The sequence below is a fragment of the Stenotrophomonas sp. YJH_SMC_21 genome, assembly GCF_059369555.1.
Map to the genome: position 1 here is coordinate 1 of NZ_JCAFSU010000022.1, position 48,474 is coordinate 48,474.

Consider the following 48,474-nt stretch of genomic DNA (forward strand, 5'->3'; position numbering starts at 1 on the left):
CCGTGGCGACGGGCAATGGCTTTGACCGATGTGGAGGTCTTGCAGGCCTCTTTGGCGACCTGCAGTTTGAAACGTGCGTCATATCTGTTCATGTATCCCTCGGGGTTGGATCTGACGTCCAACTCCCGGGGGTCACTTCACCTCAGCGTGCTTGGCTTCCTGCTCTGCATCGCTGGGGCCATCTGGCCGGAGACGAGGTACTGCGCCACTTCGCTGCGTTGATGCAGCACGGTTTGCAGGGCCATGAGACGCTGCTGGGCCGCTACGGTGGCGAGGAGTTCGTGCTGGTGCTGGCCGGCAGCACGCAGGCGGAAGCGATGGCGCGGGCTGCGGCGATCCGTACCGCTCTGCAGCAGAAGCTGGCGCGACTGGCCACCGGGGCGGTGACGTTCACTGCCAGCATCGGCCCGGCGATGGACCACGGCCAGGGCGAGCTGTCCACGCTGCTGGCAGCGGCAGACGCGGCGCTGTACCGGGCCAAGGCCGCCGGCCGCGATCGCCTGGCCTGCGCCACGCCTGCGGAGATTTCGCGTCTGCCCATCGCCGACGACGCCGTGCCCGTGTAAGTTGAGTCACATCTTCCGCGGCAGCCCGTCGTGGTTGCCAGGAACGTCCTCCAGGGGAAACGAGCACGATGCAAAGACACCACCTCGCGTTGGCCGCAGTGTTGGCCAGCCTGATGCTTGCCGGATGCAGCCAGTCACCGTCACCCGGCGCCGAAGGCGCCAGCGATGCACCCAGCCGCCGTTTCGGCACGATCGACTTCCAGCCCTGCACGCTGTCCACGGTAGGTGCCAGTGCCAACGTGGAAGCGCAGTGCGCCACCCTGCAGGTGCCGGAGGACCGGGCCCAGCCCGCTGGCCGGCGCATCGGCCTGCGCATCGCCTGGCTGGAATCGGGCAGCAGCGGCTCCAGCCAGCCTGACCCGGTGTTCTTCCTGGCCGGTGGCCCCGGCCAGGCCGCCAGCGAAGTGGCCGTCATCGTCGATACCGCGCTGCGCCAGGTGCGCAAGCAGCGGGACATCTTCCTGGTCGACCAGCGCGGCACCGGCGGCTCCAACCCGCTCAGCTGCCTCGGCGCGGACGGAAAGGAACTGCCGATGGACGAGGACGCGGCGCCCTCCGAGGCCTTGCTGCGCGACTATGCCCAGCGATGCGCGGCTTCCCTGCAGGGACGTGCGGACGCACGTTTCTACACCACCACCGAAGCCATTGCCGACCTGGACGCGGTCCGCCAGGCCTTGGGCGTGGACCGGGTCAATCTGATCGGTGCGTCCTACGGCACCCGCGTGGCCCAGCGCTATGCGGGTACATATCCACAGCACACCCGCAGCATCGTCATCGATGGCGTGGTGCCGAATGAGCTGGTGGTGGGCGGCGATTTCGCCAGAACGTTCGAAGACGCGATCGCCCTGCAGTCGGCGCAGTGCCGCAAGGACGCTGCCTGCAGCAGGCGCTTCCCGACCGATACCCGTGCGCAGCTGCGTAGCGTGGTCGAGACCCTGCGCCGTGCACCGGTTCCGGTCGAGTATCGCGATCCCGGCACCTACGACACCCGCAAGGATGTGCTGACACCGGACAGCGTGGTGGGCCTGGCGTTTGCGTTTTCCTACGTACCCCAGTACGCCTCATTGCTGCCGCTGGTTCTTGATGAAGCCGCGCACGGCCGCTACGCGCCGCTCGCCTCGTTGGCGCGCGGTGCGAACCGCAGCATGGATTTCCAGATCAACCGTGGCATGCACTGGTCGGTGATCTGCAGCGAAGACGCGCCGCGCTACCAGGCGCCGGCCGAGGATCCCGGGCGCCTGTTCGGCAACGACGTGGCAAGTTCCTTCTTTGCCGCCTGCCCGGCATGGCCGCACCGGCCGGCACCGGCAGCCAATGCCGTGCCGCTGCGCAGTGACGTACCGGCGCTGCTGTTGTCTGGTGAACTGGACCCGGTGACCCCGCCGCGCTATGCCGAGCAGGTCCTCAAGGGCCTGCCCAATGGACGCGCGCTGGTTGCCCGTGGCCAGGGCCACGGCACGCTGACCGCCGGCTGCATGCCGCGCCTGCTTGGCCAGTTCATCGACACGACCGATGCCAAGGCGCTGGATGCCGGCTGCCTGGACACGCTGAGCTACGTGCCGGCGTTCACCTCGTTCAACGGATGGGAACCATGATCGTCGCCGACAACCTGCACAAGGCCTTCGACACCCGCACCGGCCGTATCCAGGCCGTGTCCAACGTCGGCTTCCGCGCCGAGGATGGCCGCATCACCGGCCTGCTGGGGCCCAATGGTGCCGGCAAGACCACCACCATGCGCATGCTGTACACGCTGATGACCCCCGACCAGGGCAGCATCAGCGTCGATGGTGTCGATGCTGCGCGCAATCCGGTGGAAGTGCGTCGCCATCTCGGCGTGCTGCCCGACGCGCGTGGCGTCTACAAGCGCCTGACCGCGCGTGAGAACATCGCCTACTTCGGCGAACTGCATGGCCTGTCGGCCGAGCGCATCCGCGAGCGCATCGAGGTGCTGTCGCACGCGCTGGACATGGGGGACATCCTCGACCGCCAGACCGATGGCTTCTCGCAGGGCCAGCGCACCAAGACCGCGATCGCCCGCGCACTGGTGCACGACCCGCGCAACGTCATTCTCGATGAACCGACCAACGGCCTGGACGTGATGACCACCCGCGCACTGCGCCGCTTCCTGCTGGGCCTGCGCGAAGAAGGCCGCTGCGTGATCCTGTCCAGCCACATCATGCAGGAGGTGGCTGCGCTGTGCGATCACATCGTGATCATCGCCAAGGGCACGGTGATGGCCGCCGGCAGCGCCGATGAACTGCGCGCGCAGTCCGGCGAATCCAACCTGGAGGATGCGTTCGTGAAACTGATCGGCAGCGAAGAGGGCCTGCACGCATGAGCATGATGTCGACCCTGATGACGGTGATGCGCAAGGAGCTGCGTGACCTGTCGCGCGACCGGCGTACGCTGGCGCTGACCCTGCTGTTCGGGCCGCTGCTGTACCCGCTGCTGATCCTGGGCATGGGCAAGCTGTCCGAAAGCCGCGTGCGCACGCAGATCGAGCAGCCGCTGCAGATTCCCACCATCGGCGCCGAACATGCGCCGAACCTGGTGCGCTTCCTGGCTGCCCAGGGCCTGAATACCGCTGCTGCGCCGAAGGACCTGGCCGAGGCCATCCGTTCGCAGGACATCGACGTGGCGCTGCGCATCAGCCCGGACTTCGGCAGGGACTGGGCCGATGGCAAGCCGGCGCTGGTGGAGGTGATCAGTGACAGCACACGACGTGCCGCCGAGGTGCCCACTGCGCGCCTGCAGGCGGCGTTGGCCACGTACAACGGCCAGGTAGGGGCGCTGCGGCTGATGGCGCGGGGCATCGACGCCCAGGTCGCACGGCCGCTGGACGTGGCCAGCCAGGACATGGCCAGTGCCGAAGCCAAGCGTGGCCTGATGCTGTCGGCGTTGTTGCCGATCCTGCTGACCCTCACCTCGTTCCTCGGTGGTGCCTATCTGGTAATGGACACCACCGCCGGCGAGCGTGAGCGGCAGTCGCTGGAGCCGCTGCTGGCCACGCCGGGGTCGCGCAGTGCCATTGTCAGCGGCAAGATCGCCGCCGCCTGCATGGTCGGCTTTGCGTCGCTGCTGTTGACCCTGGCCGCGTTCAAGGTGAGCGCGCAGATCGCCCCCGGCAACATTGGCCGCCAGCTCAACATGAACATCATGGCGATGGTGCAGATGCTGCTGGTGATGCTGCCGATGCTGCTGATCGGCACCTCGCTGCTGACCTTCCTGGCCGCAGCGGCCAAGAGCATGAAGGAAGCGCAGAGCCACATGACCTGGTTGATGCTTCTGCCGATGCTGCCGGGCTATGCGCTGATCGCCTACCCGGTGAAAAGCCAGCTGTGGCAGTACGCCGTGCCGTTCCTGTCGCAGAACCAGATGCTGCTGAAGGTGATCCGCCACGAGACCATCACACCCGCGGTCTGGGCCATCTACCTCGGCGCCAGCCTCGGCCTGGCCGCCGTGTTGTGGTTCGCCGCCGTGCGCCGTTATCACAACGAGCGCCTGGCCATCTCCGGCTGACCGCAAAAAGGGGACGGAGGGGATTAAGTCGTTTCTAACCCTCCGCCCCCTTCTTCTGAGGGCGCCCCCGCTTGCGCAGCATCACGGGGCGACCCAGCGTCCGTTCCACCATTCGCAGGTAGGCTGCATTTCCCAACGGATGCTGCCCGGCACTGTGCGCACGGATTGCCGGCAGGTCAGCGGACGCGTTCATGTCCTGCAGAAACTCCGCATAGAGCATTCCCCGCTGTCGCTGGGTCTGGGCGAGCGCCTGGAATGCGGGATGTTCCGTCAGCATCGGATCGTGGCGCCGCTGCAGGTTTCCATGCACGCTCGACCATGGGTGATCTTCCGGGGCGGCAGTCATGCCTGCACGAACCGGATTGAGTTCGATGTAGCGATAGACGCTGAGCAGATAGGCGTCGCTGTCCACCATCGAAGAATGGAAGCGGCCCTGCCAGAGCGGTCCGCTGCGCTGATGCCGCTGATTGAACGCCTGGACATAGTTGTTGCCCTGCATCCGCATCGCATTCGCCAAGCCAACACGCGTGGAAGGTGTGGCCAACAGATGAACGTGATTGCCCATCAATACGTAGGCATGCAGTGCGACCTGATGCTTCAGGAACGCGCTGTGCAACAGGTGCAGAAACAGCTGACGGTCGATATCGTCAACGAAGATCGCCCCCTTGTTCACACCGCGCTGGGTTACGTGGTACGGCTGTTCGGCCAACATCAGGCGTGCTTGTCGAGGCATGGCAGTTCGGGGCTTCAAGAATTCATCAGACTGCCGCCTCCGTGACCTTGAAGGGCATCAGGCGATGCCGCGAGATGGCGTGGGGGAGGGCAGAAGCGACTTAATCCCCTCCGTCCCCTTTTCCATACCGCGCAGGCGTCACCCCCATCTCGCGCTTGAACACGGCGATGAAGGCGCTGGGCGTGTCGTACCCCATCGACAGCGCGACGCTGATCACCGGCTCGCCGGACAGCAGGCGTGGCAGCGCCAGCAGCACCCGCAGGCGTTGCCGCCACTGGCTCAGCGTCATGCCGGTCTCGGCCAGCCAGTGGCGGGCCAGGCTGCGGCCGGACAGGCCACTGCTGGCGGCCCAGTCCTCGACGCTGCGGTTGTCGTGCGGCGCGCGAGCCAGCGCGGCGGCGATCCGGCCCAGGCGCCGGTCACGCGGTTGTGGCAGGGCCAGCGGCAGCGGCGTGCTGGCGGCAATCTCATCGGCGATCACGCCGGCCAGGCGTGCCTGCGCAGCATCCAGTGGCGCATGGGGCCATTGCAGCGCACGTGCTGTCGCCGCCTGCAGCAGCGCATTGGGCTGGAAGATGCGTGGTGTGGCGGGCAGACCCAGGCAGGCCTCCGCGTTGAAGTACAGGCTCCAGCCATTGAACCCGTCTGCGCCCAGCAGCGCGTGGGGCAGCAACGGCGGTATCCAGGCGACGTGACCTGCGGGCAGCAGCCAGTGCAGGTCGTCGGCGGCGATCCGCAGCAGCCCCTGGTACGCACCCAGCAGCTGCCCACGCGCATGTCGGTGGCGGGCCGTGCGACGCTTGCCGAGCTGGTGCAGCCGGGCCGCCAGCACCGACGGTCCATCGGTGGCATCGGCCAGCGCGGGGGCGAGCAATGCGGCGGTTGTCTGATCTGCCATATCGATTGGCAGTTATACGGCAGAAACGTCGCCTCCGGGCCCCGACACTGGGGCCCACTTCAACGGAGCGCTTCCCCATGCAGCCACACGACATCCTCCCCGACCATCAGAACGACGTGCAGGTGAACGGCCTCACCGTGCGCAAGGGCAGTGTCGGCGCCTTCCTGGCCAGCGTCCGTGACTGGCAGGATCCCGCCAGCGATGTTGCCACCCGTTCCGCTGCGGAAGCCGACCTGCGTGCGCTGCTGCCGGGCCTGCACGCGCTGGGCCTGTTCCAGGTGCTGACGGCGCGCGATCCGGCACTGCAACACCTGATCGATGGAGTGGCCTGAAACGGACAAGGCCCGGACATGCCGGGCCTTGGCGTCATTGCAGGGGCAGAAACGACTTAATCCCCTCCGTCCCCTTTTTCGTTCAGTTGTTGCCCGGCGCGAACACCAGCGTACGGCGGGTGGTCACCGGCGCGCTGACCGGCTCGAAGCGCCAACGCTTGACCGCGTTCAGGGCTTCACGGTCGAACACGCGTCCCGGCGTCGCGCGCAGCACGCGAGCGTTCACCACCGAGCCGTCAGTGCCGACGGTGATCTCCACCAGCACTTCGCCGGAGGTTCCCGAACGCAGCGCTTCGCCCGGATAGCGCGGCGCCGGTGTGCTGACCGGGCGCAGGGTGGGCGCTGCCGGTGCGGCGGCCTGGCGTGCGGCGCTGGCCTGCTGGGCGGCAGCCTGCTGCTGCTTCTGCTCGGCCTCGCGGCGGGCGGCGGCCTGGCGCTCGGCTTCCTGGCGCTCGTTGTCGCGGCGCGCGGCATCCTGCTGCGCGGCAATCTGCTTGGCGGCGTCGGCTTCCTTGGCGCGCTGCTCGCTCAGGCGCTGCTGCTCGGTCTGCTGCTTGCTGCGGTCCTCGGCGTCCTTCTTGGCCTTCTCGGCTTCCGCTTCGGTGCGCTTGGCTGCGTTCTGCACGCCCTTGGCCAGTCCGTCCTTCAGGCGCGGCAGGGCCGGCGCGGATGCATCCACCTTCTCGATCAGTGCCACCAGGCGCTGCGCTTCGGTGTAGTCCTCGCGGCCCAGGTGTTGCTCGGCGGCGATCAGGGTGTACGGCAGCAGGTCGGTCAGTGCGCTCTTCACCGAGGCGTCGTCCGGCGTCTTGTCACGCAGGGCGAGGTAGTACTCGATGGCGTTGTCGCCGGCCGGTGCATACATGCGGTTCTCGCGCAGCGCCTGGCTGGCCGACTCGCGCAGCTGCTCGGTGCCCATGGACTGCACCTTGGCAGCAACCGCCGGTGCGGCGGGTGCGGCAGCGGCAGGCGCCGTGGCGGCAGCAGGCGCTGCGGATTCTTCCTTGCCCGAGCAGGCGGCCAGTGCCAGTGCCAGGGCAACCGGCAGCCACCGGCGCGCGGCGGTGATCGTTGAGACGTGCGACATCCTGCTCCCCTCTAGAAGACGACGTGACGTAAATCATTGATACGCATGGCCGGGACCTGCGGTCCGGGCGCGGCAGGGTGACGTTTCCCGACGCCACCGCCGGCAACGGCGAGGGTGCAATCTAGCATCCCGGCCACCGCCGCGCACAAGGGACGGTGGCCGGAATGGGGCAGCGGCGGTCAAGCCGCTGGTGGAGGCGACCTCAGTGGTCGTGTGCCTTGTCGTGCGACTTGCTGTGGCTGTTGGACATCAGCTTGTCGGTCCAGGCGATGCCGATCGCCGACAGGATGAACACGCAGTGGATGATGGTCTGCCACAGCACGCCATCCTGGGTCAGCATCGAGCAGCGGGCGACACCGATGTTGGCAGCGGCCACGCTCATCTGCTCCGGCGTGCACAGCGGGATGCCGCCCAGCGCACCGCTGGCGATGAAGGTCTTCAGCAGATGGATCGAGGAGATGCCGATGATCGCCATCGCCAGCTTCACCTTCAGCACGCTGGCGTTGACGTGGCTCAGCCATTCCGGCTGGTCCGGGTGGCCTTCCAGGCGCAGGCGCGAGACGAAGGTCTCGTAGCCGCCGACGATCACCATCACCAGCAGGTTGGAGATCATCACCACGTCGATCAGGCCCAGCACGATCAGCATGATCTGCTGCTCGCCCATCGACACCGAGTGCGAGATCAGGTGCCACAGTTCCTTGCCGAACAGGAACACGTAGACGCACTGCGCCACGATCAGGCCCAGGTACAGCGGCAGCTGCAGCCAGCGTGAGGCGAAGATCAGCGTGGACAGGGGGGAGAGCGGCGGGCGGTTTGCACTCATGCGAGGGATGCTGCGTTGCGGGGGAGAGGCGAGGTTACCGGCCCGCCATGACGGTGCCAACCCAACTCACGCACTAGACTTCAGGTTCCTTTCCGCACCCCGAGCCGCCGCCATGATCGACCTGTATTACTGGCCCACCCCGAACGGCCACAAAGTGACCCTGCTGCTGGAAGAAACCGGCCTGGAATACCGCATCCACCCGGTCAACATCGGCTCGGGCGACCAGTTCAAGCCGGAATTCCTGGCGATCTCGCCGAACAACAAGATGCCGGCCATCGTCGACCAGGCACCGGCCGATGGCGGTGCTCCCCAGAGCGTGTTCGAGTCCGGCGCGATCCTGCTGTACCTGGCCGAGAAGACCGGCCGCTTCCTGCCCAGCGACCCCCGCGGCCGCGTCACCACCCTGGAGTGGCTGTTCTGGCAGATGGCCGGCCTGGGCCCGATGAGCGGCCAGATGGGCCACTTCAACGTATACGCGCCTGAAAAGATGCCGTATGCCATCGAGCGCTATGACAACGAAGTGCGCCGCCTGCATGGGGTGATGGACAAGCGCCTGGCCCAGCACGCCTTCCTGGCCGGCGACGAGTACACCATCGCCGACATGGCCAGCTACCCGTGGATCGGCGCCTACGACAAGCTGCCGGTGGATTTCACCGCGTTCCCGAACCTCAAGCGCTGGCATGAAGCCATTGCCGCACGCCCGGCCACCCAGCGGGCCTATGCCCTGCGCCAGCAGGTGAACCCCAACGCCGGCAAGCCGCTCAGCGACGAAGAGCGCAAGCACCTGTTCGGCCAGCGCTGACCGCCTCGGGGTCGGATCCCTTTGCAGCGCGAAGGGCTCTGACCCCAGCACCGCGGCATGGGCAGAAGGTCATGCTGCCTTCCCGCACGGGCTTGGTTAGGATGGGGGACGACCGCTCCGCGTCCATCGCGGGGGCGGACCTGCCGTTTGCCGGGATCCTCCATGCGCCACCTGTTCGCTTCGCTCGCCCTCATGCTCGCCACCAGTACCGCCGCCCACGCTGAAAAGCTGACCCTGGAAGCCATCACCGGCCCGTTGCCGTTGTCCGGCCCAACCCTGATGAAGCCGAAGGTGGCGCCCGACGGTTCGCAGGTCAGCTTCCTGCGCGGCAAGGACAGCGACCGCAACCAGCTGGACCTGTGGACCTACGACATCGACAGTGGCCAGACCCGGTTGCTGGTTGATTCCAAGGTGGTGCTGCCCGGCACCGAGACCCTCAGCGACGAGGAGAAGGCCCGCCGCGAGCGCCAGCGCATCGCCGCGATGACCGGCATCGTCGATTACCAGTGGTCGCCGGACGCGCAGCGCCTGCTGTTCCCGCTGGGCGGCGAGCTGTACCTGTACGACCTCAAGCAGCAGGGCCAGGCGGCGGTGCGCCAGCTGACCCATGGTGAAGGCTTCGCCACCGACGCCAAGCTGTCGCCCAAGGGCGGCTTCGTCAGCTTCATCCGCGGCCGCAACCTGTGGGTGATCGACCTGGCCAGCGGCAGGCAGCTGCAGCTGACCCGCGACGGCAGCACCACCATCGGCAACGGCGTTGCCGAGTTCGTCGCCGATGAAGAAATGGACCGCCACACCGGCTACTGGTGGGCACCGGACGATTCGGCCATCGCCTTCGCCCGCATCGACGAGGCACCGGTGCCGGTGCAGAAGCGCTACGAGGTCTACGCCGACCGCACCGATGTGATCGAACAGCGTTACCCGGCCGCCGGCGACGCCAACGTGCGCGTGCAGCTGGGCGTGATCGCACCGGCTTCCGGCGCGCAGCCGCGCTGGGTCGATCTGGGCAAGGAACAGGACATCTACCTGGCCCGCGTGGACTGGCGCGATGCGCAGCACCTGAGCTTCCAGCGCCAGTCGCGTGACCAGAGGCAGCTGGACCTGGTGGAAGTGGCACTCGATTCCAACCGCCAGCGCGTGCTCGCCCACGAGACCAGCCCGACCTGGGTGCCGCTGCACAACAGCCTGCGCTTCCTCGATGACGGCAGCGTGCTGTGGTCGTCCGAGCGCACCGGCTTCCAGCACCTGTACCGCATCGACAGCAAGGGCAAGGCCACCGCGCTGACCCACGGCAACTGGCCGGTAGACGAGCTGCTGGCGGTCGATGAAAAGGCTGGCAAGGCCTACTTCCGCGCCGGCATCGAGACCTCGCGCGAAAGCCAGATCTACGCGGTGTCGCTGCAGGGCGGTGAGCCACAGCGCCTGTCGAAGGCGCCGGGCATGCACAGCGCCAGCTTCGCCCGCAACGCCAGCGTCTACGTGGACAGCTGGTCCAACAGCACCACGCCGCCGCAGATCGAACTGTTCCGCGCCAATGGCGAGAAGATCGCCACCCTGCTCGAGAACGACCTGGCCGATCCCAAGCATCCGTATGCGCGCTACCGCGATGCGCAGCGCCCGGTGGAGTTCGGCACGTTGATGGCTGCCGACGGCAAGACCCCGCTGAACTACAGCCTGATCAAGCCGGCCGGCTTCGATCCGTCCAAGCGCTACCCGGTGGCCGTGTACGTCTATGGTGGCCCGGCCAGCCAGACCGTCACCGACAGCTGGCCCGGCCGTGGCGACCACCTGTTCAACCAGTACCTGGCCCAGCAGGGCTACGTGGTGTTCTCGCTGGACAACCGTGGCACCCCGCGCCGTGGCCGCGACTTCGGTGGTGCGCTGTATGGCAAGCAGGGCACGGTGGAAGTGACCGACCAGCTGCGCGGCGTGGCCTGGCTGAAGCAGCAGCCATGGGTGGACCCGGCGCGCATCGGCGTGCAGGGCTGGTCCAACGGCGGCTACATGACCCTGATGCTGCTGGCCAAGGCTTCGAACCAGTACGCCTGTGGCGTGGCCGGTGCGCCGGTGACCGACTGGGGCCTGTACGACAGCCATTACACCGAACGCTACATGGACCTGCCGGCGCGCAATGAAGCGGGTTACCGCGAAGCGCGCGTGCTGACCCATATCGATGGCCTGCGCTCGCCGCTGCTGCTGATCCACGGCATGGCCGACGACAACGTGTTGTTCACCAATTCGACCAGCCTGATGAGCGCGTTGCAGAAGCGTGCACAGCCGTTCGAGCTGATGACCTACCCGGGTGCCAAGCATGGCCTGTCCGGCGCCGATGCCCTGCATCGCTACCGCGTGGCCGAAGCCTTCCTGGGACGTTGCCTCAAGCCCTGATCCAGCAACGGGAAGGAGCCCGCCGATGACCCTGCCACCGCCGATTCCCGCCCATGACCCGGCATCCGCCGGTTGGTGGTGCCGCCACTGGCGCTGGGCGATGCCGTTGACGGTGGTGCTGGTGCTGGGTGGTGCAGGGGGTGTGGTGACCTGGAGCGTGCTGCGCTGGAGCGAGGCGGCACGCGAGAGCCCGCCGATGCGCGAGGCGCTGCGGCGGGCGGGCTGCAGTATTGAACTGGTGGAAGCGTTCGGTGAGCCGTTGAACATCGAGTCGATGCCGCTGGGCAGCATGCAGACTGCGATCAACGGCCAGCGTGATGTCGGCCTGACCGTAGCCCTCGAAGGACCGCATGCGCACGGGCGGTTGTTCGTGCAGGGTACCCGTCGCGATGACGTGTGGGACTACCCGGTGATGTACGTGTTGGGCGAGGACAAGCAGACCTTCGACCTGACGGCGCTGGATGACGACGAGGCCGCGCAGGAGTGTGAGCTGAAGGCCTGCCGTGATCGCGGCGAATGCCCGCTGACCGCCGTGCTCTGACCTCCGGGCGCAGGCGACTGCGGGACGTCGACTGGGTAGAGTCGACCGGGTAGGGTCGACCGGGTAGAGTCGACTGTCAGTCGACTGCTCTTCGATCAGACAGCGAAAACCCCCGCGCTGCGCGCGATGGTCGACTGACAATCGACTCTACTCCCGCCAGGTTTCCGCGGAGCCCGGCTGCACAACCAGCCCGCCATGACTTCCCGCCGATTGTCGCCATCGCCGTGAGCGCGTAGGGTGCGGGCAACCCTTTGCTGGAGTGTCCCATGAAGCCGATTGCGCTCGCCGTTGCCCTGGCCCTGACTGCCGCACCGCTGCTGTCCGCACCACCGGCGCTGGCGGCACCCTCCGCCAAGGCCGCCACCCCGGCCAGCCCGGCCTGGGTCGCCCGCAGCAATGCGCTGGCGCAGATTCTGCTGGACGCCCAGGGCCCGTTCCAGCCGGAGGAAACCGGCTTCTTCGGCGTGCCCGGCTACGACGACAAGGTGGCCGATCTCGGCCCGGACAACGGCAAGCGCTACCGCGCTGCCATGGCCAAGGCACGTGACGAACTGAAGGCAAAGCTGGCCGTCGAGAAGGATCCCAATGTCCGCCAGGACTTGGAAATCATGATCCACGCCGCCAGCCAGAACATCGAAGGCAGCGAGCTCAACGAGAAGTACCTGCTGCCGTGGAGCGATGCGCCGCAGACCGTGTTCAGCGGCCTCAACCTGCTGCTGTCCGACCAGGTGCCGGCCGAGCGCCGGGCCAAGGCGGTCGACCGCCTCAAGGCCTATGCCGGCCTGCAGCCGGGCGGCACCGCCTTCACCACGCTGGCGCGCCAGCGCTACGAGGAACGGCTGAAGGACAGCAGCCTGTTGCAGCCGACGAAGATTGAAGTGCAGCAGTCGCTGGACAACGTCGAGACCTACATCACCGGTATCGAGTCGCTGCTGAAGAAGTACCAGATTGCCGGCGCCGATGAAGCAATGAAGGCGCTGGCCGGGCAGATGAAGGACTACGCCGCCTGGACCCGCAAGGAGGTACTGCCGAAGGCACGTGCCGACGCACGCCTGCCGGCGCCGTTGTACGCCTACCAGCTCAAGCAGGTCGGCATCGACATCGACCCGAAGCTGCTGATGCAGCGCGCACAGCTGGAGTTCATGGAAACCCGCTCGGCGATGCAGCAGCTGGCACCGCTGGTGGTGAAGGACAAGGGGCTGAAGGTGGCCGACCCGAGCGATCCGGTGGCGGTGATCCGCGCGCTGAAGGCCGACAAGATCGCCGACGATCATCTGGAAGGCCACTACCGCAAGGTGATCGATGCGATCGATCCGCTGATCCGCGAGCACGCCATCGTGGACGTGCCCAAGCGCGCCATGCAGATGCGCCTTGGCTCGGCCGCCGAGAGCGCGGCCAGCCCGGCCCCGCACTTCCTGCCGGCCCCGCTGGTCAACAACACCGGGCAGCAGGGCACCTTCGTGCTGCCGCTGGGCAACCCGGCAGCGGGCCCGGGCGCGCAGTACGACGACTTCAACTTCGGTGCGGCAGCATGGACGCTGAGCGCGCATGAAGGCCGCCCCGGCCACGAGCTGCAGTTCACCGCGATGGTCGAGCGTGGTGTGTCGCTGGCACGCACCATGTTCGCGTTCAATTCGGTGAACGTGGAAGGCTGGGCGCTGTACGCCGAAGCCGAGATGGTGCCGTACGAGCCGCTGGACGGGCAGATGATCGCCCTGCAGTTCCGCCTGCTGCGCGCCGCGCGCGCGATGCTCGACCCGATGCTCAACCTCGGCCTGACCGACCGTGCCAACGGCGAGCGCGTGCTGATGGAGCAGGTCGGCCTGTCCAAGGCGATGGCCACCCAGGAACTGGACCGCTACATGGTGCGGATGCCGGGCCAGGCCGGTAGCTACTTCTACGGCTACACCCGCATCCTGGAACTGCGCATGCAGACGGAACTGGCGCTGGGTGCGAAGTTCGACCGCCTGGCGTTCAACAACTTCCTGCTCGACCAGGGCCTGCTGCCGCCGGACCAGCTGGCCGACGCGGTGAACAAGGTATTCGTGCCGAAGTACAAGCGCTGAACACCCTCCGGTAGTGCCGGCCGCTGGCCGGCAACCGGTGTTGGTAGATGCCGACCTTGGTCGGCGCTGTGGGTTCGTGCCAACCAAGGTTGGCACCCACCAGAGCGATGTGTTGGCTGTTGCAGGGATGTGCCGGCCAGCGGCCGGCACTACCCCGGTGACGCTGCTGCGTCACCGCTGCGGGGTAATCACCTGTGTCGGCAACCGCGCCGGCGGTGCCGGATTCGGCACCCAGATCGCGACGCCCGCGGCGCGCTTCTGCGTGGTCGGAATCCCGATGCCGACGCCACCACCGACGTGCGAGCCGAACGTGCCCGCGCCCACCGACATGCCTACCGGCGAACCGCTGCTGCCCACGCCCATCAGCACCACGCCGTTGGCGCCCAGCGCTGCGGCTTCACGCTTCAGGCGGGCCACGGCGGCGTCGGTCTGGCCCTGGGTGCCGAAGCCGACGGCGGAAGACGATTCCAGCTGGGCGATTTCCTGGGAGCCGGCCGGTGGCGTCGAATAGATCTGCACCAGCGCCGGATCGATCGGTGCGCGCGCGCGGCCCAGCATCACCTTGGAGGTGCTGGCACAGCCGGCGGCGACCAGCAGCGTGGCCGCCAACGCGGCCCAACGGATGTTCATGGCACTTCCCCTGCAGGACTGGTTGCGATGATCGGCGGGCCACTCTGAATCGGCGCCAACACCCGGGCCGGGGCACGCACGACAGCACGCTAGCACGGGCCGGGTGACAGCCCCGCCAATGGCAGTAGGCGGCGGCAACGGGAACGATTATGGTGGGGCCAGGAACCAACTGCGGGAGAGCGGCATGGGTGTGATCAGTCTGTTGTGGGGCGTATTGGCGCTGTTGTGGATGATCCTGGCGTTGATTCCGCTGCTGGGCTGGGGCAACTGGTTCCTGATCCCGTTCGCCGCGGTCGGTGCGGTCATCGCCGCGCTGGGCATCCTGTTCACCCACCCGAGCAAGCGTGGCCGGGCGTGGGCCGGGTTGGTCCTGAACGGTATCGTGGTGGTGGTCGGCATCCTGCGTCTTGGCCTGGGCGGCGGCGTGGTCTGAGCCCGGTCCCGGGTGCGACAGGGCGTCGCAGGCACACGGCCGATGGCCGGGCGGGGGCGTACAATGAATGGCTGCGCGAGCCCCCCGCGTGCCTGTGAATCCGCGCCCCGCGCGGCTGCCCCATGATCATCCGACCCCGTCCCCACGGCTGGCAACTTCTGTACATCCTGCGCGGTTCGATCGTCAAAGCGATCGCGCCGAAGGTGCTGGCCATCCTGATCCTGTCCATCGCCGTGGCTGCGGTGGTCGAACTGGCGCCCCCCACCGGCATCGAACGCGTGTCGGTGACCCCGTTCACCCTGCTTGGCCTGGTGCTGTCGATCTTCCTCAGCTTCCGCAACAGCGCCTGCTACGACCGCTGGTGGGAAGGACGCAAGCTGTGGGGCCAGCTGGTCTACGAATCGCGTTCGCTGGCGCGCCAGGTAAACCTGCTGCTGGCCGACGACGCGGGCCGTCGTCGTCGCGTCGCCTACCTCACCACCGCGTTCGCCCATGCGCTGGCGGCGCGACTGCGTGGTCGCATCGTCGCCCTGGCAGCACTGCCGTGGCTGGACAAGCGCCAGCGCGAACAGCTGGGCCAGCGCGAGAACGTGCCCGATGCACTGCTGGCGATGATCGCGGCCGAACTGGCGCATGCGCTGCGCGCCGGCCAGCTCGAGCCCATCCTCTACACCCAGCTGGAAGAGCGCCTGCACGCGATGTCGTCGATCCAGGCCGGCTGCGAGCGCATCCTCACCACGCCGCTGCCGTTCGCCTACACCCTGCTGCTGCACCGCTGCGCGTGGATGTTCTGCGTGCTGCTGCCGTTCGGCCTGGCCAGTTCGCTGGGCTGGGGCACGCCGGTGCTGTCGGCGGTGCTGGCCTATGCCTTCTTCGGCCTGGACCAGCTGGGCGAAGAAATGGAAGACCCGTTCGGCCTGGAGCCGAACGACCTGCCGCTGGACGCGCTGGTGCGCACGATCGAGATCGACCAGCTCGATGCGCTCGGCGAACGCCCGTTGCCCGAACCCCTGCTGCCGCAGGGCTACCTGTTGCAATAGCCACTCCTCGGAGCCTGCCATGTCCCACCCGCTGTACCGCCCGCGCCGCATGCGCCACGACGAGTTCTCGCGCCGCCTGATGCGCGAGAACACGCTGACCACCGACGACCTGATCTACCCGGTGTTCGTGCACGAACTGGCCGGCCGCACCGCAGTGCCGTCGATGCCGGGCGTGGAGCGGCTGTCGATCGAAGAACTGCTGAAGGTGGCCGAAGAGGCGCTGGAGCTGGGCATTCCGGTGATCGACCTGTTCCCGGTGATCGACCCGTCGCTGAAATCGCTGGATGCATCGGCGGCGTGGGCCGAGGACGGCCTGGCGCAACGCGCGATCCGCGCGCTGAAGTCGCGCTTCCCGGAACTGGGGGTGATGACCGATGTGGCGCTGGACCCGTACACCACCCACGGCCAGGACGGCATCATCGACGACAAGGGCTATGTACTGAACGACATCACCGTCGAAGCGCTGGTCAAGCAGTCGGTGTCGCATGCCGAAGCCGGCGTCGACATCGTTTCGCCGTCGGACATGATGGATGGCCGCATCGGCGCGATCCGCCGTGCGCTGGATGCCGACAACCACGTCAACGTGCGCATCATGGCTTACTCGGCCAAGTACGCCTCGGCGTTCTACGGTCCGTTCCGTGATGCGGTGGGCAGCGCGGCCAGCCTCGGCAAGGCCGACAAGAAGACCTACCAGATGGACCCGGCCAACGGCGACGAGGCCCTGCGCGAGATCGCGCTGGACCTGGAAGAGGGCGCCGACATGGTGATGGTCAAGCCGGGCATGCCGTACCTGGACCTGGTGCGCCGGGTGAAGGAAAAATTCGGCGTGCCGACCTTCGCCTATCAGGTCAGTGGCGAGTACGCGATGATGAAGGCCGCCTTCGCCAACGGCTGGCTGGACGAGCGCGCCTGCGTGCTGGAGTCGCTGCTGGGCTTCAAGCGGGCCGGTGCCGATGGCGTGCTGACCTATTTCGCGCCGCAGGTGGCGCGATGGCTGCGCGAGCGCTGACAATAGCGCCACGATAGACGGAGGACTGCGCGATGGGACCCGAACTGGGATGGATGCAATGGCTGATCTGGGGCACCGGCACGCTGGTGTTCGGCGCCATCATCGTCGGTGTCTTCATCGCCGCGTGGCGCGCGGGCAAGCGCCCACCGGAGCAGCTCTCCGCCGCCCGCCACGTGGCCCGTGAGCAGGCCCTGCCGGACAGCGTGCAGGCCGAGCTGGCCGCGCTGAACCAGCGCAAGGACAATGGCCAGCTGAGCGAGATGGAGTACGAGCAGTTGCGCGCCAAGGTGTTGTCGCGCTGACGGGCAATGCCCGGGGTCGGATCCCTTTCCGCAGGAAAGGGCTCTGACCCCTTCGCGGGCGCCATCCACGCGCGGCGTGGATCTACCGCACGCACCCGGCCACCGCCGCCACCTTCGGCACCGCCAACCGGTACACGTCCACGCCACCGGCACGCGGTGCCCTGGCCGCGCTGCTGGCCACCATCATTTCGCCTGGCTTGGCGTTGTCGATCACCGGCGCGCCGGTCCAGCCGCCGGTCTGGTTGAACGACAGTCCCAACGGTTGCAGGGCCGCGCCACTCCACGCGCAGCCGCTGCTCCACACCTGTGCGGTCGTGCCGTTGCCGCGGCTGAACACCACCGCGCCATCGTTGCCCAGCCAGTCGCCGTCGGTCTCGTCATCGGCGCTGTTCAACGCTGTCAATGCGGTGGCAGGGCCGCGCATGCCCTGCGCATCCAGCGTCGCCACGAACAGGTTCCAGCCGGCGCCACGGCCCTGTTGGCGGGCAAACAGCAGCCGCGTGCCGTCCGCGCTCAGGGCCGGCCCGCGCTCTTCGTGGCGTCCACCGTCGCCGGCCATGGGGTGCGCCTTGCCCAGCCGGCCATCGGCTTCCACTGCAGCCCGGTACAGCGCCAGCGCGCCTTCGCGGCCGGCGGCGAACAACAGCCAGCGGCCGTCGCGGCTGAAGTACGGATCGCGGGCCTCACCGGCCACGCCCACCGCCAGGGCCTGCGCCTGCTGCCAGCGGCCATCGACCACGCGCGCCTCCCACAGGCCCCAGCCGGCTTCGCCGCGGCGGGCGAAGACGATGCGCCGGCCATCGGCACTGATCGTGGCGCGGCCCTCGTCGGCACGGGTCGAGATCACGCCCATGCCTTCGATGCCGTACTCGTTCAACGCCATCGCCACGGGGGCAGAGAGTAGACTGGCGGCAAGCACCAGCAGGGGCAGGGTGATGCGCATCATCCGGTTCCATGCACGAACAGAGCATCAGTCTAGCCAGCTTGAGGATTCCATGACCGACCGTTACGCCGTCTTCGGACACCCCGTTGCCCACTCGAAGTCGCCGCAGATCCACGCGACGTTCGGTCGCCAGGAAGGCATCGCGGTGGATTACCGCGCGATCGACCTGGCCCCGGAGGCGTTCCTGGCCGGCCTGGAGGCCTTCGCCGCCGACGGCGGTGTCGGCGCCAACGTCACCTCGCCGCACAAGGAGGCCGCGTTCTCGGTGTGCACCACCCTGACCGCACGCGCGCGCCGCGCCGGTTCGGTCAACACGCTGCTGCGCAAGGGCGACCGCTGGCATGGCGACACCACCGACGGCATCGGCCTGGTGCGTGACCTGACCGACCGCCATGGCCTGGACCTGCGTGGCCGCCGCATGTTGCTGATCGGTGCCGGTGGCTCCGCGCGCAGCGTCGCCCCGGCGCTGCTTGATGCCGGCATCACCGAGCTGGTGGTGGTCAACCGCACGCCGGAACGCGCCGATGAACTGATCGATGCGATGGGTGAGCCGGGTCGCGCGATCAGCCGCTACTGGGAAGACCTGCGTGATCTGGGTGACTTCGAACTGATCGTCAACGCCACCTCGGCCGGCCGCGACCGCGACGTCGAGTTCAAGCTGCCGCTGTCGCTGGTCAACTCGATGACCACCGCCGTCGACCTCAACTACGGCGAAGCGGCGATCGCCTTCCTGGCCTGGGCGCGCGCCGCGGAGTGCCGCAATACGGTCGATGGCCTGGGCATGCTGGTCGAGCAGGCCGCTGAGAGTTTCCTGCAGTGGCACGGTGTGCGCCCGCAGACCGACGAGGTCTACCAGTCGCTGCGCCAGGGCTCGGCCGTGCTGGCCGGCGAGGACTGATCGATGGACGGCACAACCCTGCTGGTCACGGTGCTGAGCATGGTGGGCGTGCGCCTGCCGGTGCTGATCGCGCTGTGCGTGGGCCTGGTCTGGGTGGTCGGCGCACCGCGCGATGCCACCCGCACCGGTGCCCTGGTCGGCCTGCTGCTTTTGCTGCTGGCCAGCCTCGGCGGCATGGCGGCGGGCATCCTGCCGATGTGGATGGTCCGCAGCGGTGATTTCAGTGCCGTGTCGAGCTTGAGTGCCATCCTCGGCGTGCTGCATTTCGCGCTGGCGATGGTCGAGGCCATCGGTGTGGTGCTGGTGGTGTGGGCGCTGGTGCGCCTGCTGCGTACCCGTACGCTCCCGGCCGCCTGACCGGTCGCGCCGGGCCATGCCCGGCGTATCTGCCCCTGGGATGGTCCGGTCATTGGACCGGGACCGCCAGCGGGCGTCGTCGCTGGCCCGTTCAGGGTCCCAGCGGCGGTGAATGCGGCCGGCCATGCGACAATGCCCGGCCTGATCCAGCTACGGTAATTCCCGGCGTGACCGAAACCGTCGCCGCTCCGCGCACCCTCGATGACACCTTGAAGGACGCGATCCGCAAGGCGTACACGACGCTGCAGGCCAATACCCCCGGCTTTTCCACCCGTCGCTCGCAGAGCCAGATGATCGGCGTGGTGTCGCGTGCGCTGTCGAAAAGCGGTGGCGTCGGCGTGGTCGAGGCGCCCACCGGCGTCGGCAAGAGCCTGGGCTACCTCACCGCAGGCGTGCCGATCGCATTGGCCAGCAAGAAGAAGCTGGTGATCAGCACCGGCACCGTGGCGCTGCAGTCGCAGCTGGTCGAGCGCGATATCCCGAATTTCCTGAAAGCCACCGGCCTGGAGGCGACCGTGGCGCTGGCCAAGGGCCGTACCCGCTACCTGTGCACGCGCAATGCCGCCGAGGCGCAGGGCGAGGGCTCGCAGGGCGGCATGTTCGAGGATGACGCGCCGCTGTTCGACCGGCCGCTGGCGCCGATCGAAATGGACATCGCCAAGCGCCTGACCGACGCCTTCACCAGCGGCAGCTGGGATGGCGATATCGACAACGCACCGGAGACCATCAGCCCCGGCCTGCGCAGCCGCATCACCACGCCGGCTTCGGGTTGCGCCGGGCGCCGTTGTGCGTACTCGGCACAGTGCGCGGTGCTGCGTTCGCGCAACACCGTGCGTGACGCGCAGATCGTGGTCACCAATCACGCGCTGCTGCTGTCGGCGCTGTCGATCGGCGACAGCGACAACGGCCAGCCGTTGATCGCACCGCCGTCGGACATGCTGCTGGTGCTGGACGAAGGCCATCACATCGGCAACGTGGCGATCGACCAGGGCGCGGCCAGCCTGGCGCTGGACGAGATGGCCAAGCGTACCGGCCGCCTGCAGATCCTGATCGCCGGCGCCTACCGCGCGGTCGACAAGGATCGCCTTGGCAACCTGCTGCCGAACGAAGCGATCGAGGTGGCCAGCAACGTGGCCAAGCAGCTGCGCGCGTTCCGCGATCATATCGAGCGGGTGTGGATGCCGGCGCCGGCGGACGAAGAGCCGATGTGGCGCGCGGCCAATGGGCGACTGCCCGAGGCCTGGCGCGAGCCGATCGAGGCGTTGGCTGACGATACCCGCAGCCTCTACAACTGGGCGCACGCCGCCACCGCGCAGGTGGCCAAGGGCAAGCCGGACGATGCCGCGCGCGAGCGCCTGCAGCGCAACCTGGGCATGGCGCTGGAAATGATCGAGCAGCAGTACAACCTGTGGCAGGCCTGGCGTCGCGAAGACAAGGACGGTGCGCCGCCGATGGCGCGCTGGGTCACCGCCACCCGCGACGGCGACCTGGTGCTGCACGGCTCGCCGGTTTCGGCCGCGCACGTGCTGCGCAAGCTGCTGTGGGATGAAGTGGACTCGGTGGTGATGACCTCGGCGACGCTGACCGGCGGCGGCGATTTCCAGTCGCTGGCGATCGACAACGGCATTCCGGAAGAGGCCGAGATGGTCTCGCTGTCGTCACCGTTCGACCTGCCCAACCAGGCCGAACTGATCGTGCCGAAATTCCCGGTCACTCCGGACGACCGCGAAGGCCATCCGCGCGAAGTGGCGCGCTATCTCGACACCGAGCTGGACTGGGCCAAAGGCTCGATGGTGCTGTTCACCTCGCGCTGGAAGATGGAGAAGGTGGCCGGGCTGATGTCGGCCGCGCGCCGCAAGCAGGTGCTGGTTCAGGGCGAGATGTCCAAGACCCGCCTGATCGACGAGCACCTGCGCCGCGTGGCCGCAGGCGAGGGTTCGGTGCTGTTCGGACTGAACTCGTTCGGCGAAGGCCTCGACCTGCCCGGTGAAGCCTGCACCACGGTGGTGATCACCCAGGTGCCATTCGCGGTGCCGACCGATCCGCAGACCGCCACCCTCAGCGAATGGTTCGAGGGGCGTGGGCTGAATGCCTTCAACCTGATCGCCATTCCGCATGCGTTGCGCACGCTGACCCAGTTCGCAGGCCGCCTGATCCGCACTTCCACCGACACCGGCCGCGTGATCATCCTCGATTCGCGGCTGCTGACCCGCCGCTACGGCAAGCGCATCATCGACGCGCTGCCGCCGTTCAAGCGCGTGATCGGCTGACCGGTAGTGCCGGCCGCTGGCCGGAAAAAAGGGGACGGAGGGAATTAAGTCGTTTTAGGCACAAACGACTTAATTCCCTCCGTCCCCTTTTCCCAGATGCCGGCCAGCGGCCGGCATTACCGTATGGCGGTCAATCGCCCAGAAGCGCGGTGTTGCGTACGGCGCCCTTGTCGGCGCTGGTGGCGAGCAGGGCGTAGGCCTTCAGCGCGCTGGTGACCTTGCGTGGGCGCGGTGCGCGCGGCTTCCAACCACGCGCATCGGCGTCGGCGCGGCGCTGGGCCAGCGTGGTCTCATCCAGCAGCAGGTCGATGCGGCGGGCCGGAATGTCGATGCGGATGCGGTCGCCATCTTCCACCAGGCCGATGACACCGCCGCTGGCGGCTTCCGGCGAGACATGGCCGATCGACAGGCCGGAGGTGCCGCCGGAGAAGCGGCCATCGGTGAGCAGTGCGCACTGTTTGCCCAGTCCCTTCGATTTCAGATAGCTGGTCGGGTACAGCATTTCCTGCATGCCGGGGCCGCCCTTCGGGCCTTCGTAGCGGATCACCACCACCTCGCCCGGCTGCACTTCGTCGGCGAGGATGCCGGCCACGGCGGCGTCCTGGCTTTCATAGACACGCGCGGGACCTTCGAACACGTGGATCGATTCGTCCACGCCGGCGGTCTTCACCACGCAGCCATCCACGGCCAGGTTGCCGCGCAGCACGGCCAGCCCGCCTTCCAGCGAATACGCATGCTGCAGCGAGCGGATGCAGCCCTCGGCGCGGTCCACGTCCAGCGTCGGCCAGCGCGTGGCCTGGCTGAAGGCTTCCTGGGTGGGGATGCCGGCCGGGCCAGCCTTGAAGAACGTGTGCAGGGTGTCGTTGTCACTGCGCACCACGTCCCAGCGTTCCAGTGCTTCGGCCAGGCTGGCGCTGTGCACGGTCGGCACCGTGGTTTCGAGCAGGCCGGCGCGGTCCAGCTCACCGAGGATGCCGAACACACCGCCGGCGCGATGCACGTCCTCGATGTGGTACTTCGGCGTATTCGGCGCCACTTTGCACAGCTGCGGTACGCGCCGCGACAGCGCGTCGATGTGGGTCAGGTCGAAGTCGACCTCCGCTTCCTGCGCGGCGGCCAGCAGGTGCAGGATGGTGTTGGTGGAACCGCCCATGGCGATGTCGAGGGTCATCGCATTGGCAAACGCCGCCTGGGTGGCGATGCCGCGCGGCAGCGCGCTCGGGTCTTCGCCGCCATACCAGCGATGGCAGAGTTCGACGATCAGGCGGCCGGCACGGCGGAACAGCGCCTCACGGTCGGCGTGGGTGGCCAGCGTGGTGCCGTTGCCGGGCAGTGACAGGCCCAGTGCTTCGGTCAGGCAGTTCATCGAGTTGGCGGTGAACATGCCCGAGCAGGAGCCGCAGGTGGGGCAGGCGCTGCGTTCGAACGCTGCCACCTTCTCGTCGGAAGCGCTGTCATCGGCAGCCACCACCATCGCATCGACCAGATCCAGCTTGTGCTCGGACAGCTTGGTCTTGCCCGCTTCCATCGGCCCGCCGGAAACGAACACCACCGGGATGTTCAGGCGCAGCGCGGCCATCAGCATGCCGGGGGTGATCTTGTCGCAGTTGCTGATGCACACCAGTGCGTCGGCGCAATGCGCGTTGACCATGTACTCCACGGCGTCGGCGATGATCTCGCGGCTGGGCAGCGAATACAGCATGCCGTCGTGGCCCATCGCGATGCCGTCGTCCACGGCGATGGTGTTGAATTCCTTGGCGACGCCGCCGACCTGCTCGATCTCGCGCGCGACCAGCTGGCCGAGGTCCTTCAGGTGCACGTGGCCGGGCACGAACTGGGTGAAGGAGTTGGCGATGGCGATGATCGGCTTGTGGAAGTCGCCGTCCTTCATGCCGGTGGCACGCCACAGGGCGCGGGCGCCGGCCATGTTGCGGCCGGCGGTGGAGGTGCGGGAACGGTATTCGGGCATGGCTGGCGGAACGGGCAGGCCGTACGACGTGGGGGTCAGCCGATCATGGCCAATTTTTTCGGTTGCTGCTGCAACCACCGGGGAGAGAGCGGCAGGGCTGCGCCCTGCACCCGGGGTAGTGCCGGCCGCTGGCCGGCAACCTCAACAGCAACAGCTGGGCTATCCGTGGGATGGCGGGGTGGGTCCGGCTGCGGGGGACGGCGCAAGTACGTCCATGTAGCCTCGGTCGCGCCATCCATGGCGCTCACGCCCCCGCAACCGGACCCACCCCGCCTTCGACAGTTTCCTGCGATCTGACGGGGTCGGATCCCGTTGCTGCGCGACGGGCTCTGACCCCCGATTCCTGATTGGAGCGACGAAAATGAAAGTCCGTTCATCTTTCGGACTTTACCGATTCCGGTTGCTGGTCCGGATTTGGCATCATTGGGGCATTGATCCGTCGACAGGGCATGAGGCCATGAAACGTTCCCGCACCACCGCGCTGCTGCTGATGAGCGCCGCGCCGCTGCTGTTCACCGCCTGCCAGAAGGAGCCGGAGGTGAAGGTGCAGGAAGGCCTGTACACGTCGGTCGAGGCCTGCACCGAGGCCACCGGCGATCCGTCGTCGTGCCGCAATGCCTTCGCCGAAGCGCAGAAGCAGGCCGCCGATGCGGCGCCGAAGTACGCCAGCAGGGAAGCCTGCGAGAAGGATTACAAGCCGGAGCAGTGCGTGCAGCAGCACACCTCGGCCGGTACCTCGTTCATCGGCCCGATGATGATGGGCTTCTTCATGTCGCAGATGCTGAGCAACCGCGGAGGCCTGGCACCGCAGGCACCGGCATCGGCGCCGGCCTACCAGGACAAGAATGCGGGTTGGGCGCGCCCGGCACCGGGTGGCACTGGTGGCCTGAACACCGCCAGCGGCATCGGCGCGGGCAAGGCCGGCCTGGCCCCGGTCACCAGCGAACCGAACCGTGCGGTCACTGCCAGCCGTGGTGGCTTCGGCAACACCAGCGCGCGTCGCAGCAGCAGCGGCAGCTACGGCGGCTGATCGACCCATGCAGCGCATCCGGATTGCCGAGCGTGCCCAATGGCGGGCGCGCGCGGAAGAGGCAGGTTTCCGCTTCCACACCATCGACGGCCAGCCGTACTGGGACGAAAGCGCGTACTACGCGTTCACCCTGCGCCAGATCGAGCAGGACATCGAAGACCCCAGCGCCGAGCTGCACCAGATGGCGCTGGACCTGGTCGGCGATGTCATCGCCAGCGAACGCTTGATGGACCAGCTCGCGATTCCGTCGCATTACCGCGACTGGATCGCCGACAGCTGGCGCCAGCGCCAGCCGCATCTGTACGGTCGCCTGGACCTGGCCTACGACGGTACCGGCCCGGCCAAGCTGTACGAACTGAACTACGACACGCCGACCTCGCTGTTCGAGGCCAGCTTCTTCCAATGGCAGTGGCTGGAAGACCAGCGCAACGCCGGTCGCCTGCCGCAGCACGCCGACCAGTTCAACGCGATTCACGAAGCGCTGGTCGAGCGTTTCGGCGAACTGGCCACGCAGCTGCCGCCGCCGCTGTACTTCAGTGCCGTGGGCAGCTCCGAAGAAGACCGCGGCACCGTCGACTATCTGCGCGACTGTGCATCGCAGGCCGGCCTGCATGGCCAGGCCATCGCCATCGAGGACATTGGCCTGTCCGAGGACGGCCGCTTCACCGCGCTGGACGATTCGGTGATCGGCACGCTGTTCAAGCTGTATCCGCTGGAAGACCTGATGGCCGAGGAATTCGGTCGCGCGCTGCCCGGCTCGGGCGTGCAGCTGCTGGAGCCGGCGTGGAAGGCGGTGTTGAGCAACAAGGGCATCCTGCCGCTGCTGTGGCAGCGCAACGTGGGCCATCCGAACCTGCTGGAAGCGCATTTCGATGACGGCAGCACGCTGGCGTCGGGCTGGGTGCGCAAGCCGCTGTTCTCACGCGAAGGGGCCAACATCGAGATGCACTTGGCCGATGGCAGCACCCAGCGCAGCGACGGTCCCTACGATGGCCCGGCGATCATCCAGCGCGCCCATCCGCTCACCCGCTTCGAAGGCGGCTACCCGCTGATCGGCAGCTGGGTGGTGGGTGACCACGCCTGCGGCATCGGCATCCGCGAAGACGACAGCGCGATCACCCGTGACAGTGCGCGCTTCGTGCCGCATGCGATCGTGGACGAGGCGCCGACGCGGATCTACGTCTGATGGCGGTGCGGCGTTGGCCTGGCCGGCATGGGCGTTCTTCGCCCGTGCCTGGCCGGCACTTCGATGACGGGCGCAGCCTGCAGGCCTTCGCGGACCGCGTCGCGGTGCGTTGCCATCGCTGCGACACCCCCGGCTGGGTGGTCGCCAGCTGGGAACCCTACCGGTGGACCGCGCGATTCCGCTGCACCGGCTGCAGTTCTGCACTGGACAGTGGTGACTGGGTCGGTGCGGTCTACATGCTGGGCCGCCAACCTTGTGGATTCTGTGGGCATCAGTGGCTGCACGTGCGTCGTCGGGTTCCCGCTGGCGTTCCTGCACCGGCGTCCTTCGCTGCTCGATGCGCGCAATGTGATCGCAGTACCGATGTTTCGGTCTCGGTGCGTCCGTTGCGTGATGCCGAGCCTGCCGATCCGCACTTCGGATTGCCGCTGCGCCTGGTTGAACCGACCCGCGCGGGCCTGCTCTGGGCCTACAACGCTGAGCATCTGCAGGCACTGCACGAGTACGCGAGCGCAACACTGCGGGAAAGCCGCGGCCATCACCGATCCATGTTCTCGCGCCTGCCGCAGTGGATGAAGCTGGCCCGCAACCGGGTGTTGCTGCAGCGCGCGGTGGAGCGATTGCAGCGGCGGTTGTTGCAGGGGTAATGCCGGCCGCTGGCAGGCAACCGCCGTTGGTAGATGCCGACCCTGGTCGGCGCTGTGGGTTTCGTGCCAACCAAGGTTGGCACCCACCAGAGCGATGCACCGGTTGTTGCAGGGGTAGTGCCGGCCGCTGGCCGGCAACCGCCGTTGGTAGGTGCCGACCCTGGTCGGCGCTTTGGGTTTCGTGCCAACCAAGGTTGGCACCCACCAAAGCGATGCACCGGTTGTTGCATGGGGTAGTGCCGGCCGCTGGCCGGCAACCGTTCCTGGTATCAGAGCAGCCCTTCGCGCTTCACCGCCAGATAGCGCTCCACCAGTGCACCGGGCAGGGCGTCGGCGGTCACGTCCAGCACCATCACCTTCTCGCTGCGCAGCGCTTCATGCGCTTTCGCGCGCTGCTGCAGATACAGCGCCGCAGCGCCGGCCTGGGCCGCGTCCTCCAGCGACTGCACCTCATCATCGAGGACAGCATCCAGTTCGCGCTCGCGCAGGCTGGCCACGCACACCAGGTGGCGTTTCTGCAGCAGGCGCACCGCCGCCAGCAGATCCTCGATGTCTTCGTCGCGCACGTTGCTGACCAGCATCACCAGCGCGCGCCGGCGCTGGCGCAGCGACACTTCGGTGGCGGCGGCCAGGTAGTCGGTGGCCACCGCGCGCGGCTGCAGGTCGTAGCTGGCGCGCAGCAGGTGCTCGACGGTGCCCATCCCGCGCTGCGGTGCCACCCAGCGGCGCTCGCCACCGGTGGCGAACAGGCCGGCAGCATCGCCCTGGCGCAGCGCCAGGTAGGCCACCACCAGCGAGGCGTTCAATGCGTGATCGAAGTGCGAGAGCCCGCCCTCGCTGGCCAGCATGCGGCGGCCACTGTCGAGCATCAGCAGCAGCTGCTGGTTCTTCTCGTCCTGGTACTCGCGCGAGACCAGCTTGCGCGCACGCGCGGTGGCCTTCCAGTCCAGCTGGCGCAGACTGTCGCCGATGCGGTACTCGCGCATCTGGTGGAAGTCGGTGCCTTCACCGCGGCGGCGCTTCACGTGTGCACCGACCAGCCGCGAGGCCTGGTCGGCACTGAACAGGGCGAAGCGAGTGAGCGGTGCGAAGTTCGGATAGACCCGCACGTCCAGCACGGGAGGCAGCGTGCGTTGCTGCCACCACAGGCGCCATGGCGAGCGCATGCGCAGATGCACGCCGTCGAAGCGGAAGCGCCCGCGCTGCAGCGGCTGCAGGTGGTAGTGCAGGGTGGACGCGCTGCCGGCCTTCAGGCGCACGCGCTGCGGCAGCGACTCCAGCGGCCAGCCGCCGGGGACCAGGTCGAACACCTGCACCGTCATCGATGCGTCCGCCTGCAGCCGCAGCGCGGCCTCGCGGCGCACGCCCAGTGCCAGCGCTTCGGGCAGCTCACGCTGGATCTGCGGCGATGGACGCCGCGTCTGCCGCCACAGATCCATCAACGCTGGCACGGCAATCGCCACCGCGGCCAGCGCCCAGCTCCAGCGCGGCAGCAGGCCGCCCAGCACCAGGCCACCCAGGGCGGCCCAGGCCAGCAGCAGCGCCAGCAGCAGCGGGGCCGGCCTCATCGGCGCGGTGCTTCCACCTTGGCCAGCAGTGCACCCAGCACGTCGTCGGCGTCCTGGCCTTCGATCTGCAGTTCCGGTGCCAGCGCGATGCGATGGCGCAGCGCGGGGCGCGCGATGTCGCGCACGTCGTCGGGGGTGACGAAGTCACGGCCGGCCAACACCGCCTGCGCGCGCGAGGCACGTACCAGCGCGATGCTGCCACGCGGGCCAGCGCCGACCGCGATACCCGGCCACTGCCTCGTGGCCGCCACAATCCGCACCGCGTAGTCGATCACTTCGTCATCGACGGTGATCGCCGCCGTGGCGCGCTGCAGTTCCAGCAGCTCACCGGCACCGAGCACGCGCGGCACCTGGCTCAGGTCGAAATCGCTGGCGGCGCGGCCGCTGGTGATCGCGGTCACCATGCGCTTCTCGTCCTCCAGCTGCGGGTAGTCGATCAGCACCTTCAGCAGGAAGCGGTCCAGCTGCGCTTCCGGCAGCGGGTAGGTGCCTTCCTGCTCCAGCGGGTTCTGCGTGGCCAGCGCCATGAACGGCGGCGCCAGGGTGAAGGCCTTGCCTTCGATGGTCACCTGGCCTTCCTGCATCACTTCCAGCAGCGCCGACTGGGTCTTGGCCGGTGCGCGGTTGATCTCGTCGGCCAGCAGCAGATTGGTGAACACCGGGCCGCGACGGATCTTGAAGCTCTCGCTCTTCGGGTCGTACACCGCGTGGCCACTGACGTCGCTGGGCATCAGGTCGGGGGTGAACTGCACGCGACCGTAGTCCAGCTCAAGTGCCTGGGCCAGCGCGCGCACCAGCAGGGTCTTGCCCAGCCCGGGCACGCCCTCGATCAGCACGTGGCCACCGGCCAGCAGGGCCACCAGGATCTGGTCCAGCACATCAGCCTGGCCGATGAAGGCGTGGCCGACGGCATCGCGGATGGCATCGACGCGTTCGATCAGGCGGGCGTTGGCGGCCGCCGGCAGCTCGGGGACTTCGGTCATAGCAGGGATCTCATCTGGAGCAGCAAGCGGATGCGCTCGCGCAGGGCGGAGGAATCGTGCGGCGGAGGGGGCGTGAGCGCGCTGGCAACGCGGCCTTGCGGCCACTTCAGCAGCTCGGCGATGGCCTGATCGCGCGGCGCGCCATCGAGTGCGGCGGCAATCGGTGCGCGCAGGCGCAGGCGGTGCAGGAACAGGGCTAGTACGGCCTCGTACAGGCGCGCGCCGTGGCCGAAACGCAGCAGCAGTTCACCACTGGCGCGCACGTGCTCCAGCAGCGAACGGCGTTCCAGAACCGGCGACGGCAGCAGGCTGCCGAAGCGCTGCGAGCGGCCCCACAGCCAACCCAGCAGGGCCAGCAGCAACGGTGCCCACAGCGGCCAGCCCTGATAGAACATGCGCGACCACAGCGACGGCGGGCGGCTGGCATAGACCAGCCAGACCGCACCCTTGCCGTAGTTCGGATCGAGCAGGTAGCGGGTCAGGTCGCGATGCGACGCGTCGTGCAGGCCGTCGCTGGCCTTGCCCCCTGCGGAGGCCAGGCGCGCCGCCGGTGAGTCCACCTCGCTGCGCATGAACTCAATGTCGGCCAGCACGCTCACCTTGCCCTGGCCATGGCGCAGGCGCGCGAACACCAGGTCGCGATCCGTGCCCCAGCGACGTTCGGCCTGCGCACTGGCGGCAAAACCCAGGGTGAAGCGGCGGCCACCGCAGAATTCGACGTGGCCAGGATCGTCGTCGACATGGAATGGCTGGCAGTCGCTGCGCTGGAACAGGCTGTCCACGCCCAGCCGGTCCAGCAAGGGGCCCTGCGTGCTGCCGGCATCGTCCTCGGCCGGCGGCGGTGTACGTACCAGCAGGTGGCCGCCACCGTCGACCCAGTCCAGCAGCGTGCTGGCAACGGGCGGCGGCAGTTCGCTGCTGTCCTGCAGCAGCACCACCGTATCGTTCGGCCCCAGTGCCATCTGCTGCAGTTCCAGCCGCGGCCGCGAGTGCACGTCAATGCCATCGGCGCGCAGCGCCTGGCCGAGTACGTACAGCGGGTTGTAGGCGGCCTCGCCCTGTGGCGGCAGCCGGATCGTCTCGGTCACCCGTTCGTGCGTGCGCAGGTAGAGGATGGTCAGCGGTACACCGAACAGCACCAATGCACCGAGCAGCAGCGACCAGAACAGGCGCGGACTCATGCCTGCCACCCGTACTGCTGGCGCAGGGTATCGGCCAATGCATCGAAATCGGCGCGGCTGGGCAGGCGGCCACCGTAGGCGGCGTACTGCCACATGCGCACGATGCGCGCGAACAGGTCACGGTCGCTGGCCTCGGGCATGCGTCGCGACGCGCGCAGGCATTGCGCTTCGGTAGCCCCGGGTGGAAGCGCGATACCGCTGCGCTCGCCCACCGTGCGCACACTGGCGCGGTACAGCAGGGCCAGCGCCTGCCGCGGCCGGCCCTGGTCCCAGAGCAGGCCAGCCTGGGTGGCCACGTCCGGCGGCAGCACCACCGGCAACTCCACCTGTTCCTCCAGCACCTCCGGTGCAGCGTCGGCCTTGCGCCGGCCACTGCCACGCAGCCATGGCAGCCACAGCCGCGCGGGCAGCAGCAGCACCAGCAGCAGGATGCCGAGCAGGCCCCACAGGCCCCATTCGGCCAGCCGTGCCAGCCAGGCGATGCCGTCCCTGCGCGCTTTGCGTTCACCTTTGCTGTTGGTGTCACGCTGCAGCTGCTTGTCTTCCTTCTTCTTTTCCTCGGCCTGCTCGATCGGCTTCCAGCGGGTGACCTCGCGGGTCGGGCGCTGCAGCGGGTCCTCATAGGCGCGGTTAACCGCTTGACGGAAACCGGCGGTGTCCACCGGCGTGCCACCGAAGATGGTGGCCGGCGTGTTGGCCGGGTCGATGGTCGGTTCATCGTCGTCGTCTTCGGCGGCGATGTCACTGGCGTTGGGCTTGCCCATTGCGCGCCCGGGCTCGGCATCTGCGTCCTGCGCATGCACCGGGGCGGAGACCAGTGGCAGTGCCAGGCACAGCAGCAGCGCCAGCGTCGATGCCGCCGGCAGCAGGCGATCGCGCAGGCGGCGCAGGGCGATTTCGACGTCCCAGGCTTCCATCTGCGTACGCCGGTTCAAGTACAGGCCAAAGCCCGCACCGACGAAGAACGGGCCGATCAGCGCCGACGCCAGCCAGCAGGCCAGATTGAAACCGAAGCGTGCCCATGCCGGCGTGTCCTTGCCGATCATGTCCCAGGCCGCACGCCAGGATTCGGACATCAGGTCCAGTGGCATGAACATGAACACTGCACCGATGGCACCAGATACCAGCACCGCTTCGAACGCCATGCAGGTCACGGTCAGCACTGTCGCCGCACCTGCGGCGCCGGCAGCCACCGCACGGCGGCGTGGACCGCGCTGGCCCGGTGCGTTGCCTTCCAGCAGGTTCACCGGCAGGCACAGGCTGCGCAGCACGCTGAAGCGACGCCAGCCCAGGTAGCCCCAGGAACCAGTGTTGCCCCAGTGACGCTGCGCACGCAGGGCCGAAAGTGTGCTGACCGGTTCGCCGAAGATGCCGCGCGACAGCACATACAGCGGCGCACGCTCGAACAGTGGCTTGCACCACCACATCGCCAGCCAGGCCCAGCCGAAGGCATCCAGCCACCATCCCAGCGCGTTGAAGATCACGAACAACGGAGCACTGGCCAGCAGCCAGCTGCCCCACACGGCGCGCGCATGGCGGCGGGCGAGGGCACTGCCCAGCTCCATAGCTTCCCAGCCGCTGCGTGCACGCAGCACCACGTCCAGACGGTCAATGCGCATGGCCGCCTCCACGCCCGCCACGCCACAGCCACAGCAGCACGCCGGCCCAGAGCACTCCGGCGACGCCGAACTTGGTCCATGCGGGGACTTCAGCGATCGACGACCAGAACGCTTCGATGAAGGCTGCGACCAGCAGCATGAACGCCACGCCCAGGCACAGCCGCGCACCGATGCGGCCACCGTCGACCAGCGCGTCCAGGCGGCTGCGCCGGCCCGGTGCCAGCAGCTTCATGCCCAGCTGCAGGCCGGCACCGCCGGCGATCACGATCGCGGTCAGCTCGAACGCGCCATGGCCGGCCACGAAGCGCCAGAATGGTCCACCGTGTCCGATGTGCTGCAGGTGGCCGGCCACCGCGCCGATGGTGACGCCGTTGAACAGCAGCACCAGCAGCGTACCCAGCCCGGCCAGCAGGCCGCTGGCGAAGGTGCGCAGGGCAATGCTGATGTTGTTGAGGATGTAGTGGCCGAACATCATCCAGTCGGTACCGCTGTCGCGGCCCAGTCGTTCGGCGGCAGGGTCGTACATGCGCTCCATCGCGGCGATCTGGCGGTTGTCCATCAACGTGTGGATCAGGTCCGGGTAGACCTGTACAAGCACGAAGCAGGCGATTGCCGGCAGCGCGAACATCGCCAGCGCCACCCACATGCTGCGTGCCTGGCTGCGCACGAGCAGCGGGAAGTCGGCCACGAGGAATTCCAGCGCGGCGCGCCAGCGCGTCGGCCGTGTGCGGTACAGCACACTGTGGCCCTGCTGCATAAGCTGCTGCAGGCGCTGGACCAGCTGCGGGCTGTAACCGCGCTCGCGGGCCAGCGCCAGCTGCTGGCACAGGCGCCGGTAGCGCTGCGGGACGGCGGTATCGTCCAGTGCCAGGCCGCTGGCCTTGCGGCGCGCGCGGCGCGAGGCGCCGGCACGCAGCAGCAGCCACTGTTCCAGCTCCTGCCATTCCTGCTGGTAGCGGGCGACGAACTGTTCCTGTTTCATCGCCGCCCCAGCAGCCAGTTGGCCATGGCGTACAGGCGCAGCACGGCGACCTGGCCGTGGGTGCCGGTCAGGGGCTCGGCAATGCCGGCCAGCTCCTGCTGGCGGGCCGCCGACAGCCGTGGCGCGCGCTCGGCGAAGGCCATCAGCGCGGCCTGTTCCTCCGGCCGCAGTGGCTGCGGCGGGGCCAGCACGCTGTCGATGGTAGGTGGCGGCGGCAGGTACAGCACAGGCGCGTGCACCACCACGGTGCCGGCCACCAGGTCGCCGAGGCGGCGGCCGTGCGGATCGAACAGGCTGCTGACCAGGCCCAGTGCATAGCCGAACGGCAGCATGTCCACCGTGCGCAGCAGGTTGCGGGTGATCGCCGCCATCCAGCCCACGGGCGCGCCATCGCGGGACAGCACGCGCAGGCCCAGCGCGCGCTTGCCCAGGGTACGGCCCCACAGCGCCTCGCACACGATCGGGTAGACCCAGTAGACCAGGAACATCAGCACCAGGTTGAGGCCGGAGCCGAATTCGTCCAGCACCGCCAGCGGAATCGCCATCAGCACCAGTACCGCGATGCGCACGCCAAGATCGACCAGCCAGGCCATGGCCCGCGGCAGCGGTCCGGCTACCGGCAACTGAAGCAGCACACCCTCCGGCGTCACCACCTCACGGTAGGTATCGAGCATCGGTGCGGCCATCAGCGCGGTGGCCTTCGTTGTGGGCGCCGGAGTCCTCTCCGGCTGGCAACCACAGGCATGGGGGTCTCGACAGGTCCTGGTCGGGCCCAGACTTTAGCAGAGCCGCGCGGCAGCGTTGGCTGCTCAGCCCCGGTATTCGTCCTTCAGCCGCACGTAGTGGTCGGCCGAATAGTGCAGCGACTCGATCTCCTTGTCGCTCAGCGTGCGTGCCGGCCGGGCAGGGTTGCCGACCCACAGCTCGCCTTCGCCCACCACCTTGCCGGGGCCGATCACCGCACCGGCGCCGACGAAGCCATGGCGCTCCACGCGGGCACCGTCGAGGATGCAGGCGCCCATGCCGATCAGGCTGTAATCGCCGATCGTGCAGGCGTGGATGATGCAGCCGTGGCCGACGGTCACGCCTTCGCCGATCAGGGTCGGGTAGCCGGCCTTGTTGTACGGGCTGTGGTGGCTGACGTGGATGATGGTGCCGTCCTGCACGTTGGTGCGTGCACCGATGCGTACGTAATTGACGTCACCGCGGATGACCGTGCCCGGCCACACCGACACGTCGTCGCCCAGTTCCACGTCGCCGATGATCGTGCACGACGGGTCGATGTACACGCGCTCGCCGAGGATGGGCATCTTGTCGCGGAAGGGGCGCAGCGGGTTCATCGGGGTCTCCGGAAATCAGGGCGTTCGCGACGATGATACCCGTGTGGTAGTGCCGGCCGCTGGCCGGCAACCGCGCGGCACGCCTGGATTTCCGTGGTTGCCGGCCAGCGGCCGGCACTACCAGCGGCAGGTGCGGCTCTTCATGCAGGCGCGTGCTCGGCCAGCATCTGCCGGAACAGCTCATCCAGCCACGCAGCATCACCTCGTCCGGCGGGCAGCTGTGGCGCCTGCGCAGTCCGGATGGCCAGTTCACGATCGATGTAGTCGCTGATCGCCGCAATGCGCGGCCCGGCGGCGACCTCGGCGCTGGCCCGTTTGACCGCCAGCAGGGCATCGATGACTTCACGCACCGCACCGTCTGGCAGCAGCCGGTCCAGCAGATCCTCGAAGGCCATCGGCGGGGGTGTCTGTTCGTGCTCTATCCACTGGCAGGCCAGCAGTGGGCGCAGCACGTACAGGTACTTCTTGGTGCGCACCGTTTCGCCACGCAGGTAGCCGCGATGGTTCGAGCGCGCCATGTTGAAGTAGTGCCACCACGTGCCCAGCGGCGAATGGAACGCTTTCGCTGCTTCCCACAACTGTGACACCGCCGCCTGATCCTGCTGGTAGACGATCGGCGAGCGCAGCCACTCGATCAGGGTCGGATTGGATTTTGAAACCAGTCGCAGTGCCTTGCGCAGGTCCCAGCCGCTCACGTCGAGCTCATCGTCGATCGGCAGTTCGATCACATCGCGCTGCGCTTCGCCGGGACCGGTGCTCTCGTTGACGCTGAGATACCAAGGCTGGCGATGCACGTAGATGAAGCGCGCGTCGTAGTCGCTGTCGGGCGAGGAAAAGCCCCAGCCGCGGCTGCCCGACTCGCAGGCCAGCAGCACGCGTACGTCGTAGCGCTGTTCGATGTCAGCCAGGGTGGAAAGGATGGCGGCGCGCTTGTCCGGCGCGATCGGGTGGATGTCGTCCATGCAGTTGTGTTCGTAATGTCGAGCGTGCTCGACTGTAACGCAGGTGCGCACCGGTAGTGCCGGCCGCTGGCCGGCAAGCTCATGGGCGCACTTGGAATTCTGCGGTTGCAGGCCAGCGGCCGGCACTACCGGCTAGGGCTCGTAGCTGTAGCCCATGCCGTACACCGAACGGATCGGCTCGCCTTCCATGCCGGCGTCGGCCAGCTTGCGGCGCAGGTTGCGCACATGGCTGTCGACGGTGCGGTCGACCACCACGCGATGGTCCAGGTACAGCCGGTCGAGCAGTTCATCGCGCGCCCAGATCCGGCCTGGGGTGGCCAGCAGCGTGCGCAGCAGGCGGTACTCCACCGGCGTCAGATCCAGGCCCTTGCCGTTCCAGGTGGCGCGTGCGGCCGGCTCGTCGATGTGCAGGCCACCGTTGGCGCGCGCACCCGGGTCCGGGCGGTAGCGGCGCAGCACCGCCATCACCCGCGCGACCACTTCGCGCGGACTGAACGGCTTGCAGATGTAGTCGTCGGCGCCGATCTCCAGGCCCAGCAGGCGGTCGATCTCTTCCACCCGTGCGGTGACCATGATGACCGGTACATCGCTGCTGGCACGCAGTTCGCGGCACAGGTCCACGCCGTCGCGCTGCGGCAGCATCAGGTCCAGCAGCACCAGGTCGGGCTGGTAGCGCACGAACGCGTCGATCACCTGGCCACCGTCGTCCACCCACTCGCTGGCCATGCCGGCGGCGGCCAGGTAGTCGCGCAGTACCGAGGCCAGGCGTGGCTCGTCCTCGACGATCAGGATCTTCGTGGACGTGGCGGGCGACGCACTCATGCAGGCTCCGGCAGGGTGATGACCACGCGCAGCCCGCCCAGCGGCGAGGGCGCGGCGTGGATGACGCCGTGGTGGGCGAGGATGATGTTGTGGCTGATGGCCAGGCCCAGCCCGCTGCCGCCACTGGCGCGGTTGCGCGAACTTTCCACGCGGTAGAAGCGTTCGAACAGCAGTGCACACTTGTCGGGCGGAACGCCCGGCGCGGTGTCTTCCACGACCAGCTGCACGCCGGCAGGCACGCGCGCTGCCTGCACGCGTACGCGGCCACCGGCATGGGTGTAGCGCAGTGCGTTTTCCAGCAGGTTGGCCAGTACCTGCTGCAGGCGCCGTTCGTCACCGGACACCTGCAACGGCGTGGCGGGCAGGTCTTCTTCCAACGCCAGGCCTGCATTGGCGAAGCGCACGCGCATGCCATTGAGTTCGCTGCGCAGCAGCGCCACCAGGTCCAGTGGCGCGAAGCGGTACGCCAGGCCGCCGGACTGGGTCATCGACAGGTCGTGCAGGTCGTCGATCAGCTTGCCCAGCTGGCGGATCTCGCCCTGCAGGCCCACCAGGTTGGCCCGGTCCAGCGGACGGATGCCATCTTCGATCGCCTCCAGCTCGGCGCGCACCACTGCCAATGGCGTGCGCAGCTCATGCGAGATGTCGGCAATGAAGGCGCGGCGGTTGCGTTCGGTATCGTCCAGCGCCTGCGCCATCCGGTTGAAGTCGTTGACCAGCGCGTCCAGCTCATCGTCACTGGTGCGCTCGATGCGGGTGGCGTAGTCACCGGCGGCCAACCGGTGGGTGGCAGCGGCCAGCTTGGCAAGGCGCTGGCGCAGCGCACGCGATACCAGCCAGGCCAGCAGTACCGTCACCAGCAGTAGCGCGATGCCGATCACCCACCAGGCGCGCACCTGGGTGTTGTAGAAATTCAGGTCGTTGGTGGCGATGACGGTCTGGAACGGCACCATGCCCAGCCAACCGACGGTCTGCCCGTCCACCTGCACCCCATGCGGCTCGTCATCGCTGGTGGCGTCGGGGTTGCCGGCCACGAAACGGTGCTGCGCGTCGAACAGGCCCAGGCGCGACGGCACGCCGGTCTGGTCGGACAGCGACGGCACCGGTCCTTCGTGCCCATGGGCCAGGTCCGGGCGCAGCAGCCGCGCCCAGCGGTCGCCATCACCGTGCAGATGCTCCCAGCCACCGTGCTCGCGGTACTCGCGCTGCAGGTGTGGCATCAGCCGCTGCATGCGCAGGTCGCCCTGGTCGTTGAGGTAGTCCAGGAAGCCGGTCTGGAAGGCCACGCGGCTGGCAATACCGTTCACTGCCAGCACCAGCAGGCAGGCGGTGAAGATCGCGAGGAAGGTCTTCGCGGTCAGGCCGAATTTGAGTTGGAACTTCGCCATCGCGAAGGCCATTAGCGGCGCATGCGGCGCCGAAAGCAAGCGCCAGCTGAGCCCGTCGCACAATCTCCATATTCTCTGCACAGTTTCACGGCAGCGTGCACGGGTCAACGCAAGGCCCCCACGCCCCCCATGTCCCTCCTGCGCCCGCTGTCCCGTTCCCCGCGTCCCCTGCTGTTGCCCCTGCTGCTGGCCCTAGCGGCCTGTTCGGCGGGCAGGACCGATGCCCCGGCCATGCCCGAAGTGGGCGTCATCATCGCCAGCGCGCAGCCGCTGGCACTCCAGCAGACCTTGCCCGGCCGTGCCGTGCCGTTCGAGATCTCCGAGGTGCGGCCGCAGGTCGGCGGCCTGATCCGCCAGCGGTTGTTCACCGAAGGCCAGCAGGTCAAGGCAGGGCAGCTGCTGTACCAGGTCGACCCGGCACCGTACCAGGCGGCCTTCGATACTGCCCGCGGGCAGCTGGCGCAGGCCGAGGCCGCCGTGTTGTCGGCACAGCCGAAGGCCGAGCGCACCCGCGCGCTGGTGAGCATGGATGCAGCCAGCAAGCAGGACGCCGACGATGCCACCTCGGCGTTGAAGCAGGCGCAGGCCAACGTGATTGCCGCGCGCGCTGCATTGCAGGCTGCCCGCATCAACCTCGACTACACCCGGGTGACCGCCCCCATCGACGGCCGCATCGGCACCTCCAGCGTCACCGCCGGCGCGCTGGTCGCGGCCGGCCAGGATACGGCACTGACCACCATCCAGCGGCTGGACCCGGTGTACCTGGATGTCACCCAGTCCAGCACGCAGATGCTGGCGCTGCGCAAGCAGCTCGATGCGGGCCTGGTGAAGGACATCGATGGCAAGGCACAGGTAAAGGTGCTGCTGGAGGACGGCAGCACCTACGCGCATGAAGGCACGTTGGAGTTCGTCGGCAGCGCAGTGGATCCGGGCACCGGCAACGTGAAGCTGCGCGCGGTCATTCCGAACCCGGACGGCCTGCTGTTGCCGGGCATGTACCTGAAGGCGGTGCTGCCGATGGCCACCGACGCGCGTGCCCTGCTGGTGCCGCAGAAGGCGGTGGTGCGCAACGAGCGCGGCGAACCGCTGCTGCGCCTGCTCGACGCCAAGGATCATGTGGTCGAGCGCCGCGTCAGCACCGGCCAGGTGGTCGGTAACCAGTGGCAGATCACCAGCGGCCTCAAGGCTGGCGAACGGGTGATCGTCAGCAACGGCAGCGCGGTATCGCTCGGCCAGCAGGTGAAAGCGGTGGCGGCCACGACGGCGCAGTTGGCGGCGATGCCGGCGGTCGATCCGAACGGCAACACCGACGAAAAGTCGCACTGAGGCCTGGCCCACATGGTTCGTTTCTTCATCGACCGGCCGATCTTCGCCTGGGTGATCGCCATCGCGGTCAGCCTGCTCGGCCTGCTCGCGATCCTGATCCTGCCGGTGGACCGCTACCCGCAGATCGCCCCGCCCACCATCACCATCCGCGCCACCTACACCGGCGCCTCGTCGCAGACCGTGGAAAACGCGGTCACCCAGGTCATCGAGCAGTCCCAGCAAAGCCTCGATCACCTGATGTACATGACCTCGACCAGTGCCTCCGACGGCTCGGCGCAGGTCAACCTGGTGTTCGCCACCGGTACCAATCCGGATACCGCGCAGGTGCAGGTGCAGAACCAGCTGCAGGCCGCCATGGCCACGCTGCCGCAGGCGGTGCAGCAGAACGGCCTGACCATCACCAAGTCCAGTGGTTCGATCTTCGAGGTGCTGTCGTTCACCAGCGAAGACGGCAGCATGGACAACTTCGATGTCGCCAACTTCATGGAAGCGCGCATCGATGACCAGATCAGCCGCGTCAGCGGTGTCGGCAACATCCAGCCGATCGGCCAGGAATACGCCATGCGCATCTGGCTGGATCCGGAGAAGATGCGCCAGTACGCGCTGATGCCCTCGGACATCGAGACCGCACTGCAGGCACAGAACACCGATGTCTCCGCCGGTGAGCTGGGTGGCCAGCCGGCGCTGAAGGGCCAGCAGCTCGACGCCACGGTAACCGCGCGCAGCCGCCTGCACACGCCCGAGCAGTTCGCGCAGGTGGTGCTCAAGGCCGATGCCAACGGCAGCGTGGTGCGTCTGGGCGACGTGGCGAAGATCGGCCTCGGGCCGGAAAGCTACGACAGCATCAGCACCTTCAATGGCAAGCCGTCGGCGTCGCTGGGCATTGAACTCAATGCCGGTGCCAACGCGATCGCCGTCTCCAAGGCCATCGATGCACGGCTTCAGCAGCTGCAGAAGTACTGGCCGCATGGCTACACCGCCCACGTGGCCTTCACCACTACGCCGTTCGTGACCATTTCGCTGAAGGAAGTGGTGATCACCCTGATCGAAGCGATCATCCTGGTGGTGCTGGTGATGTACCTGTTCCTGCAGAACTGGCGCGCCACGCTGATCCCGACCATCGCGGTGCCGGTGGTGCTGCTGGGCACGTTCGGCGTGCTGGCTGCATTCGGGTATTCGATCAACACCCTGACCATGTTCGCACTGGTGCTGGCCATCGGCCTGCTGGTGGACGATGCCATCGTGGTGGTGGAGAACGTAGAGCGGGTGATGACCTTCGAAGGGCTGGCGCCGAAGCCGGCCACGCTGAAGGCGATGGGCCAGATCACCGGCGCGCTGGTCGGCATCGTGCTGGTGCTGACCGCGGTGTTCCTGCCGATGGCGTTCTTCAGCGGTGTAACCGGGGTGATCTATCGCCAGTTCTCGGTGACGATCGCCGCCGCGATGATCCTGTCGGTGCTGGTGGCGATGACCATCACCCCGGCACTGTGTGGCAGCATCCTGCACCAGATTCCCAAGGGCGGCCATCCGCATGGCGACCACGGTGGCGAGCCGAGCCTGCTGGGCAAGTTCTTCATCTGGTTCAACCACCGCTTCGAGCGCACCTCCAACGGCCTGCGTCACCGCGTGGATCGTTTCCTCGGCCGGCGCACGCTGGGCGTACTGTTCTACCTGGTGCTGAGCGTGGCCACCGGCCTGTTGCTGTGGCACCTGCCGGGCGCGTTCCTGCCCGATGAAGACCAGGGCATGCTCAACGCGCTGGTGAAGCTGCCGGCCGGTTCCACGCTGGAGCAGACGCGGGCGGTGATGGATCGTCTGAGTGCCGTCGCGGTGAAGGACGACGGCGTGCTCTCGATCCAGGCCACCGCCGGTTTCAGTGTTACCGGCAGCGGCCAGAACGTCGGCCAGGCCTTCATCCGCCTGAAGGACTGGGATGACCGCAAGGACGACGCCGATACCATCGCCGCACGCTTGACGCGGGCGATGGCCAGCGTGCCCGATGCGCAGGTGTTCATCACCTCGCCACCGGCCATCCTCGGCCTCGGCGATGCGGGTGGCTTCACCCTGGAACTGCAGGACGAAGGCGGTGCCGGCCATGCCGCCGCCGTGGCCGCGCGCACCACGCTGCTGAAAGAAGCCGCCAAGGACCCGAAGCTGGTCAACGTGCGCTACGCCAGCCTGGAAGACGCGCCGGTATACGCGGTGAAGGTGGACGACGCCAAGGCGCAGGCGATGGGCGTGAACCCGCAGGACGTCAATGACACCTTGAACGCGGCGTTGGGCGGCGACTTCGTCAACAACTTCATCTACAAGGGCCGCATCAAGAAGGTGTTCATCCAGGGCACCGCCGAAGCACGCATGCAGCCGCAGGACATCGAGCGCTGGAGCGTGCGCAACCAGGCCGGGCAGATGGTGCCGCTGTCGTCGCTGATCAGCACGCATTGGACCAGTGCGCCGGCCGCACTGCAGCGCTACAACGGCATCTCGGCGATGGAAATCACCGGCCAGCCGGCACCGGGCGTCAGCTCCGGCGAGGCGATGGCCGAGATCGCGCGCCTGGCCGACACGCTGCCGGAAGGCTTCAGTCACGCCTGGTCGGACATGGCCTACCAGGAACAGCTGTCGGGCAACCAGGCGCCGATGCTGTACGCCATCTCGCTGCTGTTCGTGTTCCTGTGCCTGGCCGCGCTGTATGAAAGCTGGGCGGTGCCGTTCGCGGTGATGCTGGCGGTGCCGGTGGGCGTGTTCGGCGCCGTGCTGATGATGAACCTGCGTGGCCTCAACAACGACGTGTACTTCCAGGTCGGCCTGCTGACCACGATTGGTCTGGCAGCGAAGAACGGCATCCTGATCGTCGAGTTCGCGCGCATCCTCGAACAGCAGGGCAGGAGTACCCGCGACGCAATCCTGCAGGCGGTCTACCTGCGGCTGCGGCCGATCGTGATGACTTCGCTGGCGTTCCTGATGGGCGTGTTGCCGCTGGTATTTGCCACCGGCGCCGGTTCGGCTGCGCGCCGTTCGCTGGGCACGGGCGTGGCCGGCGGTACGGTGGCCTCGATGGTGCTGGGCATGTTCTTCGTGCCCTTGTTCTACCTGCTGGTGCGCCGCCTGTTCCCGGGCCGCGCGCCGGCCGACGCCACTGCCCCGGAGGCAAGCCCATGAAGCCGATGCTGCTGCGCGCCCTGGCGGCCGCAACGATGACCGCCGTGCTGGGCGGCTGCGTGAGCATGGCCCCGCACTACCAGCGGCCCGAGGCGCCGGTGCCGGCACAGTTCGGCAATGCCGGCACCGGCGAGGCCGAGCCGGCACTGGCGATGCCGGCCTGGCGCGAAGTGTTCCTGGAACCGCGCCTGCAGCAGGTCATCGCGCTGGCGCTGCAGAACAACCGCGACCTGCGCGTGGCGGTGCTGCAGGTGGAGAAGGAGCGCGCGCAGTACCGCATCCAGCGCGCGGCACTGCTGCCGTCGGTGGATGCCAGCGGCAGTGTCACCCGTTCGCGGGTGAGCGATGCCAACAGCGAGACCGGCGTCACCCAGCTGACCGAATCCGATGCCGTGCAGGTGGGTATCAGCAGCTGGGAGCTGGACCTGTTCGGGCGTATCCGCAGCCTGAAGAACGAGGCGCTGCAGAACTGGCTGGCCAGCGCCGAGAACCAGCGCGCCGCGCGCACCAGCCTGGTGGCTGAAGTGGCGACGGCCTGGCTGGCGCTGGCGGCCGACGAGCAGTCGCTGGCATTCACGCAACAAACGCTGGACAGCCAGCAGCAGACCCTTCAGCGCACCGAGGCCCGCCATGCACAGGGGCTGGCCTCGGGCCTGGACCTGTCGCAGGTGCAGACCAGCGTGGAAGCCGCGCGCGGGGCGCTGGCGAAGCTGCAGACCCAGCAGGCGCAGGATCGCGATGCATTGCAGCTGTTGGTGGGGGCACCGCTGGATCCGGCCCTGCTGCCAACCGCGCAGGCGCTGGATGGCAGCGTCGCATTGGCGCCGCTGCCCGCCAACCTGCCGTCCAGCGTGTTGCTGCAGCGCCCGGACGTGCTGTCCGCCGAGCATGCATTGCAGGCAGCCAACGCCGATATCGGTGCCGCGCGCGCCGCATTCTTTCCGACGCTGGCGTTGACCGCCAACTACGGCCACAGTTCCACCGCGTTGTCGACGCTGTTCTCGGCCGGCACCCGTGGCTGGTCGTTCGCGCCCAGCATCACCGCGCCGATCTTCCATGCCGGTGCACTGAAGGCCTCGCTGGATGCCTCGAAGATCGGCAAGGACATCGGCATCGCGCAGTACGAGAAGGCGATCCAGCAGGCCTTCAGTGAGGTGGCCGATGCGCTGGCCACGCGCGATCACCTGACCGCGCAGCTGGACGCGCAACGCGCGTTGGTGGCTGACAGCCAGCGCAGCTACACCTTGGCCGATGCGCGCTACCGCACCGGACTGGATGGCTACCTGCAGTCGTTGGATGCGCAGCGCAGCCTGTATGCCGCGCAGCAGGACCTGATCGCCCTGCAGCAGCAGGAAGCGGGCAACCGGGTGACGTTGTTCAAGGTGCTGGGCGGAGGCGCGGACGCGCGGTAACGCGCCCGCCAATGTGGGTGTGTCTTCCGCTCCGGTAGGTGCCGACCTTGGTCGGCACGAATGCATGCAGCATCGCGATCTGATGATTCGTGCCGACCCAGGTCGGCACCCACCAGAAGCAGGTGAGACCGCGTTACGCCACGCGTCCGCGCCGCGCCCGCTCCAGGTGCACCAGCAGCAGCGAGATCGCCGCCGGGGTCATGCCCGGGATACGCTGCGCCTGGCCGATGGTCTGCGGGCGCACACGTTCCAGTTTCTGCAGTGCCTCAGCCGACAGCCCGCGCACGGTCGCATAGTCGAACGCCTCGGCGATCGGCGTGGCCTCATGCCGCTGCTGCCGCTCGATTTCCTCGCGCTGGCGATCCAGGTAGCCGGCGTACTTCACCCCGATCTCCACCTGTTCGGCCACTTTGGCGTCGGCCACGGCCGGGCCCAGCGACGGCACCTGCATCAGCTGCGCGTAATCCAGCTCGGGGCGCTTGATCAGGTCCAGCACATTGGTTTCGCGGCTGACCGCCACGCCCAGCGTTTCCTGCACTTCGCGGCCCAGCGCATTGGCCGGGGTCGCCCACAGTGCGCCCAGGCGCGCGCGCTCGGCGGCGACGGCGGCCTGCTTGGTCTCGAACGCGCTCCAGCGATGGTCATCCACCAGGCCCATTTCGCGGCCGGCGGGGGTCAGGCGCTGGTCGGCATTGTCCTCGCGCAGCTGCAGGCGGTATTCGGCGCGGCTGGTGAACATGCGGTAGGGCTCGTTGGTGCCGTGGGTGATCAGGTCATCCACCAGCACGCCCAGGTACGCCTCGTCGCGGCGCGGGCACCAGCCATCCAGTCCACGTACCTGGCGTGCGGCGTTGAGGCCGGCCAGCAGGCCCTGCGCGGCCGCTTCTTCATAGCCGGTGGTGCCGTTGATCTGGCCGGCGAAGAACAGGCCGTTGATCAGCTTGGTTTCCAGGGAGGCCTTCAGCCCGCGCGGATCGAAGAAGTCGTACTCGATCGCGTAGCCGGGGCGGGTGATGTGCGCGTTCTCGAAACCACGGATGCTGCGCACCATCTCCAGCTGCACGTCGAAGGGCAGCGAGGTGGAGATGCCGTTGGGATAGATCTCGACGATGCCCAGGCCTTCGGGTTCGACGAAGATCTGGTGGCTGGCCTTCTCGGCGAAGCGCACCACCTTGTCCTCGATGGACGGGCAGTAGCGCGGGCCGATGCCTTCGATCTGGCCGCTGTACAGCGGCGAGCGATGCAGCGCGTCGCGGATGATCTGGTGGGTCTGTTCGGTGGTGTGGGTGATCCAGCAGCTGACCTGCTGCGGATGCTCGTCCACCGAGCCGAGGAAGGACATCACCGGGCGCGGCGAATCACCGGGCTGCTCATCCATCACGCCGTAGTCCAGCGAGCGGCCGTCGATGCGCGGCGGCGTGCCGGTCTTCAGGCGGTCCACCTGGAACGGGCGCTCGCGCAGGCGCGCGGCCAGCGTGGTGGCCGGCGGGTCGCCCATGCGGCCGGCGGCGTACTGGGTCGGGCCCACATGGATCTTGCCGGCGAGGAAGGTACCGGCCGTCAGCACCACGGCCCCGGCGTCGAAACGCAGGCCGGTCTGGGTGATGACCCCTCGCACGGCGTCGCCTTCGATGACCAGGTCATCGACCGCAGCCTGGAACACGGTCAGGTTGTCCTGCCCTTCGACGATGGCGCGGATCGCCATGCGGTACAGGTTGCGATCGGCCTGGCAACGGGTGGCACGCACGGCCGGGCCCTTGGAGGCGTTCAACGTGCGCCACTGGATGCCGGCGCGGTCGGCGGCATGCGCCATCGCACCGCCCAGGGCGTCGATTTCCTTGACCAGGTGGCCCTTGCCGATGCCGCCGATGGCCGGGTTGCAGCTCATCGCGCCCACCGTTTCGATGTTGTGGGTCAGCAGCAGGGTGCGCACGCCGGTGCGGGCCGCGGCCAGCGCGGCTTCGGTGCCAGCGTGGCCACCGCCGATGACGATGACGTCGTAACGATGGAAGGACGGATTCATGGGGGCTGTTCAGCTGGGGGCGGGCGCGGCCGGGGGGCGGCGCCGGGGTGGCGATTTTAGCGCCATTCGGGGCCGGGACGTCGGTACCGGCCGGCCGGCGCCGAAATCAGCCCTAAAGTTGGCAGGATTTTTGCAGATAACCCAATAGCACCCACCGTGGCTGGCGCCGCAGGCGCCCGTGACCGGAATTGGAACAGGGGCCGGTACAGGCGCACGATGGGGGAGCAGAGGGCCGGCAGTCGGGGGACTGTCCGGCCCTGTTTTTTTGGGGTGCCGGGAAAGGCCCCGTCCACGCATGGCGTGGATCTACTGACGCTGGGGCTCTCGCCGGTTGGCGGCCCGGCAAAACAAACGGCCCCGCATTGCGGGGCCGTCTGCCTTCAGAGGTGCCGACATCCGACAGGGCCGGAACAGGGGGGATCCAGATGTTCCTGTCGGATATCGACGTAGAGCTTTTTGCGGCGGCCCGTGTCGTTTTTGTCACTTTGTGACGCGGGCCGTCACTGTCCGCGTAGATTGCGGCTTGGACCGTGTGAAATGCAAGACGGTTCAGCGCTCAACTGTGCGCTGCGTCGCACGATCCATGTTGCGCCAGGGGGAACCGTTCATCCTCGGCGCACTCGGTGCCGGGGCCGGGCGGGCCTGCGGTGCGGGCGCCGGCGGCTGCATGTTCGACTGCGGCGGGCGACGCATCGAATCCATGTTCCGCCACGGGGAACCGCCGTTGTACGACGGCCTCGGCGGCGGCGGACGGTTCTCGCCACCGTTGCCGGGCGGGCGCGGCGGCGGGCGGTGGTTGTGCGGCGGGCGGTAGATCGGGCGCGAGTAGTACGGGTTGCCATAGCCGCCGTAATAGCCGCCATAGCCACCGTAGTACGGGTAGCCGTAGTTGTAGGGATAGCCGGCCGGGTAGCGGTACTCCACCGACGGCGCGCCGTGGTAGTAGCCGCCACCGCGGCCACCGCCTACATAGTCGTAGGTGGTGCAGCCAGTCAGGCCCAACAACAGGCCACCGGCAAGCAACAGGCGCATTTTCATGGTGGGTCCCCCCAGAGGACGGATGTGCAGCCAGCTTCGTGCGCGGGCATTGAATCGGCCCTTAATTCGGCTGGCCAGGATGAATGGAGGCGTAGGCCTGCATGCTGGCATGACCTGTGCCCCGGTCGCCAGCGCGGGGGCATACGTTAATCTTGCGTCATGAGCGATTCACTGTTGCCCCGCGCCGATGATGTCCTGCTTGCTGCTGCGAGGATTGCCCCGCATGCCAGCGTGACCCCGGTGCTGCGCTCGCGCACGCTCGATGCGATGACCGGCGCACAGCTGGCGTTCAAGGCCGAGCACCTGCAGCGCGGTGGCGCATTCAAGTTCCGTGGTGCCTGCAATGCGGTGTGGTCGCTCGATGCCGATCGTGCCAGTACCGGCGTGGTGACCCATTCCTCCGGCAACCACGGTGCCGCGCTGGCCCTGGCCGCACGCACCCGGGGCATCCCCTGCCATGTGGTGGTGCCGGAAGGGGCGGTGGCCGCCAAGCTGGCCAACATCGCCCGCCACGGCGCCACCCTCTGGCGCTGCCCGCCGACCATCGCCGACCGCGAGGCCACCTGCGCCAGGGTGCAGGCCGATACCGGCGCAACCCTGGTGCATCCCTATACGAACCCGGCGGTGATGGCCGGGCAGGGCACCGCGGCCCTGGAACTGCTGCACAGCGACGGCCCGTTCGACGCGCTGGTGGTGCCGGTGGGCGGCGGTGGCCTGGCCAGCGGTACCGCGCTGGCCCTGCAGCACGCCAGTCCGCAGACCCGGCTGATCCTGGCCGAGCCGGCCGGCGCCGATGACACCGCGCGCTCGCTGGCCATCGGCGAGCGCCAGGGCGCGTTCACCCCGGACACCATCTGCGATGGCCTGCGTACCCTGATCGGCGCACCCAATTTCGAGTTGCTGCGCGCCGCCGGTGCCGAGGTGATCGTGATCGATGACGCCGCGACGCTGGCGGCGATGCGCCTGCTGTGGGACGTGCTCAAGCAGGTGGTGGAACCCTCTTCGGCCACCGTGCTGGCTGCGGTGCTGGCGCAGCCGCAGCGCTTCGCCGGCCTGCGCGTGGGCCTGGTGCTGTCCGGCGGCAACGTCGACCTGCCGGCACTGCGCTGGGGGGCGCCGTGAGCCGCGACCGGCACCGGCATCGCACTGGCCTGCTGGGCTGGCTGTGGCGGTTGTTTGTCCTGCTGGTGATCTGGCTGCTGGGCGTGACTGCCTGGATCGTCTGGGTCGGCGAGCGTGACCAGGCGGCCAAGGCCGACGCCATCATCGTGCTCGGTGCGGCGGCCTATGACGCCAAGCCGTCGCCGGTATTCGAAGAACGCATCCGTCATGGGCTGGATCTCTATGAGGCCCAGTTCGCGCCGCTGCTGATCTTCACCGGCGGCTATGGTGGTACCGGCGCGCGCTTTTCCGAGTCACAGGTGGCGCGGCGCTATGCGCTCAAGCACGGCGTGCCGGACGATGCGATCCTGATCGAGACTGCCTCGCGCAACACCGTGCAGAACCTGGTGGAAGCCAAGCGGCTGATGGACCAGCGCAACCTGCACCGGGTGATCATCGTCAGCGACCCGCTGCACATGGCGCGCGCGCTGCGCCTGAGCAAGGCGCTGGGCATCGATGCACTGGCCTCGTCCACGCCCAGCACGCGCTTCCGCAGCTTCCACACCAGCTGGCGCTTCCTGGTGCAGGAAATCTATTTCTTCCACCGCGACCTGGTGCGCCCGCCGTTGAGTTCGCCGGCCAATGCCTGAGGGCGGAAGCCTGCGTTGCGCGCGGCGTCGCATTGGGTAGTGCCGACCGCTGGCCGGCAGATGGCCATCATGGAATCGTGAGGTTGCCGGCCAGCGGCCGGCACTACCAGACGATCAGGTCTGCTTGCGGCGGATTGGAATCGCCGACACCGCCCGAATTTGGTGGGTGCCGACCTTGGTCGGTACAACCTGTCAGATCGCGATGTCGCCGGCACTGTGCCGACCAGGTCGGCACCCACCAGAGCGATTCGCGTATGGCGTCGCATTTGGTAGTGCTGGCCGCTGGCCGGCAGATGCCCATCATGGAATCGTGAGGTTGCCGGCCAGCGCCCGGCACTACCAGACGATCAGGTCTGCTTGCGGCGGATTGGAATCGCCGACACCGCCCGAATTTGGTGGGTGCCGACCTTGGTCGGTACAACCTGTCAGATCGCGATGTCGCCGGCAC

General features: G+C 68.0%; 44 protein-coding genes. 24 read left to right on the forward strand and 20 right to left on the reverse strand.

Translation table 11 applies throughout. The features are described 5' to 3' along the window. On the reverse strand, positions 1–92 hold a 92-nt coding region (locus AC5P67_RS19115), incomplete at its 3' end, for a transposase (RefSeq protein WP_305099592.1). A 90-nt stretch (positions 93–182) separates the two neighbouring features. Here AC5P67_RS19115 and AC5P67_RS19120 point away from each other — a divergent pair. The 4 genes from AC5P67_RS19120 (at position 183) to AC5P67_RS19135 (ending at position 4,085) form a co-directional block, all read left to right on the forward strand. Continuing rightward, complete coding sequence (locus AC5P67_RS19120) at positions 183–566, forward strand: diguanylate cyclase (protein WP_258009715.1); 384 nt, start codon at positions 183–185, stop codon at positions 564–566. Positions 567–634: 68 nt separating this feature from the next. Then, positions 635–2,161 (forward strand): alpha/beta hydrolase, encoded by a 1,527-nt coding sequence (locus tag AC5P67_RS19125; RefSeq protein ID WP_059035833.1) that lies wholly within the window; start codon positions 635–637, stop codon positions 2,159–2,161. After that, complete coding sequence (locus AC5P67_RS19130) at positions 2,158–2,904, forward strand: ABC transporter ATP-binding protein (RefSeq protein WP_005411560.1); 747 nt, start codon at positions 2,158–2,160, stop codon at positions 2,902–2,904. Before AC5P67_RS19125 ends, AC5P67_RS19130 begins: the two co-directional genes overlap by 4 nt. Continuing rightward, positions 2,901–4,085: an ABC transporter permease gene (locus AC5P67_RS19135; protein WP_012481564.1), complete on the forward strand. Its 1,185-nt coding sequence runs from the start codon at positions 2,901–2,903 to the stop codon at positions 4,083–4,085. The genes AC5P67_RS19130 and AC5P67_RS19135 overlap by 4 nt, the downstream gene beginning before the upstream one ends. A gap of 34 nt (positions 4,086–4,119) precedes the next feature. On the opposite strand, the gene AC5P67_RS19140 is transcribed toward AC5P67_RS19135, so the two are convergent. After that, positions 4,120–4,818, reverse strand: coding sequence for a transposase (locus AC5P67_RS19140; RefSeq protein ID WP_012481563.1), 699 nt, complete (start codon positions 4,816–4,818; stop codon positions 4,120–4,122). 100 nt (positions 4,819–4,918) lie between these two features. After that, positions 4,919–5,716, reverse strand: coding sequence for a helix-turn-helix domain-containing protein (locus tag AC5P67_RS19145; RefSeq protein WP_076739702.1), 798 nt, complete (start codon positions 5,714–5,716; stop codon positions 4,919–4,921). Between the two features lie 77 nt (positions 5,717–5,793). Here AC5P67_RS19145 and AC5P67_RS19150 point away from each other — a divergent pair, with 77 nt between their 5' ends. Beyond that, a complete protein-coding gene (locus tag AC5P67_RS19150) occupies positions 5,794–6,048 on the forward strand; it encodes a hypothetical protein (protein WP_059035827.1) in 255 nt (84 codons plus the stop codon). A gap of 82 nt (positions 6,049–6,130) precedes the next feature. Here the strand turns inward: AC5P67_RS19150 and AC5P67_RS19155 are convergent, their stop codons facing one another. Together AC5P67_RS19155 and AC5P67_RS19160 are read right to left on the reverse strand one after the other, a co-directional pair. Further along, on the reverse strand, positions 6,131–7,135 hold the full coding sequence (locus AC5P67_RS19155) for an energy transducer TonB (protein WP_005414830.1): 1,005 nt from the start codon (positions 7,133–7,135) through the stop codon (positions 6,131–6,133). Positions 7,136–7,337: 202 nt separating this feature from the next. Continuing rightward, positions 7,338–7,958: a TIGR00645 family protein gene (locus AC5P67_RS19160; RefSeq protein WP_005411554.1), complete on the reverse strand. Its 621-nt coding sequence runs from the start codon at positions 7,956–7,958 to the stop codon at positions 7,338–7,340. A gap of 112 nt (positions 7,959–8,070) precedes the next feature. Here AC5P67_RS19160 and AC5P67_RS19165 point away from each other — a divergent pair, with 112 nt between their 5' ends. The 4 genes from AC5P67_RS19165 to AC5P67_RS19180 all read left to right on the forward strand — a co-directional run bounded on the left by AC5P67_RS19165 (position 8,071) and on the right by AC5P67_RS19180 (position 13,755). After that, the gene (locus AC5P67_RS19165) at positions 8,071–8,760 is read left to right on the forward strand and encodes a glutathione binding-like protein (protein WP_076739703.1); all 690 of its coding nucleotides are present in this window, start codon (positions 8,071–8,073) and stop codon (positions 8,758–8,760) included. 162 nt (positions 8,761–8,922) lie between these two features. Next, positions 8,923–11,148: a S9 family peptidase gene (locus AC5P67_RS19170; RefSeq protein ID WP_076739704.1), complete on the forward strand. Its 2,226-nt coding sequence runs from the start codon at positions 8,923–8,925 to the stop codon at positions 11,146–11,148. 25 nt (positions 11,149–11,173) lie between these two features. Then, a complete protein-coding gene (locus tag AC5P67_RS19175) occupies positions 11,174–11,689 on the forward strand; it encodes a cytochrome c oxidase assembly factor Coa1 family protein (RefSeq protein ID WP_088912421.1) in 516 nt (171 codons plus the stop codon). Positions 11,690–11,955: 266 nt separating this feature from the next. Beyond that, the gene (locus AC5P67_RS19180) at positions 11,956–13,755 is read left to right on the forward strand and encodes a DUF885 domain-containing protein (protein ID WP_005411550.1); all 1,800 of its coding nucleotides are present in this window, start codon (positions 11,956–11,958) and stop codon (positions 13,753–13,755) included. A gap of 171 nt (positions 13,756–13,926) precedes the next feature. On the opposite strand, the gene AC5P67_RS19185 is transcribed toward AC5P67_RS19180, so the two are convergent. After that, positions 13,927–14,385: a hypothetical protein gene (locus AC5P67_RS19185; RefSeq protein WP_005411549.1), complete on the reverse strand. Its 459-nt coding sequence runs from the start codon at positions 14,383–14,385 to the stop codon at positions 13,927–13,929. A gap of 184 nt (positions 14,386–14,569) precedes the next feature. Here AC5P67_RS19185 and AC5P67_RS19190 point away from each other — a divergent pair, with 184 nt between their 5' ends. The 4 genes from AC5P67_RS19190 to AC5P67_RS19205 all read left to right on the forward strand — a co-directional run bounded on the left by AC5P67_RS19190 (position 14,570) and on the right by AC5P67_RS19205 (position 17,169). Then, a complete protein-coding gene (locus AC5P67_RS19190; protein WP_005411548.1) occupies positions 14,570–14,818 on the forward strand; it encodes a hypothetical protein in 249 nt (82 codons plus the stop codon). 122 nt (positions 14,819–14,940) lie between these two features. Further along, complete coding sequence (locus AC5P67_RS19195) at positions 14,941–15,858, forward strand: bestrophin family protein (RefSeq protein WP_005411547.1); 918 nt, start codon at positions 14,941–14,943, stop codon at positions 15,856–15,858. 19 nt (positions 15,859–15,877) lie between these two features. After that, positions 15,878–16,867 carry a porphobilinogen synthase gene (gene hemB / locus AC5P67_RS19200; protein ID WP_005414824.1) on the forward strand — a complete coding sequence of 330 codons (990 nt, stop codon included), beginning with the start codon at positions 15,878–15,880 and terminating at the stop codon, positions 16,865–16,867. A gap of 32 nt (positions 16,868–16,899) precedes the next feature. Continuing rightward, positions 16,900–17,169: a hypothetical protein gene (locus AC5P67_RS19205; RefSeq protein ID WP_005411545.1), complete on the forward strand. Its 270-nt coding sequence runs from the start codon at positions 16,900–16,902 to the stop codon at positions 17,167–17,169. A gap of 82 nt (positions 17,170–17,251) precedes the next feature. Here AC5P67_RS19205 and AC5P67_RS19210 read toward each other — a convergent pair whose 3' ends face one another. Next, positions 17,252–18,115, reverse strand: a complete 864-nt coding sequence (locus tag AC5P67_RS19210; RefSeq protein ID WP_495215109.1) for a hypothetical protein — start codon at positions 18,113–18,115, stop codon at positions 17,252–17,254. A gap of 49 nt (positions 18,116–18,164) precedes the next feature. On the opposite strand from AC5P67_RS19210, the gene aroE reads away from it, so the two are divergent. The 3 genes from aroE (at position 18,165) to dinG (ending at position 21,637) form a co-directional block, all read left to right on the forward strand. Beyond that, positions 18,165–19,010 carry a shikimate dehydrogenase gene (aroE, locus tag AC5P67_RS19215; RefSeq protein ID WP_033833778.1) on the forward strand — a complete coding sequence of 282 codons (846 nt, stop codon included), beginning with the start codon at positions 18,165–18,167 and terminating at the stop codon, positions 19,008–19,010. 3 nt (positions 19,011–19,013) lie between these two features. Beyond that, positions 19,014–19,367, forward strand: a complete 354-nt coding sequence (locus AC5P67_RS19220; protein ID WP_005411542.1) for a hypothetical protein — start codon at positions 19,014–19,016, stop codon at positions 19,365–19,367. A 167-nt stretch (positions 19,368–19,534) separates the two neighbouring features. Further along, positions 19,535–21,637: an ATP-dependent DNA helicase DinG gene (gene dinG, locus AC5P67_RS19225; RefSeq protein WP_005411541.1), complete on the forward strand. Its 2,103-nt coding sequence runs from the start codon at positions 19,535–19,537 to the stop codon at positions 21,635–21,637. A 130-nt stretch (positions 21,638–21,767) separates the two neighbouring features. Here the strand turns inward: dinG and ilvD are convergent, their stop codons facing one another. Continuing rightward, a complete protein-coding gene (ilvD, locus tag AC5P67_RS19230) occupies positions 21,768–23,606 on the reverse strand; it encodes a dihydroxy-acid dehydratase (protein ID WP_076739706.1) in 1,839 nt (612 codons plus the stop codon). Between the two features lie 457 nt (positions 23,607–24,063). Here ilvD and AC5P67_RS19235 point away from each other — a divergent pair, with 457 nt between their 5' ends. Genes AC5P67_RS19235 through AC5P67_RS19245 form a run of 3 tightly spaced genes read left to right on the forward strand, consistent with a single transcriptional unit; the run spans position 24,064 to position 26,469 of the window. After that, the gene (locus tag AC5P67_RS19235; protein WP_005411539.1) at positions 24,064–24,636 is read left to right on the forward strand and encodes a DUF1190 domain-containing protein; all 573 of its coding nucleotides are present in this window, start codon (positions 24,064–24,066) and stop codon (positions 24,634–24,636) included. Positions 24,637–24,643: 7 nt separating this feature from the next. After that, entirely contained in the window at positions 24,644–25,822 is a 1,179-nt protein-coding gene (locus AC5P67_RS19240) for a glutathionylspermidine synthase family protein (RefSeq protein ID WP_049397686.1), read from the forward strand. After that, a complete protein-coding gene (locus tag AC5P67_RS19245) occupies positions 25,822–26,469 on the forward strand; it encodes a hypothetical protein (RefSeq protein WP_111118377.1) in 648 nt (215 codons plus the stop codon). The genes AC5P67_RS19240 and AC5P67_RS19245 overlap by 1 nt, the downstream gene beginning before the upstream one ends. Before the next feature lie 269 nt (positions 26,470–26,738). Here the strand turns inward: AC5P67_RS19245 and AC5P67_RS19250 are convergent, their stop codons facing one another. The 10 genes from AC5P67_RS19250 to baeS form a co-directional block, all read right to left on the reverse strand. Next, positions 26,739–28,037 (reverse strand): DUF58 domain-containing protein, encoded by a 1,299-nt coding sequence (locus AC5P67_RS19250; protein ID WP_114619040.1) that lies wholly within the window; start codon positions 28,035–28,037, stop codon positions 26,739–26,741. After that, entirely contained in the window at positions 28,034–29,020 is a 987-nt protein-coding gene (locus tag AC5P67_RS19255; protein ID WP_005411535.1) for an AAA family ATPase, read from the reverse strand. Before AC5P67_RS19255 ends, AC5P67_RS19250 begins: the two co-directional genes overlap by 4 nt. Continuing rightward, positions 29,017–30,201 (reverse strand): DUF4350 domain-containing protein, encoded by a 1,185-nt coding sequence (locus AC5P67_RS19260; RefSeq protein ID WP_043035567.1) that lies wholly within the window; start codon positions 30,199–30,201, stop codon positions 29,017–29,019. Before AC5P67_RS19260 ends, AC5P67_RS19255 begins: the two co-directional genes overlap by 4 nt. Continuing rightward, entirely contained in the window at positions 30,198–31,820 is a 1,623-nt protein-coding gene (locus AC5P67_RS19265; protein ID WP_495215110.1) for a DUF4129 domain-containing protein, read from the reverse strand. The genes AC5P67_RS19260 and AC5P67_RS19265 overlap by 4 nt, the downstream gene beginning before the upstream one ends. Further along, entirely contained in the window at positions 31,810–32,802 is a 993-nt protein-coding gene (locus AC5P67_RS19270) for a stage II sporulation protein M (protein ID WP_005411532.1), read from the reverse strand. Before AC5P67_RS19270 ends, AC5P67_RS19265 begins: the two co-directional genes overlap by 11 nt. Then, on the reverse strand, positions 32,799–33,488 hold the full coding sequence (locus tag AC5P67_RS19275; protein WP_005414811.1) for an RDD family protein: 690 nt from the start codon (positions 33,486–33,488) through the stop codon (positions 32,799–32,801). Before AC5P67_RS19275 ends, AC5P67_RS19270 begins: the two co-directional genes overlap by 4 nt. Before the next feature lie 123 nt (positions 33,489–33,611). Beyond that, the gene (locus tag AC5P67_RS19280; protein ID WP_005411530.1) at positions 33,612–34,142 is read right to left on the reverse strand and encodes a gamma carbonic anhydrase family protein; all 531 of its coding nucleotides are present in this window, start codon (positions 34,140–34,142) and stop codon (positions 33,612–33,614) included. A gap of 140 nt (positions 34,143–34,282) precedes the next feature. Beyond that, complete coding sequence (locus tag AC5P67_RS19285) at positions 34,283–35,104, reverse strand: nucleotidyltransferase domain-containing protein (RefSeq protein WP_005411529.1); 822 nt, start codon at positions 35,102–35,104, stop codon at positions 34,283–34,285. 132 nt (positions 35,105–35,236) lie between these two features. Continuing rightward, on the reverse strand, positions 35,237–35,926 hold the full coding sequence (locus AC5P67_RS19290) for a response regulator (RefSeq protein ID WP_012481546.1): 690 nt from the start codon (positions 35,924–35,926) through the stop codon (positions 35,237–35,239). Continuing rightward, complete coding sequence (gene baeS / locus AC5P67_RS19295) at positions 35,923–37,326, reverse strand: sensor histidine kinase efflux regulator BaeS (protein ID WP_043035565.1); 1,404 nt, start codon at positions 37,324–37,326, stop codon at positions 35,923–35,925. Before baeS ends, AC5P67_RS19290 begins: the two co-directional genes overlap by 4 nt. Positions 37,327–37,443: 117 nt before the next feature. On the opposite strand from baeS, the gene smeA reads away from it, so the two are divergent. From smeA to smeC, 3 genes are read left to right on the forward strand one after another with little or no spacing between them, the layout of a single operon-like run. Beyond that, entirely contained in the window at positions 37,444–38,640 is a 1,197-nt protein-coding gene (gene smeA / locus AC5P67_RS19300) for a multidrug efflux RND transporter periplasmic adaptor subunit SmeA (protein ID WP_114619039.1), read from the forward strand. Between the two features lie 12 nt (positions 38,641–38,652). Next, on the forward strand, positions 38,653–41,802 hold the full coding sequence (gene smeB, locus AC5P67_RS19305; protein ID WP_043035563.1) for a multidrug efflux RND transporter permease subunit SmeB: 3,150 nt from the start codon (positions 38,653–38,655) through the stop codon (positions 41,800–41,802). Next, on the forward strand, positions 41,799–43,214 hold the full coding sequence (gene smeC, locus AC5P67_RS19310) for a multidrug efflux transporter outer membrane subunit SmeC (RefSeq protein WP_099527035.1): 1,416 nt from the start codon (positions 41,799–41,801) through the stop codon (positions 43,212–43,214). The genes smeB and smeC overlap by 4 nt, the downstream gene beginning before the upstream one ends. Positions 43,215–43,347: 133 nt before the next feature. Here smeC and mnmG read toward each other — a convergent pair whose 3' ends face one another. After that, a complete protein-coding gene (gene mnmG, locus AC5P67_RS19315) occupies positions 43,348–45,237 on the reverse strand; it encodes a tRNA uridine-5-carboxymethylaminomethyl(34) synthesis enzyme MnmG (RefSeq protein ID WP_114619038.1) in 1,890 nt (629 codons plus the stop codon). Between the two features lie 549 nt (positions 45,238–45,786). Then, the gene (locus AC5P67_RS19320; RefSeq protein ID WP_024958802.1) at positions 45,787–46,275 is read right to left on the reverse strand and encodes a hypothetical protein; all 489 of its coding nucleotides are present in this window, start codon (positions 46,273–46,275) and stop codon (positions 45,787–45,789) included. Positions 46,276–46,434: 159 nt separating this feature from the next. On the opposite strand from AC5P67_RS19320, the gene AC5P67_RS19325 reads away from it, so the two are divergent. After that, on the forward strand, positions 46,435–47,397 hold the full coding sequence (locus AC5P67_RS19325) for a pyridoxal-phosphate dependent enzyme (RefSeq protein ID WP_267257620.1): 963 nt from the start codon (positions 46,435–46,437) through the stop codon (positions 47,395–47,397). Next, positions 47,382–48,026, forward strand: coding sequence for a YdcF family protein (locus AC5P67_RS19330; RefSeq protein ID WP_427917144.1), 645 nt, complete (start codon positions 47,382–47,384; stop codon positions 48,024–48,026). The genes AC5P67_RS19325 and AC5P67_RS19330 overlap by 16 nt, the downstream gene beginning before the upstream one ends. Positions 48,027–48,474: the final 448 nt, after the last annotated feature.

What these genes read in the sequence shown, in the direction of transcription:
- AC5P67_RS19125 (WP_059035833.1), top strand. Translation starts at nt 635, where the DNA reads ATGCAAAGACACCACCTCGCGTTGGCCGCAGTGTTGGCCAGCCTGATG.
- AC5P67_RS19130 (WP_005411560.1), top strand. Translation starts at nt 2,158, where the DNA reads ATGATCGTCGCCGACAACCTGCACAAGGCCTTCGACACCCGCACCGGC.
- AC5P67_RS19135 (WP_012481564.1), top strand. Translation starts at nt 2,901, where the DNA reads ATGAGCATGATGTCGACCCTGATGACGGTGATGCGCAAGGAGCTGCGT.
- AC5P67_RS19140 (WP_012481563.1), bottom strand. Translation starts at nt 4,818, where the DNA reads ATGCCTCGACAAGCACGCCTGATGTTGGCCGAACAGCCGTACCACGTA.
- AC5P67_RS19145 (WP_076739702.1), bottom strand. Translation starts at nt 5,716, where the DNA reads ATGGCAGATCAGACAACCGCCGCATTGCTCGCCCCCGCGCTGGCCGAT.
- AC5P67_RS19150 (WP_059035827.1), top strand. Translation starts at nt 5,794, where the DNA reads ATGCAGCCACACGACATCCTCCCCGACCATCAGAACGACGTGCAGGTG.
- AC5P67_RS19155 (WP_005414830.1), bottom strand. Translation starts at nt 7,135, where the DNA reads ATGTCGCACGTCTCAACGATCACCGCCGCGCGCCGGTGGCTGCCGGTT.
- AC5P67_RS19160 (WP_005411554.1), bottom strand. Translation starts at nt 7,958, where the DNA reads ATGAGTGCAAACCGCCCGCCGCTCTCCCCCCTGTCCACGCTGATCTTC.
- AC5P67_RS19165 (WP_076739703.1), top strand. Translation starts at nt 8,071, where the DNA reads ATGATCGACCTGTATTACTGGCCCACCCCGAACGGCCACAAAGTGACC.
- AC5P67_RS19170 (WP_076739704.1), top strand. Translation starts at nt 8,923, where the DNA reads ATGCGCCACCTGTTCGCTTCGCTCGCCCTCATGCTCGCCACCAGTACC.
- AC5P67_RS19175 (WP_088912421.1), top strand. Translation starts at nt 11,174, where the DNA reads ATGACCCTGCCACCGCCGATTCCCGCCCATGACCCGGCATCCGCCGGT.
- AC5P67_RS19180 (WP_005411550.1), top strand. Translation starts at nt 11,956, where the DNA reads ATGAAGCCGATTGCGCTCGCCGTTGCCCTGGCCCTGACTGCCGCACCG.
- AC5P67_RS19185 (WP_005411549.1), bottom strand. Translation starts at nt 14,385, where the DNA reads ATGAACATCCGTTGGGCCGCGTTGGCGGCCACGCTGCTGGTCGCCGCC.
- AC5P67_RS19190 (WP_005411548.1), top strand. Translation starts at nt 14,570, where the DNA reads ATGGGTGTGATCAGTCTGTTGTGGGGCGTATTGGCGCTGTTGTGGATG.
- AC5P67_RS19195 (WP_005411547.1), top strand. Translation starts at nt 14,941, where the DNA reads ATGATCATCCGACCCCGTCCCCACGGCTGGCAACTTCTGTACATCCTG.
- hemB (WP_005414824.1), top strand. Translation starts at nt 15,878, where the DNA reads ATGTCCCACCCGCTGTACCGCCCGCGCCGCATGCGCCACGACGAGTTC.
- AC5P67_RS19205 (WP_005411545.1), top strand. Translation starts at nt 16,900, where the DNA reads ATGGGACCCGAACTGGGATGGATGCAATGGCTGATCTGGGGCACCGGC.
- AC5P67_RS19210 (WP_495215109.1), bottom strand. Translation starts at nt 18,115, where the DNA reads ATGATGCGCATCACCCTGCCCCTGCTGGTGCTTGCCGCCAGTCTACTC.
- aroE (WP_033833778.1), top strand. Translation starts at nt 18,165, where the DNA reads ATGACCGACCGTTACGCCGTCTTCGGACACCCCGTTGCCCACTCGAAG.
- AC5P67_RS19220 (WP_005411542.1), top strand. Translation starts at nt 19,014, where the DNA reads ATGGACGGCACAACCCTGCTGGTCACGGTGCTGAGCATGGTGGGCGTG.
- ilvD (WP_076739706.1), bottom strand. Translation starts at nt 23,606, where the DNA reads ATGCCCGAATACCGTTCCCGCACCTCCACCGCCGGCCGCAACATGGCC.
- AC5P67_RS19235 (WP_005411539.1), top strand. Translation starts at nt 24,064, where the DNA reads ATGAAACGTTCCCGCACCACCGCGCTGCTGCTGATGAGCGCCGCGCCG.
- AC5P67_RS19240 (WP_049397686.1), top strand. Translation starts at nt 24,644, where the DNA reads ATGCAGCGCATCCGGATTGCCGAGCGTGCCCAATGGCGGGCGCGCGCG.
- AC5P67_RS19245 (WP_111118377.1), top strand. Translation starts at nt 25,822, where the DNA reads ATGGCGGTGCGGCGTTGGCCTGGCCGGCATGGGCGTTCTTCGCCCGTG.
- AC5P67_RS19250 (WP_114619040.1), bottom strand. Translation starts at nt 28,037, where the DNA reads ATGAGGCCGGCCCCGCTGCTGCTGGCGCTGCTGCTGGCCTGGGCCGCC.
- AC5P67_RS19255 (WP_005411535.1), bottom strand. Translation starts at nt 29,020, where the DNA reads ATGACCGAAGTCCCCGAGCTGCCGGCGGCCGCCAACGCCCGCCTGATC.
- AC5P67_RS19260 (WP_043035567.1), bottom strand. Translation starts at nt 30,201, where the DNA reads ATGAGTCCGCGCCTGTTCTGGTCGCTGCTGCTCGGTGCATTGGTGCTG.
- AC5P67_RS19265 (WP_495215110.1), bottom strand. Translation starts at nt 31,820, where the DNA reads ATGCGCATTGACCGTCTGGACGTGGTGCTGCGTGCACGCAGCGGCTGG.
- AC5P67_RS19270 (WP_005411532.1), bottom strand. Translation starts at nt 32,802, where the DNA reads ATGAAACAGGAACAGTTCGTCGCCCGCTACCAGCAGGAATGGCAGGAG.
- AC5P67_RS19275 (WP_005414811.1), bottom strand. Translation starts at nt 33,488, where the DNA reads ATGGCCGCACCGATGCTCGATACCTACCGTGAGGTGGTGACGCCGGAG.
- AC5P67_RS19280 (WP_005411530.1), bottom strand. Translation starts at nt 34,142, where the DNA reads ATGAACCCGCTGCGCCCCTTCCGCGACAAGATGCCCATCCTCGGCGAG.
- AC5P67_RS19285 (WP_005411529.1), bottom strand. Translation starts at nt 35,104, where the DNA reads ATGGACGACATCCACCCGATCGCGCCGGACAAGCGCGCCGCCATCCTT.
- AC5P67_RS19290 (WP_012481546.1), bottom strand. Translation starts at nt 35,926, where the DNA reads ATGAGTGCGTCGCCCGCCACGTCCACGAAGATCCTGATCGTCGAGGAC.
- baeS (WP_043035565.1), bottom strand. Translation starts at nt 37,326, where the DNA reads ATGGCCTTCGCGATGGCGAAGTTCCAACTCAAATTCGGCCTGACCGCG.
- smeA (WP_114619039.1), top strand. Translation starts at nt 37,444, where the DNA reads ATGTCCCTCCTGCGCCCGCTGTCCCGTTCCCCGCGTCCCCTGCTGTTG.
- smeB (WP_043035563.1), top strand. Translation starts at nt 38,653, where the DNA reads ATGGTTCGTTTCTTCATCGACCGGCCGATCTTCGCCTGGGTGATCGCC.
- smeC (WP_099527035.1), top strand. Translation starts at nt 41,799, where the DNA reads ATGAAGCCGATGCTGCTGCGCGCCCTGGCGGCCGCAACGATGACCGCC.
- mnmG (WP_114619038.1), bottom strand. Translation starts at nt 45,237, where the DNA reads ATGAATCCGTCCTTCCATCGTTACGACGTCATCGTCATCGGCGGTGGC.
- AC5P67_RS19320 (WP_024958802.1), bottom strand. Translation starts at nt 46,275, where the DNA reads ATGAAAATGCGCCTGTTGCTTGCCGGTGGCCTGTTGTTGGGCCTGACT.
- AC5P67_RS19325 (WP_267257620.1), top strand. Translation starts at nt 46,435, where the DNA reads ATGAGCGATTCACTGTTGCCCCGCGCCGATGATGTCCTGCTTGCTGCT.